Consider the following 57,671-nt stretch of genomic DNA (forward strand, 5'->3'; position numbering starts at 1 on the left):
TTGCGGAGTGGCCTCAGGCCCGACCCCACTCCAGTCTCCTGGATCAGGCTGGGGTCAACGCGGGACGAAGCCGCGGTAGACGACGCTCCGCCACCGGCGCACCGGCCACTCCCGGTCCCTGATGCCGCTCAGCACGAGGGCGGCGACCCCGCCGGTGAGGACGATGCCGATGATGATGCTCATGGCGAGCATGAAGGCGATTTCCATGACGATCCCTTCGTCAGACGTTCGCGTCTGAACTTGTGCGCCGTGGAACAGGACCCTTCCGTGCCCTATTCCGTCAGAAGGAGTACGGGCCGAACCGGCCCCAGGCCACGAAGGCGGCCAGCGCGAGCAGCACCACGTTGGCCACGATCATCTGGGGCTCCTTGCGGCGGGCGTGCGTGACCGCCGCTCCGATCATGACCACGACCAGGCCGGCCGCGGCCAGGGGCGTCAGCACCGGCACGATGCCGAGCGCCGCGGGCAGGATCAGTCCGATGGCGGCCAGCAGCTCCAGCGTGCCGATCGCCTTGACGGCGCCGGCGGAGAAGTCCTCGGTCCACGCCAGGCCGGAGGCGGCCAGCTTCTCCTTCGGCTGGCTGATCTTCATCAGTCCGGCGGCGAGGAACAGGAGGGCGAGCAGGCCGGCGACGATCCAGAGAGCGACGTTCATCGGTATTCCGATCCATGGGGGGCTTGACTTGAAGATTCAAGTGGAATGTACGCCCCATGGACTTGAAGCGTCAAGCGAAACCTGGATGCGATCACTTGAGAGTTCAAGTTAGAGTGGACGTCATGGACAACGCATCACCGCAGGAGCCGCGCTGGCTGACCGAGGAGGAGATGGAGAGCTGGCTGGCGCTGACCAGCGTGCTGATCAGGCTGTCGGCCGCGCTGGACGGCCAGCTGCAGCGCGACTCCGGAATCAGTCATTTCGAATACCAGGTCATGGCGATGTTGTCGATGACCGAGGGGCGCACTGTGCGGATGAGCGAGCTGGCGGCGCTCTCCGACGGGTCGTTGTCACGCCTGTCGCACGTGGTCAAGCGGCTGGAGAAGCGCGGCTGGGTGCGCCGCGAGCCCGACCCCGCCGACGGCCGCTACACCCTGGCCATCCTCACGGTGGACGGCTGGAAGAAGGTCGCCGAGACCGCCCCGGGACACGTCGACGCCGTGCGCCGCTATGTTTTCGACGCCCTCACCAAGGCCCAGGTCCGGCAATTGCGGGACATCGGCCGCCGCATTTCCCTCGCCATCGACCCCGACGAGACCTGTCTCGGCGGCCGCTGATCCCGCGCCTCCAACCTCGCCGCCCTCAGCAAGGAGCCCCCTCATGACGTCCCTCTTCAACCCGGACGTGCCCGCCGGCGCGTACGACGCGTTCCTGCCGGGAGCGCTGCCCCTGGCCCGCGCCCAGCGAGCGTGGACGCCGGCGGACGGCCCCCTGCCCGCCCTGTACATCAGCCACGGCGCGCCCCCGCTCTTCGACGACCGCCTCTGGATCGACGAGCTGTTCGCCTGGGCGCTTGCCCTGCCCAAGCCGAAGAGCATCCTCATCGTCTCGGCGCACTGGGAGGCCGCGCCGCTGTCGCTGTCCGACCCGGCGGCGCACACCCCGCTCGTGTACGACTTCGGCGGGTTCCACCCGCGCTACTACACCATGCGGTACGACACCCCCGACGCCACCGGCCTGGCTCGGCGCGTGGCCGCGATGATGCCCGACGACGAGCCCGTCCACCATCACGCCGGACGCGGGCTCGACCACGGGGCCTGGGTGCCGCTGATGGCGATGTATCCGCCGGCCGACATCCCCGTGCTCCAGCTCAGCCTGCCCACCCACGACCCGGCCAGGCTCCTGGACCTCGGCGCTCGGCTGGCCCCGCTGCGGGAGGAGGGCGTGCTGGTGATCGGGTCGGGGTTCATGACGCACGGGCTGCCGTTCGTCACCAGGGAGATGCTCGAAGGCGCGGTCCCGTCCTGGTCGTCTGACTTCGACGCCTGGGCGGCCGACGCGCTGGCCCGCGGCGACGTGGAGGAGCTGGCCGCGTACCGGACGCGGGCGCCCGGCATGCCGTACGCCCATCCCACGGTCGACCACTACATCCCGCTGTTCGTCACGCTCGGCGCGGGTGGCCGGCCGGACCAGCGGGTCCGCACCGTCATCGACGGCTACATGATGGGCTTCTCGAAGCGCTCGCTCCAGACCTAGGGCATCGGGAGCAATCCTTCCTGGCGCACCGTCCAGGTGTCAGGTCCTCAGCTGATCTCCTGGAGTTGACGCCGGAGCTCGACGGCGCGGTGGAAGTAGTGGGAGGCCAGCGCGGTGCGGCCGGTCGAACGGTACAGGTCCCCGAGCGTCTGGAACGCGGCGGCCTCGCCGCTGCGGTCGCCCAGCTGCTGGAAGATCTCCAGCGATCGCCGCAACTCGTTGCCGTGCGACCGGTCGCCGCGGGCCGCTCGCAGCCCGCCGAGGCCCTGCAGGGCGTACGCGCCGCAGTGCCGGTCGCCGAGCGTCTCGAAGATGTCCAGCGCCCGCTCCTGGAAGCGCATCGCCTCGTCGGACTCGGCCGTCAGGTCATGGAGGCGGCCCAGGTGCATGGACACGCAGCCCTCGCGGTGGGCGTCGCCGAGCTCCCCGGCCAGCCGCAGCGCCTCCCCGAGCCATCGGGAGGCCTGCCCGAGGTCCTGCAGCGACAGGTACACCCGGCCGATCGCCTGACGCGCGTACGCCTCCCCGCTCATGTCACTCACCGAGAGGAACATGGCCAGCGCGTGCCGGAAGTACCCCAGCGCGTGCCGATGCCGGCCGGAGAACTGGTTGACCGCGCCCAGCCCGCAGATAGAGATCGCCTCGCCGCGTGCGTCGCCCAGCTCGCGGAAGAGCACCCGGGCGCGCCGCAGCATGTCGTCCGCCTCGGCGTACCGGTCCTGGTAGAGGCAGACCTGGCCGAGCCCGCGCAACATGGCCGCCTCGCCGCGCCGATCGCCGGCCGCGCGGGCGCTGTCCAGCGCGATCCGGTGCGTGGCCTGCCAGTCGTCGAGGCGGCAGTGCAGGTCGAAGTACGGCACGAGCGTCGCGGCGAGCCCCCACGCCGACTGCGTCAGTCCCGCGCCGGCCGCCAGCCGCACCGCGTCGACGAGCGATTCCCGCTCGGCGTCGAACCACAACAGCGGTTCGGCGGTCAGGTGGCTGAGCGTCTCCCGCTCCAGGCTCCAGCGGGGTGCCGACTCGGACGTCATGCTGAACAGCGTGGTCGGCAGGCGGGACGTGGCGTGCTCGGCGGCCGACATCCAGCCGCCGAGCACCCGGGTGAGGGCCTGGCGTTCGACCTCCCCGCCGGCCTTCTCCCTGGCGGTGCAGCGGGCCAGGTCGAGCAGGCGGTAACGGGGCTGACCGAGCGGGTCGGTGCCGACCAGGCGCAGGAGGCTCACGTCCACCAGCGTGTCCACGACGGCGTCCGCGCGGTGCCGGTCGAGCACGGCATCCGCCACCCAGCCGGGCACGGATCCCGGGCCGAGCAGGCCCAGTGCGCGGAATGCCTGGGCGGCGTCGCCGGGCAGTCCGCGGTAGCTGAGGTCGAAGGAGGCGCGTACCTCCAGATCACCGGCGCGCAGCTCGTCGAGCCTGGTCGTCTCGTCCGCCAGCCGCTGCTGCAGCACGCCGAGCGACCACCCGGGCCGCCCGGCCAGGCGTGCTCCGGCGACCCGGATCGCCAGCGGCAGGTATCCGCACGACTCCAGGATCGCCAGCGCGGCCGCCTGTTCCCCGGCCACCCGCTCGGCGCCGGCGATCCTTCCCAGCAGCTCCTCGCCCTCCGCCGGCGACAGCACGTCCAGCTCCAGCAGCAGCGCCCCGGGCAGCTCGGTGATGCGCCGCCGGCTCGTCACGAGCACCGCGCAGCCGCTGCCGGGCAGCAGCGCCCGCACCTGGGCGGCGTCGGCGGCGTCGTCGAGGAAGACCAGCATGGGCCGGTCGGCCAGCAGGGAACGGTACAGAGTGGCCCGCTCGTGCACCGACGCCGGTAAGGCCGCCTCGGCCACACCCAATGCCCGCAGTGCCTCGGCCAGCAGGTCCCCGGGGTCGGCGGGGGCCGGGTCGGTGCCGCCCAGGCACAGGTGGAGCTGGCCTTCAGGGTAGTGCGCACGTACGGCGTGCGCGCAGTGCACGGCCAGCGCCGACTTGCCCACCCCGGGCGGCCCCACCACGACGGCGATCGCCGGCGGCCCGTCCGCCGCCTGGTCGCGGCATGACAGGGCGCCCGTGAGCGCGGCGACGGCCTCCGCCCTGCCGGTGAAATCCGGCACGTCGGCCGGCAGCTGATGAGGCGCGGGAAAGCCGTGGGGGAGCGCCGGCAGACCGGGCGAGTGCGCGGTGGGGCTGGTAGGGCACGCGGTGGGGCCGGTGGGGTGCGCTGTTGGGCCGGAGGCGTGGCCGGCCGGGTCGGATAAGAGCTCGAGCCCGGTCGGCGTCGGGCCGGTCGGATCCTGCGGAGAGTCGCCGGCCAGGACGGCGGCGTGCGCGTCACGCAGGTCCTGTCCCGGCTCGATGCCGAGCTCGTCGACCAGCTGCCGCCGGATCGTCGTGTACGCGTGCAGCGCCTCGGCCCGCCGCCCGGCGCGGTGCAGGGCGAGGATCAGCCGCTGCCACAGATCCTCCCGATAGGGATGCTCGCCGATCAGCTCCTTCAGGTCCTCGATCGCCGAGGTGTACTCCTCGCGGGCCATCTTCGCCGCCACCAGCGCCTCGGCCGCGCCGAGCCGCGCCTGGGCGAGCGCGCGCAGCCGCCCGTCCCACAGCGGGCTGGCCGGCAGGTCGCCCAAGGGGTTGCCGCGCCACAGCGCCAGGGCCGCCCGCAGGTGCCCGGCTGCCTCCTCGTCCCGCCCGGCCGCCCGCGCCCTGGACACCAGGTCCTCGAACAGCAGCACGTCCAGCTGCTCGGTCGCGACCTCGACCACGTACCCGGAGGGATGGGCCACGATCTGCGCCCCGGCCTCGCCCGCCGCGCCGCGCAAGGAGCTCACGTACGTGCGCAGGTTCGCCACGGCCGACGACGGCGGGTTCGCCGGCCACAACACCTCGATGAGCACGTCCGAGCCGACCACCTGGTTCGCCTCGAGCAGCAACGAGGCCAGCAACAGCCGGGGCTTCTTGCCGGCGATGCGGACGATCTGCTCCGGTGTCCGGACCCGCAAAGGCCCGAGTACGCCGAAATTCGGCTGGTCAACCACTACGAACGCACCTACTCCTCAGTCGGCGGGATCGCGCGGATTCGTCGGGTCGTCGTTCAAGCTGGCTGAGCCTTTATACCGATTTTGGATGTTCTCTGTATGCCGTACTCCCAATCTTGGTCCCCAGCAAGAGCGCTTCACGTGTCAACCGCAGAGAGGACCCTTATGAGACCCAGAGGGGTGCTTACGGTGGGGTTTGTCCTGGTGGCCGGTCTCATGTCGGGCCAGGTCGCGGCGGCGGGGCAGGCCGCGCAGCCGACGCCGTCATCGACGCCGTCTCCCACGCCGGACCCGAACGACCCGCCGGACACCGTCGAGGTCCCGCCCGTGTCGACCCTGGCGACGCCGGCCTTCCAGCTGCCCTTCCCATGCGGCCAGAGCTGGACGGGCAACTCCAGCAACAGCAGCGCCCACCGGTCGTACGAGATCGACTTCAACCGGGGCAGCACGGCCGACGCCGACCTCGGTGACACCGTCGTCGCCGCCGCGGCCGGCACCGTGGTCATCTCGGCGCACCAGGGCTCGGCCAACGGCTTCGGCAACCTGGTCAAGATCGACCACGGGGGCGGCTGGCAGACGTTCTACGCGCACCTGAACGTGCGCTCGGTGAGCGCGGGCGCCCGGGTCACCCAGGGCCAGAAGGTCGGCACACTCGGCAAGACCAGCAAGCCGGGCAACAACATCAGCCCCCACCTGCACTACGAGGTGCGCCAGGGCACCGGCTACCCCGGCAACATCCGCAAGGCCGTCTTCAACGGCGTCACCTTCGGCTACCCGAACCAGACGCTGACCTCCAAGAACGCCTGCGGCGGCGGTGGCGGCGGTGGCACGAACCCGCACACGCCCCAGGAGGTGTGCGGCAGCGGCTACAAGGTGATCGACTCCGCGGCGCTGGGCACGGCGGGCACCGCCTACCTGCTGTACAACACCGGCAACGGCAACAACTGCGTGGCGACGATCAAGAAGACGTCGCTCGGCACCGCCTCGGCGGCCAGCGCCTTCCTGGAGGTCGAGGGCAAGCCCCGGGTGACCGACAGCGGCAACTTCGCCTACTACGCCGGACCGGTCCGCGCGGCCGCGGCCGGCAAGTGCGTCAAGTGGGGAGGCAAGGCCGGCTCGGCCACCTACACCAGTCCGTTCGAGCACTGCGGCTGACGTCCTCAGTCCGGAGCGGCCGCCGTGCCCGCCTGCGCGCGGCGGCCGCTCCCTCATTCGCTCATCACACGTCGAGGAGAACATCTGTGCAGCCCCGATTCCGCCGCTCGGCCCTGCTGCTGGCCGGCGCGTTACTGCCGCTCCCGCTGCTCATGGGCCAGGCGACCGCGGCCGCCGACCCGATCGCCGGCGCGTTCGCCAAGGCGGCCACCACCTACGACGTACCCCGTGACCTGCTGGTGTCGCTGGCGTACGCCGAGACCCACCTGGACGGGCACGACGGCGCGCCCAGCGCGAGCGGCGGCTACGGCGTGATGCACCTGGTCAGCAACCCCAAGGCGGATGCGCTGGCCCGCGCGGCCACGCTCACGGGCCAGGGCGTCGCGAAGCTGAAGAGCGACGACGCGGCCAACATCGCCGGCGGTGCCGCCGTGCTCCGCGCCCACGCCGACGACCTCGGGGTGAGCGCCGCCGCCCGCAAGGACCCGGCGAAGTGGTACCAGGCGGTCGCCAAGTACGGCAACGCCTCCTCGCCCGACGTCGCCCGCCTGTACGCGGACACGGTCTACGACCTGATGGCCGAGGGTGTGCGAGCCACCACCCCGGACGGCGAGACCGTCACGGTGCAGCCGCGCGCCGTCGAGCCGGAGCGCGGCCCGTACGCGAAGGCCAAGGACCTGGACGGACCCGCCGCGTTGGCCGCGAACACCGACTACCCGGGCGCCAGGTGGGTGCCGGCGCACAGCAGCAACTACGCGGTCTCCAATCGCCCCACCAGCGACACGATCGACCGCATCGTCATCCACGTGACGCAGGGTTCGTATGCCGGGACGATCTCCTGGTTCCAGAACGGTCCCCGAGCGAACCCGTCCTCCGCGCACTACGTCATCCGCTCCTCCGACGGTGCCATCACCCAGATGGTCAGGGAGAAGGACCGGGCCTTCCACGCCGGTAGCTTCAACAGGCGTTCGGTCGGCATCGAGCACGAGGGCTTCGTGGACAACGCGACGTGGTTCACCGACGCGATGTACCGGGCCTCTGCCGCGCTGACCCGCAACATCGCCGACCGGTACGGCATCCCGAAGGACCGGACCCACATCGTGGGCCACCACGCCGTCCCCGGCACCGACCACACCGACCCGGGCCCGCACTGGAACTGGACCACGTACATGCAGTACGTCACCGGCAGCGGCGGTGGCGGCGGCGCCAACCCGCACACGCCGGAGTCGGTCTGCGGCAGCGGCTACAAAGTGATCGATTCGGCGGTGCTGGGCACGGCCGGCACCGTGTTCCTGCTGTACAACACGGCCAATGGCAGCAACTGCGTGGCGACGATCAAGAAGACGTCGCTCGGCACGGCCACCGCCACCAGCGCGTACCTGGAGGTCGAGGGCAAGCCCCGGGTGACCGACATCGGCAACTTCGCCTACTACGCCGGACCAGTCCGGGCTGCCGCGGCGGACAAGTGCGTCAAGTGGGGCGGCAAGGCCGGCACGGCCACGTACACGAGCCCCTTCGAGCACTGCGGCTGATAGGCGCGGGCCCGCCGGACACAGCCTTTGACGAGTGTCGAGCAGCGCACCTAGAGTCCCGACCTGATGATCGGCTACCGGCCGAAAGTTTCGGCGAGGCCGGACGGAAAGGACACCTCTGACGTGCGCATGTACGACAACCCGGTGATCGGCGGGTTCCATCCGGACCCGAGCGTGTGCGGGGTCGGCGAGGACTACTACCTCGTGTGCTCCAGCTTCGAGTACGTCCCCGGCGTGCCGATCTTCCACAGCCGCGACCTCGTGCACTGGCGGCAGATCGGCAACGTGCTCGACCGGCCCTCGCAGCTCTCCCTGCCCGCTGAGGCGTCCGCCTCCGGCGGGATCTACGCGCCCACCATCCGGCACCATGACGGCCGGTTCTACCTGATCACGACGAACGTCGACGGCGGCGGCACCTTCATCGTGACCGCCGACCGGCCGCAAGGCCCCTGGTCGGACCCGGTCTGGATCGATCTGCCCGGCGTCGACCCCGACCTGGCCTGGGACGAGGACGGCTCGTGCTGGAGCGCCGTATCCGGGAACCAGGTCGCGCGCATCGACCCGGAGGAAGGCAAGGTCCTGGAGGGGCCGTACCCCATCTGGTCGGGCACCGGCGGGAAATATCCGGAGGCGCCGCATCTGTACCAGGTGGACGGCTGGTGGTATCTGCTGATGTCCGAGGGCGGCACCGAGCGCGGCCACGCCGTCTCCATCGCCCGCGCCCGCTCGCCCCGCGGCCCCTTCGAACCCGGGCCGGTCAACCCCGTCCTCACCCACCGCGGCACCGCCCGGCCGATCCAGAGCACCGGGCACGCCGACCTCGTGCAGGCCGCCGACGGCAGCTGGTGGATGGTGCTACTGGGCACCCGGCCGCGCGGCCACAGCCCCGACTTCCACGTCCTCGGCCGGGAGACCTTCCTCATCCCGGTCACGTGGGTGGACGGCTGGCCGGTGGCGGGACCGGTGGAGGAACGCCTTCCCGCGCCGGCCGCCTGGCACCCGTTCCCCGAAGCGCCGGCCCGGGACGACTTCGACGACGAGACGCCGGCGGCGTGCTGGGTCTCGCCGCGCAGCCGCCCCGACGGCTCCTGGTCGCTGACCGAACGGCCCGGCTGGCTCACCCTGCACGCCACGGGGCCGACACTGGACCGGCCCGGGCACACCTTCATCGGCCGCCGCCAGCAGCACCACGACTGCCGCGTCACCGCCCGGCTCGATCCCGGCCCGTCGTCACGGGCGGGGCTGTCGGTGCGGATGGACGAAGCCCACCACTACGACCTGGAGGTGAGCGACGGGCAGGCGCGGCTGATCGCCCGGATCGGGCCGCTGAGGCAGTGCGTGGCCCAGCACCCCGTGCCGCCCGGGCCGCTCACGCTCGCCATCGACATCCGCACCCGCGACATCCTGCCGCCGACCGCGACCGCGACCGGGCCGGTCGCCGGACCGGTGGGCGTCGAGGCGCGCGGGCCGGACACCATCGCCTTCTCTGCCAACGACGTGCTGCTCGCCGAGCTGGACGGCCGGTACGTGTCCACGGAGGTGGCCACCGGCTTCACGGGGCGGGTCATCGGCATGTACGCCACCGAGGGCAGCGCCGCCTTCGACTGGTTCACCTACGACGCGGCCTAGCACGTCCACGCGTGACTCCGGACATGGCACCACCCCGGCACGCACGAAACGGGCAGTGGGGGTAAGTGTGCGAACCGTCACATTGAGCACGACTCGTGGGTGGCGGCCGTGGGCCAGTGATATCCATGATCACACCTATGGCAATCGAAAGGATATTCGTGCGCACACGCAAGCTGGCGACCCTTCTGGCCGGCGCCGCCCTGGCTGCCTCTACCACGCTGGTGGCGGGCGCCACCCCGGCCAGCGCGGCTGGACCTTGCGGCAGCAGCTACTCCCGGGTCGGCGTCTACGCCATCCCGCAAAGCGGGACCCGTACGGGCACGCTGGAGGTGTACTACAGCTCCAGCACCGGTAAGAACTGCGCCCTGGCCTACGGCTACGGCTCCACCTACGGCGCCACGACGTGGAAGGGCGTCTCGATTTCGAGAGCTGACGGCAGTGGGTATGACCCCGATGCCGACTACTACCAGTACTACGCCGGCCCGGTGTACGTCTCGGCGCCTGGCCAGTGTATTGACGTGACGGGAACGGTAGTGGCCGGGAAGGTCACCGAGCTCAACAACGTGCACTGCGGCTGAACTTCTTATGACCAGGCGGGGTGCCCACCAGATGGAATGCGGAAGGCACCCCGCAGGATGCCGTGCGGCTGCTCGGCCATGACGGCGGCGAAGGCCGTGTGGCCTTCCAGTCGAAGGGCGCCTGCGGGCGGCACCCCGATACCCAGCCGGACCCCTGCTGAGCTGGGCGTACGCGGGACGCGTGACTGGACGCGTTTCTGCCGGTGCGTGTGCCGCACCCCACCACCCTCTCCTAGCGGGGTGAACGTGACCCCGTACGCTGTGCATCTCGCCGCGGTCGTCGCGGTGCTTGTGGCGATGTTGCTCGTCGACCGCCGTCGCCGCACGCGGACGTACGCGGCCGCTTAGGCCGTCGCACGGTCGCCGAGCCGGCCTCCGGCAACATGTCATCCGATCGTCGCTTGAGCGGCAACTTGTCCCTGACATGTCCGGACACAATTGCCGGAAAGTTTCCGGAAATTTGTCGTTGACGTCACTCCTGTTGGGGCTGTGACCCGCGCGAACGCGGCAAATTGCGTTAGCAACACAACAGCTGACGAACCTCTTGACACGCTTCAATACGCCCCATAAGTTGCCGCAATATTAACGAATCTTCTCGAAAGTTTCGGTGACATCACCGGTCGAAAGGACGGCATGAGGGGCCAGGTACCAAACGACACGAGCCCGGTGACCGGTGAGCCCGCGCCGTGGCAGGACACGCGGCTGTCGCCCGCCGGGCGGGCCGCCGCGCTCGTCCCGCTCATGACGCTGGAGGAGAAGGTGGCCCAGCTCGTCGGCGTGTGGGTCGGCGCCGATGCCTCAGGGGGAGGCGTCGCACCGCACCAATCCGACATGACGGGCGTGGAGTGGAACGAGGTCATCCGTCACGGGCTGGGCCAGCTGACCCGCCCGTTCGGGACCGCGCCGGTCGATCCCGTCGCCGGCGCCCGCTCGCTGGCGGCCTCCCAGGAAGAGATCATGGCGGCCAGCCGGTTCGGGATTCCCGCGCAGGTGCACGAGGAGTGTCTGACCGGGTTCGCCGCCTGGAAGGCGACCGTCTACCCGGCGCCGCTCAGCTGGGGCGCGTCCTTCGACCCCGAGCTCGTCCAGGAGGTGGCCGGGCAGGTCGGCCGGTCGCTGCGGGCCGCGGGCGTGCACCAGGGTCTCGCCCCGGTCGTGGACGTGACCAGGGACTACCGCTGGGGCCGCACCGAGGAGACGATCGGTGAGGACCCGTACCTCGTCGGCACCATCGGCGCGGCCTACGTGCGCGGCATCGAGGGCGCCGGCGTCGTGGCCACGCTGAAGCACTTCGCCGGGTACGCCGCCTCCCGCGGCGGCCGCAACCACGCCCCCGTGGCGATGGGCCGCCGCGAGCTCGCCGACACCGTGCTGCCGCCGTTCGAGATGGCCCTGCGCCTGGGCGGCGCCCGGTCGGTCATGAACTCCTACGCCGAGATCGACGGCCTGCCCGTGGCTGCCGACCAGGAGCTGCTGACCGGGCTGCTGCGCGGCGAGTGGGGGTTCTCCGGCACGCTCGTCTCCGACTACTTCGCGATCCGGTTCCTGGAGCGCCTGCACGGCGTCGCCGCCGACGGCGGGGACGCGGCGAGGCTCGCCCTGCGCGCCGGGATCGACGTCGAGCTGCCGACGGTCGACACGTTCGGCGCCCCGCTGATCGAGGCGGTGAAGGCCGGCGACGTCGACGAGGCGCTCATCGACCGCGCCCTGCTCCGGGTGCTCACGCAGAAGGCCGAGCAGGGTCTCCTCGACCCCAATTGGAAAGCGCTTCCCGAGGACGTCGAAGGGCTCCGCCTCGACGACGAGACCGGCCAGGACCTCGCGTTGCGGCTGGCACGGGAGTCCATCGTCCTGCTCCGCAACACCGGCGGGATCCTGCCGCTGGCCGCCGGGCGGCGCGTCGCGCTCGTGGGCCCGGTCGCCGACGACCCGATGGCGATGCTCGGCTGCTACACCTTCCCCGCGCACGTGGGCCCGCACCCCGAGCACGGGCTCGGGGTCGACATCCCGTCGCTGCGCGAGGCCCTCGGCGAGATGGTCCCGGACCTGGCGTACGCGGCCGGTTGCGACATCACCGGAGACGACACCTCCCGCATCGCCGCCGCGGCCGCCGTGGCCGCCGAAGCGGACGTGTGCGTGCTGGCCGTCGGCGACCGGGCCGGACTGTTCGGGCGCGGCACTTCCGGCGAGGGCTGCGACGCCACCGACCTGCGTCTGCCGGGCGTGCAGTCCGAGCTCATGCGGGCCGTGCTCGCCACCGGCACCCCCGTGGTGCTGGCGCTGCTGGCCGGCCGCCCGTACGCGCTGGACGCGGAAGCCGACGCGGCCGCGGCCGTCGTCTACGGTTTCTTCCCCGGCCAGCGGGGCGGCCAGGCCCTCGCCGAGGTGCTCACCGGCGCGGTCAACCCGTCCGGGCGGCTGCCGGTCAGCGTGCTCCGCGACGCCGGCGGCCTGCCGTCGACGTACCTCTCGCCGCCGCTGGGCCGGCGCTCGGAGGTGTCGTCCGTGGACCCGACGCCCGCGTACCCGTTCGGGCATGGGCTCGGCTACACCACGTTCGACTGGAGCGACGCGGGCGTGCGGGGACCGGCCGAGTGGCCGGTCGACGGCGAGGTCACCGTCGAGATCACGGTGTGCAACACCGGCTCGCGGCCCGGCACGGAGGTCGTGCAGCTGTATCTGCACGACCCGGTCGCGCAGGCGACCAGGCCGGTCGTGCGCCTGGTCGGCTACGTCCGCGTCCCGCTGGAGCCGGGGCGGGCCGCACGCGTGTCCTTCACGGTCCCGGCCGACGTCACGTCCTTCACCGGGGTCCGCGGCCGGCGCGTCGTCGAGCCCGGCGACGTCGAGCTGCGCTTCGGCCGCTCCAGCGCCGAGACGGCGGCGAGCGTGCCGTTGCGCCTGACCGGCGCCGAACGCGAGGTCGGGCACCACAGAAAGCTGCTGGCCACAGCAGGCGTCACACCGGAGGGCGCGGGATGAGCACAACGCTGGAGAATCCACCGCGGGACACCCGCCCGGCCGGCCCGGAGCCCGGCCGGCGCAGGCGGGCCAGGCCGGGCACCTGGCGGCACGCCTTACGCCGCGACTGGCAGCTGTACTCGCTGGCGATCCTGCCGCTGCTGTTCTTCCTGATCTTCCGGTACGCCCCGATGCTCGGCAACGTCATCGCCTTCAGGAAGTTCGAGCCCGGCGGCAGCATCTTCGGCGAAACCTGGGTCGGCCTGCGGTACGTGGAGATGTTCCTGAACGACCCGACGTTCTGGAGCGTGTTCACCAACACGCTCATCCTCGGCGGGCTGACCCTGCTGTTCTGCTTCCCGCTGCCGATCGTGCTGGCGCTGCTGCTCAACGAGGTACGCAACCGGAGCATCAAGCGGTTCCTGCAGTCGGTGTCCTACCTGCCGCACTTCCTGTCGATGGTCATCGTGGCCGCCATCGTCATGCAGATGACGGCCATCGACGGGCCGATCAACCAGATCGTGAAGGCGTTCGGCGGGGAGGCCACCCCGTTCATCCAGAAACCGGAGTGGTTCCGCACGATCTTCGTCACCTCGGAGGTCTGGCAGACGGTCGGCTGGGGCACCATCCTCTACCTGGCGGCGCTGACCACCATCGACGAGCAGCTCTACGAGGCGGCCAGGATGGACGGCGCGAGCCGGTGGCGGCAGATCTGGCACGTCACCCTGCCGGGCATCCGCCCGACGGCCGTCACGCTGCTGATCCTCAACCTCGGCACGTTCATGGCCACGGGCTTCGAGAAGGTCCTGCTGCTGTACAACCCGCTGACGTATCCGACCGCCGACGTGGTCACCACGTACTTGTACCGCATGGGCGTGGAGTCCAGCTCCATGAGCTACGCCGCCGCGATCGGCCTGTTCGAGGCGCTGGTCGGGGTGGTGCTGATCGTGTCGGCCAACTTCATCTCCCGCCGCACAGTAGGGACGGGCCTGTGGTGACGACCGTCAAGAGCCGGGGCTACCGCCTCTTCCAGGGGATCAACGCCGCCATCCTGACCGGCGTCGTGATCGTGACGCTGTATCCCTTCGTCAACATCATCGCGCGCTCGTTCAGCGACGAGCGGTACATCGTCTCCGGGCAGGTCAACTTCTTCCCGCGCGGGTTCAACGTCAAGACGTACGAGCTCGTGATCTCGGACCCGATGTTCTGGACGAACTACCGCAACACCGTGGTGTACACCGTCGTCGCCACGGCCATCGCGATGCTGCTGACCACCTGCTACGCGTACGTGCTGTCGAAGAAGCACCTCAAGGGCCGCACGGTGCTGGTCTGGATCGCCATCTTCACCATGATCTTCTCCGGTGGCCTGATCCCCCAGTACGTGCTGGTCAACAGCCTCGGGCTGACGAACTCCATCTGGGCCATCGTCCTGCCCAACGCCATCAGCGTGTTCAACCTCCTGGTCATGAAGGCGTTCTTCGAGGGCCTGCCGAAGGACCTGGAGGAGGCCGCCGCCATCGACGGCCTCAACACCTACGGCATCCTGTGGCGGATCGTGTTGCCGCTGTCGAAAGCGGTCATCGCCACGATGGTGCTGTTCTACGCCGTCTCGTTCTGGAACTCGTGGTTCACGGCGTTCCTGTACCTGAACGAGCAGGACTTGTTCCCGGTGACCATCTACCTGCGCAACCTCATCGCAGGGGCCACCGGCGCCGAGTCCGCCGGCGCCGTGATGTCCGAGGTGTCGGCGGCCGCGGCCAACATCCAGGCGGTCACGATCATGCTCACCGTCCTCCCCATCCTTGCGGTCTACCCCTTCGTCCAGCGGTACTTCGTCTCCGGAGTCATGCTCGGCGCGGTCAAGGGCTAGCCGATGATCAACCGAAAGGAACCCCCCATGCAGCACATCTCCCGCCGGCAGGCACTCATCGGGCTGGGTGCGCTCACCTTCGTCGTCACCGGTTGTGGCGGGGACGAGGCCCCGAAGAAGGCCGCCGACTCGGCGAACAAGGCGGGCGCGATGGCCGGCTACGCCGCCGGCCAGCAGTTCAAGGCCACCGAGGCGGTCACCTTCGACATCCTTCACCTCAACAACCCGTTCTACCCGCTCAAGAGCGACTGGTTGCTCTGGCAGGAGCTCACCAAGCGGACCAACGTGACGCTCAAGCCGGTGGAGGTGCCGCTCAGCGACTACGAGAAGAAGCGCGGCCTGCTGGTCGGCTCCGGGCAGGCCCCGCTCATCATCCCGAAGACCTACCACCCGTCCGAAGAGGCGTTCGTCGCCTCCGGCGCCATCCTGCCGGTCAGTGACTACCTCGACCTGATGCCGAACTTCAAGGAAAAGATCGCCAAGTGGCAGCTCGAGCCGGAGCTGAACACGCTCCGGCAGGCCGACGGTAAGTTCTACCTGCTGCCCGGCATCCATGAGAGCCCTTGGGTGGACTACTCCCTGGCGGTCAGGACCGACATCCTGGACAAGCACGGCCTGGAGATCCCGACGACCTGGGACGAGCTCTACACCGTGCTCAAGGCGCTGAAGAAGGAATACCCCGACCAATACCCCATGACCGACCGGTGGGGCGTGCCCACGCCGGGCGGCAACCTGCTCAAGCTCGTCGCCCAGGCCTACGGCGCCAAGGGCGGCTGGGAGTACCAGCACGCGACCTGGGACTCCGCCGCCGGCAAGTTCGCCTACACCGGCGCCATGCCGCAGTACAAGCAGATGATCGAGTATCTGCGGAAGCTGGTGGATGAGAAGCTGCTCGACCCGGAGAGCTTCACGCAGCAGGACGAGCAGGCCAAGCAGAAGTTCAACTCCGGCAAGTCCTTCGTCATCAGCACCAACGCGCAGTCGATGGTCAACGACTACCGGCCGACGCTCACCAAGCTCGTCCCCGACGCCAAGATCGTCAAGATTCCGGTGCCCATGGGGCCGGTCGGGGAGTACAAGATCCAGACGCGGCTCGAGAACGGCGTCATGATCTCCAAGAAGGCGCTGGAGAACAAGAACTTCGTCGCCATGATGCAGTTCGTCGACTGGCTGTGGTACTCCGACCAGGGCCAGGAGTTCGCCAAGTGGGGCGTCGAGGGCACGACGTACACCAAGGACGCCTCCGGCAAGTTCACGCTGGCCAAGGACGTCGACTTCATCGGGCTCAACGCCGGCGCGCCCAAGCACCTGCAGAAGGACTTCGGCTTTTCCAACGGCGTGTTCGCCTACGGCGGCCCCACCAAGCTCGTGCAGTCCACCTTCTCCGAGGAGGAACTGGCCTTCCAGAACGTGATGAACGCCAGGAAGCTCTGGCCGGTCGAGCCGCCGCGCCCGTTCAACGACGTAGAGCGCGAGCAGGCCACGCTGTGGGAGACGCCGCTGAAGGACTTCGTCACCCAGCAGACGCTCAAGTTCATCCTCGGCGAGCGCGACCTCAGCGAGTGGGACGCCTATGTCAAGGAGCTCGAGGGCAAGAACATGACGGCCTACATCAACCTCGTCAACACCGCCTACGAGCGGTTCAAGAAGGAACACGGCTGATCGCATGCGCACGCCGTCGTGCGGCTGTCGATCCCCATCGGGTGCGGTCGCCGGGGGTAGGGTGGACGTCGATCTCACGCTCGGCCGCCACGAGGTCACCCTGGTCGAGCTGACGCCGGTGGTGGACGAGACGCCGCCGTGGTGGGACGACGGGCGGCTCTTGGGGCAGGAGGTTCTATGAGCGAGGTGACGGCCGGGCGGCGGTTCGGCGAAGGACCGCTCTCGCGGGCCGCCGCGCTGATCTACACCCTGCTGGTGGTCGAGGGCATGTTCCTGCTCGCGGCCGCGCCAGGGCTCCTCGCGCTGCCCCTGCTCGGCCAGGACGGCAGCAACGTGCCGCTGGCGGCGCTCTGCGCGCTGCCCCTCGGCCCCGCGCTGTCGGCCGCGCTCTACGCGGTGCGCCACCGCAGCCGGGACCTGACGGACCTGCACCCGGCGGCGGCGTTCTGGCGCGGCTACAAGGCCAACGTGCGCGGGGTGCTGAAGATCTGGGTCCCGTGGCTGGCGGTGCTGGCCATCATCGGGACCAACTTCGCGAACTTCGCCGCCGCCGGGGTTCCGGGGTGGTGGGCGGTACTGCTGGTGCTCGTCGCGGTGGCGGCCATGCTCTGGGCCGCCAACGCGCTGGTGATCACCTCGTTGTTCGCGTTCCGGGCCGTGGACGTGGCGCGGCTGGCCGCCTACTTCCTCTTGCGCTTCCCCAAGGCGACCCTGGGCAACGTGTCCCTGCTGGTCGTGGCGGCGGGCGTCACCGTGATCGCCACGGAGCTGGCGGCGGCGGTCCTGGCCTCGGCGTTCGCGGCGGCCCTGCTGTGGAACAGCCGGACGATGATCGCCGAGGTCCAGGAGGAGTTCACCGTCTAGGGGATCCGCCGGCCGTGCGCGTCCGGCACCCCCGACTTGCGGAAGAAGTAGGCGTTGACCTGGTCACGCCACTCCTGCGCGCAGCGGAGCTGCTCGTCGAGCAGCTCCTGCACCCGGGTGTGCAGCGCCGGGTCGGCCAGCCCTTCCAGCTTGTCCCAGTGCGTGCGCATCTCGGCCACCTCGTCGGCTCCGGCGAAGTGGGTGTCGTAGATGTGCTGGATGACCGTCGCGCCGCCGCGCAGCACGTGCCCGTACGGCACGTGGTGGAAGAACAGCAGCAGCTCGTCCGGGCACTGCTCGAGGGACTCGTAGACGTCCGACCACGGCCGCGGATACTGGCCGGTGTAGCCGGTGCCGGTGGCCCGCGTGCGGTCCACTCCGACGCCGTCGCGGTCGGCGAAGTGGTACGTCCCCCACGGCGTGTACTCGTAACCGTCCACGTCCGGCCCGTAGTGATGGCCCGGCCTGACCATGAAGCCGACGCCGAGCGGGGCCGTGTACCGCTCGTAGGTCCGCCAGGAGCCGTCCATGATCGTGTGCAGCGTGCGCCGCAGCGGCTCGGCGGCGGGGGCGAACGTGAGGTCGATCCACTCGTCGAGGACGGTGTCAGGGGCGAGGCGCGGGTCCCAGGCCAGGCGGCCGAACGCGTACAGGTTGGCCTGGGCGAGCGGGTGGCCCGTCCAATACGCGTCGTCGCCCACGTTGGAGACCGCGACGAGCTCGGTGGCGACGTCGGCCACGTCGCGGCCGTCCCGGCCCCACGGCCGGAAGTCGAGCAGCTCGCGCCACAACGGGGCCAGGTAGCAGACATGCTTCTGCTGGCCGGTGTACTCCTGCGTCACCTGGAACTCCACCGCCAGCCGCGTCTCGGGCATGGCGGCGATCACCGGTGACACCGGCTCACGCGGCTGGAAGTCCATGGGGCCGTACTTCACCTGCAGGATCGCGTTGTCGCGGAAGCTCCCGTCGAGCGGGGCGAAGTGGTCATAGGCGGCGCGGGCGCGGTCGGTCGACCGGTCGCGCCAGTCCTGCCGGTGGTTGTAGACGAACGCCCGCCAGTGCACGACCCCGCCGTGCGGGGCCAGCGCGCCGGCCAGCAGGTTGGCGCCGTCGGCGTGGCTGCGCCCGTACGCGAACGGGCCCGGCTGGCCCTCGGAGTCAGCCTTCACCACGTAGCCGCCGAAATCGGGGATCGTCTCGTACACCCGCGCGGTGGTCGCCGCCCACCACCGTCGCACGTCCTCGTCGAGCGGGTCGGCGGTCGGCAGGCCGCCGAGCGCCATGGGGGAGGCGAAGTTGACCGACACGTGCACCCGGATCCCGTACGGGCGCAGCTCGGCCGCGATCGCGGCGACCTCGCCGAGCCGGTCGGTCAGCAGGTGGGCCTCCGTGGCGTGCACGTTCACGTTGTTGATCGCGACCGCGTTGATCCCGCACGCGGCCAGCAGCCGGCCGTAGGCCCGCACCCGCGTCAGGTCCTCGCGCAGGACGCCGTCCCGCCAGAAGATCGACCCGCCCGCGTAGCCGCGCTCGACCTGACCCATCACCGGGTGCACGTCGATGTTGTCCCAGTGGTCGAGCATGCGCCGCCGCATCGCCGGCTCGTGCCGCTCCACCGGCCGCGCCGCCCCGAAAGCCGGCTCGCCGAGCCTGACCAGGTGGAACAGGCCGTAGAGCAGGCCGGCCGGGTCGCTCGCGAGCACCGCCGTGACACCGTCGCGGCGGGCGAGCACGTAACCCTCCTCGCCGATCGGCCCGGCCTCGGCCGCGATCGCTGCCGCGACCTGCGGCAACGGGCCGGCCGTGGTGAGCGCGAGCACGAGGTCGAAGGGGCCGTCGCCGGCCCGCTCGGCGCTGCCGCCGTACCGGGCGCAGGCCGCCGCGACCTCATCGTGCACGGTCCCGGTGAGGGCGCCGTCGCCGAGCACGAGGGCCCGGCGCGAGCCGATCGCACGAAACGCCTCCGGCGGCAGCCACGCCGGATGCACGTCGGTCAGCTCAGGAATGGTCACAAGGCTCCTCCGGTCACGGCGATCGTCCCGGACGAATCTATCGAAATCGGCCGGGCGGGTGGAGGTCAGACCAGGCCCACGATCAGCCCCTCATCACGGACTCCCAGGTATGCCGCCGGGCGGAATTGCCGCATCGCCTGCTCGATGACCGGGATGTACTTGGGGTTCGAGCCGAGGGGGAGCCGGTAGCCGTTCTTGACCGTGTGGAACTCCCACAAGTGCTCCATGTCCGGGTGACGCGCCCGGAAGCCCAGGTCGGACAGCTCGCCCCACGCCACCGCCCATGGCTTGCCCCGCGGGTCGTCCCAGCGCACGCCGAAGCCGTCGAAGACCAGCCGGCGGGGGCGGCTCAGCCTGCGCCAGGCGGCGATGGGCAGCAGGCCGATGGCGAGGAAGATCAGCCCGAAGACCACGCCGGCCGGCGCGCCGTCCGCGCCGCCCGTCACCTGGCCGGTGGCCGCCCAGTAAAGCGTCATGACCCCGATGACGCCCGCGACCGAGCCGCCGATCAGCGCCTTCACCTTGGCGTCGCGACCGACGTCGATCACCACGGGAGGTGGGGCGTTCAACGGTGGTGGGGGCCGTATGTCATAGCTGAGCACGATAGCGGGGCTCTGTCCGCGGTATTGCACGCTTCGTGGTTCGCGAAGCATCGGGCCCGCTATCCGGTGATCAGTGCGTTGACGACGAGCGTCTCCGCGCCCGCGGGCCCCTCCAGCCAGATCGACACCTCCCACGCTCCGGACATGGGGAACAGCTCGCCCTCGGCCACGAAACGGCCGGGCGCCGCCTCCCGCGCGGTGAGCTCGGGGGTGGCGTGCCCCATGCCGGGCATCACCGCCGACACGGCCACGGCGTCCGGATCGCCGGAGGTCACCAGCACCTCGACCGGGACGCGGCCCGTCGTCGGCTCGTCGACGACGACGGTGACGGCGTAGCGGGAGCCCGTGCTGCTCACGCGGAGCGGCTCGGCCCCCAGGCTCCGGCCCACGATGAAGATCACGGCCGCCGCGACGACCAGGGCGACGGCGATCATGATCCGCTTCACTGGACGCTCTCCGAGACGTCCACGGTGAACGGCACGGTCACGATGCGGTCGGCCAGGGCGTACTGGGCCCAGGCGAGATACCGTCCCGGCTCCGGGAAGCTGAAGGTGAAGCGCAGCCGGGAACCGCCGGAGCCCATCTCGTGCACGTGGCCGAGGAAGTCGCCGTCCTGGCTGCGGATGATCAGGTGCCCGCTCATGCCGAGCCACGGCCGCACGGGTCCCGTGGTGTCGAGCTCGACCGTCGTCGGCCGGCCCGCGACAGGAACGGCGGGCTGCGTCCGCGGCGGCGCGGTGGGGTCACGGCCGTCGGGCGTCGCGCCACCGTCGACGTCTGCAGTGGCGTCGTCGGCACCGTCGGCGATCCCGGCACGGGCGGAGCCGCCTCCGGGGTCCGTGTCCTCCTCGCCACCGATGCTGAACCGTCCGGTGAGGAGCTGTCCGCCGGAGTCCTCCCGCTCCAGTTCGACATGCGTCAGGTAGGCACCGGGCCGGTCTGCCCGCAGCCTGACCTCCAGCCGTCCCGGCGCCGTGCGCAGCGGGTGCACGTGCCGGAGGAACCGCCCGTCCTCGCTGGTGACGACCACGTGGGCGAGCGCCTCGTGATGGACCGCGAGATCGTCCACGGGCCGCCCGGTGGATCCGTCGACGAGATCCACCCGTACGGTGAACTCCTCGCCCGGGATCGGCCGCGCCGGGACCGTCCGCACCTGCCCCTGCACGAACGGGCGCCCGCCCGCCTGTGAGGTGACCGCGGGCGCGGCGCCGTCCGGCGGCCCGGCAGGCAGCATCGGCTCGAACACGATGGCCATGACCGCGACCGTCACCCCCACGGCCGCGCCACCCGACACCGCCATGGCGCGGCCCGGCCGGGACAGAGCTCCGGTGAGCAGGCCGCCCACCAGCAGCAGCCCCGCCACGGAGAAACCACCGTAGATCAGGAACTCCACGCCTGACCCGCGCTCCACGAGCACGCGGAACGGCACCACGGCGACCTCGCTCCCCGCCCGCAGCGTGAGCTCGTGGGGTCCGGTCCGCTCCACCCTGAGCGCCGTGTACTGCGGATCGCGCAACGCAGGACGCGCCACCCCGGTCACCGTGCGGCCGTCCTCCACCGACCGGACCGCCAGCTCGATCGGCGGCCCGGTGACCGGTTCGAAGGCGATGACGCCGATCCGCAGCGGCCCGGGCACCCGCGTGGTGCCCTTGACCACCACGGTGACCTCCATGCCGGCGATCGTCTGGGCGATCCGCAGATCCGCGCCGGCCGAGACGTTGTGCGCCGCAGCCGGCGCGGCGCACGCCAGCACCAGCACGGCGACCAGGCAGAGCAGCCGGATCATGCCCTGTCGTCGACGGGCGGATCGACCGGATCGCCCTGAACGGCCCGGCTGGGCAGGTCCGCTGTGCCGGGCGGGTCGGCCGCGCTGGGCAGGTCCGCCGTGTCGGGCCGGCCGGTCGCGTTGGGCAGGAACAGCGCCCCGAGCAGCAGCCCGATCAGCCCGGCCACGATCGGCGCGCCGGTCCACATCTCCGGAATGCCGGGCAGCCCGCCGCCCGTCGCCGAGGCGAACCCGAGGTACAGCGACCACGTGGCGAAGCTCGACAACCCGGCGAACGCCCAGAAGGCGAAGCGCCGCCCGGCCGACGGGCGCAGCCAGAGGATCAGCAGGTCGGCGGCGAGGCCCCCGGCCACCACGGACAGCAGGATCGGCACGTTGTCGAACGCCGTCTGCGCGCCCGGCATGAGCACCGCCAGCGCGTACATGAGGGTCACGCTGCCGAACGGCAGCCGCCACCGGCGCACCAGCAGCAGGACGGGCGCGAGCAGGACGATGTTCGTGAGGGCGATCGTCGAGGCGAGCCGGTCCGCACCCCCGTTGTCCAGGAAGGAGAACGCCTCGACGACGCGGGGGGCGCGCCACTGCAGGGCGTCGCCGTACGACAGGAACAACGACACCAGCGTGGTCGCGAACGCCAGCCCGATCAACGCCGGCAGCAGCCGGCCGAGCGTCGGCCGCGCACCCACGTCGGGGGCGTTCCAGGCCGAGCGGAGCGGCGTGGTGATGATGATCAGCATGGACGTGACCAGCCCCAGATGGGACGGGCTGAACAGGATGTCGATGGTCGTCTCGATGCCGAGGAGGGTGTGCCACATCATGTCGGCGAAGCCGAAGGCGGCGAACGCGGGCACCGCCACCAGCCCGGCCAGATACCCCTGGGGCACCGCCGCCAGTCCCTGCCGGCCGGCGCGCACGTTGCGCCACACCTGCCAGATGATCCAGCCGGACACGGCCGCGAATCCCGAATAGAACGCCGCGTGCCACGGCGTGAAGAACGTCTCCAGCTCGCCGTCGAGGTTGGAGTGCGCCCAGGCGTCGATCATCAGCCCGATGCCGAACCACACCCCCAGCACCGCGGTGACGAGGTCAGTACGGAGCGACACCCACGTCCGCGGCTCACCCGTGTCCACCAGTAATCGTCGAATTCCGGCATTCGCCAAAGCCACCTCGAGCCTCCCTTCGCCTGACTTCGATCTTTGCAGACTCGGCATAAAGGCGCAGTGGCGAATTTACTCCGGACGTGGCTTTGAGTAATGGCAATTTCGCGCTGCGTCTTAAAGGTGACTCTTTTCGAAGAGACAATGCACGATCGGTGACCGATATCCGGCGTCGTCGGCGTGTGACATGTATCACTCTCAAATGTTTGGCCCGGCCTGTCACCTCTTCGCGCCCCGATGCGTCATAGCGGTGGTCCCGGCGGAACGGGACCCAGGCATCTGAAGAGGAGTGCGAAAGATGACGACCAACGACCTGACAAGCGCCGTCGACGGCCACGTGCTGCTGCCCGGAGACGACGGGTTCGAGCAGGCGAGCAAAGCATGGAACCTGGCGATCGACCAACGGGTGGCCGCCGTCGTCGAGGCCGCGGGGGCCGGCGACGTGGCGGCCACCGTCGCCTACGCCCGCCGCTCCGGCCTCGCCGTGGCCGCCCAGCCGACCGGCCACGGCGCCTCGGGCGACACCGACGGCGTGATCCTGCTGCGTACGGGCAGGCTGGACGAGCTGCACGTGAACCCCGAGGAGCGCACGGCACGCGTGGGCGCCGGCGTCCAGTGGGGACGGGTCCTGGCGGCGGCAGGGCCGCACGGGCTGACCGGCCTGGCGGGCAGCAACCCTGTGGTGGGCGTGACGGGCTACACCCTTGGCGGCGGCGTGAGCTGGTTCGGCCGCAAGCACGGGTTCGCCGCCGACAGCGTGCGGGCCTTCGACGTCGTCACCGCCGACGGCGAGCAGGCCAGGGTCACCGCGGATGCCGACCCCGACCTGTTCTGGGCGCTGCGTGGCGGAGGCGGCGACTTCGCGCTGGTGACGGCCATCGAGTTCGACCTGTATCCGGCGCCCAGCCTGTACGGCGGCAGCCTGATGTGGCCGGGGCACCGCACCCGCGAAGTGTTCGACGCCTTCCTGGAGATCACCGCCGAGGCGCCGGACGAGCTGTCCGTCTGGTTCAACCGGATGCAGTTCCCGCAGGCGCCGCCCATGGTCGGGCTCGCCGTCGCCTTCCTCGGCGAGGAGGCCGAGGGGCGGGCGCTGCTGGCCCGCCTCGACAAGATCGGCGACGTGATCGCCGACAAGCGCGGCCCGGTCGCGGTGGCGAACCTGGGCGACATCACCGCCGAGCCCACCGACCCGGCGCCCTCCCGCTCGCGGACGGAGCTGCTGACCAGGCTCGACGACGCGGCGATCGAGGTCTTGACGGGCCCGCCGATCGAGCCGCTGGTCGGCCTCCAGATCCGGCACCTGGGTGGCGCGCTGGCCGCCTCCCGTCCGGGTGCCGGGCCGAGCGGCCCGATGACGGAGCCGTACATGCTCTACCTGCTCGGGCTGGCGCTCAACCCGGAGATGTCCGCGACCGTGGGCGCCAAGCAGGCGGGTCTGGCCGAGGAACTCGGCGCGTGGGCCAGCGGGCGCAAGCCGTACACGATGCTGACGCGGGGCGAGCGGGCGGCGGCGGCCTTCGCCGAGGAGACGACGATCGCCAGGCTCCGGGAGATCAAGCGGGCCCGCGACCCGCAGGGTGTGCTGCGGGCCAACTTCCCCGTGCTGGCGTAACGCCCCTCCTCCAGCGGCTCGACCGGCGCCGGCCGGTCGAGCCGCGGGTGCGTGGCCTCAGCCGAGTGGTGCGGCGATCTGGATGAGGTCGATGTCGGGGGCGTAGCCGACCGAGGCGTTGCCGAACGTGATCGTGTTCGCGCCTGCGGTCAGGACCACGTCGGCGACCGTGGTGCGGTAGTTCGACCAGCCCAGCGTGTTGCGGAAGTAGTGCCTGGCCGGCGCGCCGCCGTTGACGGAGATGTCGGCGTAGCGGTCGACGATGTTGGAGTTGTAGTTGGTGGCGCCCTCGCCCAGCTCGCCGTTGGCGTAGGTGACGACCATGCGGTAGCGGCCGGCGGCCGGGACGGTGACGTTGTTGAAGCGCAGCGTGTTGGCCGCGCCCGCGCCGATGTAGCCGACGTACGCGCCGCCTGACGCCGCGGAGTTGGAGGACACCCTGGCGGCGCCGCTCAGCGTGTTGCCCGAGGATTCCGCCTGGTACGAGGTGATCGTCCCGGTGGTGGGCGTGACGTCAATGTAGTCGATGTTGACCGCGTCCCGGTCGTCGGAGGCATAGGCGTTGACGTCGACGCGGTTGATCCCCGCGGTCAGGAACACCTTGGTGGTGACGGTGTTCCAGGAGTTCCAGTCGGCGGTGCCGGGCAGCGTCACGGTCGTGAGGTCGGCGCCGTTGAGCCGCATCCGGACCGAGCGGGTGGCCGGGGCGCCGTTGTACGGGCCGGCCGAGTAGCGCAGGGCGATGGCGTAGTAGCCGTCCGCTGGTGCGGTGACCACGAACTTGGTGCTCGCCGTGGTGCTCGCGCCGTAGCCCTCGGCGAAGGACGTGCCCGAGTAGCCGGTGTTCGAGCCGTAGGTGACGCGGGCGGAGCCGGCCAGGGCGGCGTACTCGGCCTCGTATCGCTGTGCCGAGCCCGCCTGGGACAGGTCCTTGTCCGGAGTCAGGACGACGTGGTACGCCGACGTGCCCTTCAGCCCCGTCAGCGGGATCGTGATCTGCCCGCCGGAGGCCGTGTAGTCGCTCTCACTCACCCGGTAGGGGCCAGGGGAGGTGTTGAGCCCGGTGCTGTCGACGCCCCACACGGTGGCGTGCACCGTGCCGCCCAGGTAGGAGGGGATGCCCTTGACGACCACGTTCGTGTCGTAGGTGCCGCTCGCCGGGTTGTTGCCGCCGAAGATCACCCGGGCCTGCTTCTTGGCCGGGTCCAGCGCCGCCACGCCCTGGAGCGAGCTGCCGGGCGCGGGCGGGGTCACGGCGACCGTCGTGCCGGTCAGCTCTCCGTACCACTTGTACAACCACCAGCCGCCGGTCGCCTGGTTGTTCCTGGTGACCAGGTCGTTGAGCCCGCCGGCCGTCGTCCAGTACGCCAGGCAGCCGTCGACCTTGCTGTTTTCGAACCTGGCCACGAACTGCACCAGGTTGCCCGGCACGCCGAGATCGCCGGAGAAGCGGCCGTACTCGTTGATGGAGATCTGGCGCGGCGAGATGCCCAGGCTCGACTCGATCGCCCGGTAGTCGGCATAGTGCTCGTGCCAGCCGGTGAAGAAGTCGTCGCCCAGCTCGTGCCACGTCGTGACGTCCGGGAGCACGTTGTTGTCGCGCGCGAACGTCATGAACCTGCGCAGATCGGCGGAGCGGTAGGCGGCGAAGTTCGGGCCGGCGATGCGGGCGCCCGGGTCGATGGAGCGGATGCGCTGGTAGACGGTCCTGTAGTCGTTGAGGAAACCGGTCAGGTTGCCCGAGTACCAGATCTGGTCGGGCTCGTTGAAGGGGACGTAGACGTAGGAGGTGCGGTACGGGTCGGCGACGACCTTCCTCGTCATCGTGTCCACCTTGGCCAGGTAGTCGTTGATGCCGAGGTTCTCGTACGGCCACTGCTTGTAGATGTCCTGCATGTAGATCTGGATGTCGCGGCCGCCGGCCCGCTTGAACATCGGGGCGATCTTGAGCGCGTCACCGTTCGGGTGCTGCAGGCCGCCCGGGGCCTTCTGGGCCGTGACCTGCGGTTTGAGTGCGGCCAGCATGGTCTCGTTCGGGATGCCCTCGTCGCCGAGCCCGTACAGGAATCCGGTGGCGCCGTAGCGCAGGGCGCCGGTCTGGGTGGCGAGGTCGACGACGAGCTGGGACGGCGCCGCGACGCCGGGAGTCGCGGGTACCACACTGATCACGAGGGCCGCCGCCAAGGCCGCGGACCAAGCATGTCTCCTCCTCATGGCGCTCCTCACAGCGCTCGATGTGACCGATCACATCTTTCGATGCCTGAGTGTGATCGGTCACATCGATCAGGAAAAGAGCTGTTGCCAGGTTGTTACCAGCAAATGTCAGGAGCCTCGCACACAAGTGTTGGCCTACACTCGTTGTCATGGCGTTCACGGAACGATCGGCGGCCACCCGGACCTCCATCCTGGAGGCCGCCAGGAAACTGCTCATCGAGCGAGGCTATGAGGCGATGACGATCCGGGCCGTCGCCGCCCAGGTCGGCGTCGACCCGTCGATGGTCATGCGTTATTACGGCAGCAAGGCCGGCCTGTTCAGCGCCGCCGTGGACGTGGACCTGCGGCTCGCGCAGGTGCCGGAGCCGCCGGTGGACCGGCTCGGTGAGCTGCTCGTCCGCCACTTCCTGGCCCGCTGGGAGGGCGGCCTGTCCGACGACGTGCTGATCCTGCTGCTGCGCTCGGCCTCGACCAACCCCATGGCCGCCGAGCGCATGAGGGAGGTCTTCCAGACGCAGATCGTCGCATTCGTGGCCCGGGTGACGGGCGCGGACGACGCCGCGCGCCGGGCCGGGCTGGTCAGCACGCAACTGCTCGGACTGGCCCTCACCCGGTATGTGCTCCAGCTGCCGCCGATGGCCGCCGCCGACCCGGAGAGCCTGGTCCGCGACCTCGGGCCGGCCGTGCAGCGTTACCTGACGGACTGACGCCGCGCCACACGTGCGCGGTAGCGGACGCTATTTCCGGTGTAGCGCCTCCTGATCGAGACGTCGACGACATTCGACCAGGAGGTCTTTCATGACGATTCTCGTGACCGGTGCGACGGGCATGGTCGGCCGCCGGATCGTGGCGCAGCTCGTCGAGCGCGGCGTACCGGTGCGCGCCCTGACCAGGAACCCGGCCGCGGCCCGGCTGCCGGCCGCCGTCGAGGTGGCCTGCGGCGACCTGACCGTGCCGCAGTCCCTGGCCCCGGCGCTGGAAGGCGTGACCGCCCTGCACCTGATCACCGTCACCGGCAGCGGCTACTCGGACTCCGCGCCGCTGGAGACCGGTTTCGAGATCGCCGAGCTGGCCGCCATGGCAGGCGTGCGCCGCGTCAGCGTGCTGAGCAGCTGGGACGAGTGCTCGGTCGAGGAGGCCCTGCGGGCCGGCGACCTCGACTGGACGCGACTGCTGTGCGTCGAGTTCATGGCCAACGCGCTCGACTGGGCTCCATCGATCCGCGACGAGGGAGTGGTGCGGGTCTTCGGCGACCACCCCGGGGCCGTGGTCCACGAAGACGACATCGCCGCCGTGGCGGTGGCCGCGCTGGCCGAGGACGGGCACGCCGGCGAGTCCTACATGCTCACCGGGCCGGAGGCACTCACCCCCGCCGAGCGGGTGCGCATGATCGGCGAAGCCGTGGAGCGCGAGATCCGGTTCGAGGAGCTGAGCGAGGAGCAGTACCGGGCGTCGTTGCGGGTGGCGGGGGAGAGCGACGACATGATCGAGTTCGCCGCCCAGCTCGGTGCGAACCCGCCGGACGCGGCTTCGGCCGTGCTGCCCACCGTCGAGCAGGTCACCGGCCGCCCCGGGCGCACGTTCGCCCAGTGGGCCGCCGACCACGCCGCCGCCTTCCGCCCGTAAGCCCGTAAGCCCGTAAGCCCGTAAGAGGGGAAATCTCATGACCATTCGCCCGTTCCGTATCGACATCCCGCAACAGGACCTGGACGACCTGCGTACCCGCCTGGCCATGACCCGCTGGCAGGACCAGCTCCCCGGGACCGGCTGGGAGCGCGGCGTCCCCGTCGCGTACCTGAAGGACCTGGCCGAGTACTGGCGCACCGGCTACGACTGGCGCGCCCACGAGGCCAGGCTCAACCAGCTGCCGCAGTTCACCACCACGATCGACGGCCAGAACATCCATTTCCTCCACATTCGTTCCGCCGACGACTCGGCGCTGCCCCTCATGCTGATCCATGGCTGGCCGGGGTCGTTCGTGGAGTTCCTCGACGTCATCGAGCCGCTCTCCCGCGACTTCCACCTGGTCATCCCGTCGCTGCCCGGCTTCGGATTCTCCACCCCGCTGTCCGGCCCTGGCTGGGACTCCGCCCGCGTCGCCGGCGCGTTCACGCGGCTGATGGCGATGCTCGGCTATGAGAGGTACGGCGTGCAGGGCGGCGACTCCGGCGCCTTCGTCGCGCCGGAGATGGGCAAGCAGGACGCCGAGCACATCGCCGGCATCCATCTCAACGCCGTCCTCACCTTCCCCATCGGCCAGGAAGGCGAGATGGACACCCTCACGCAGGAGGAACGGCGCCGCTGGAACGCGATGGAGAACCTCAACGACGGCTACCTCCAGACCCAGTCCAAGCGGCCCCAGACCGTCTCGTACGGGCTGCACGACTCACCGGCCGGGCAGCTCGCGTGGATCATGGAGAAGTTCAAGGAGCTGACCGAGCCGGTGGACGGGCTTGCTGAGGACTCGCTGGACCGCGACCTCATGCTGACGGACGTCACCCTTTACTGGCTGACCGGCACGGCCGGGTCGTCGGCGCAGTTCTACTACGAGAACATGAGCGCCGCCGACTGGAGTGACGGCGAGCCGGGGGAGTGGGACTCCGGTACGCCGGAGGACTGGGGCGAGGCGGCGCGCGGCACCGTGCCCACCGGCGTGCTCGTGTCCAAGGCGTGCGACCTCACGATCCGCTCGTGGGCCGAACGCGATCACAACATCGTGCACTGGGCGGAGTACGACCAGGGCGGCCACTTCTTCGCCGCCGAACAGCCGGCGCTCTTCGTGCGGGACGTCACGGAATTCTTCGCGAAGCTGCGCTGAGGACCGGCGCCGGGGCGGAGGTCTGCGCGCCGTGTCATCGGCGGTGCGCGCAGGGCGCGTGAACCGGGCCTCGCTGATCAGAACCAGCGAGGTGCCGGAGCGGCAGGAGACGGCTGGTAGCGGCACGTGGCGCCGGTGGAGACCGAGGCCCGCAGGTGGGCGGCCAATTCGGGGTGGCGCTGGTCGAGCTGGCCCAGCGTGTTGCGGATGCGATTGGTGACCGCCTTGCGGGCACGCTCGGCCTCGTCGCCCAGCTTGCGCGGCCGCCCGGCGAGACCGGCCGCGGCACGCAGCTCGTCGAGCAGCGCCTGCCGCTCCGCGTCGAGCTCGGCCGCGCGCCGGTCGCGCCCGAGCTCCACGGCCCGGTCGATCTCGTCGTCGAGCTGCTCCAGCCGTTTGCGGTAGCGCGTCCTGGCCTCCTCGTCGAGCACGTCGTCGCCGCCCATGCCGCGCGCCGCGACCACCGCCTCGCCGCCCGACGGGTTGAGCAGCTCGACCGCGGACACGTCCACACCCGGCCTTTCGAGCAGGATGCGCAGATCGGCCAGGCCCTTGGAGCCGGGCAGGTGCACGGTCCGGCCGGCGAAGGTCAGGGTCCAGACCTGGCCGTCGAAATGGAAGGCGTCGCCTCCGGGGTGCGGCGGCCGCAGGAGCATGCCGAGCTCGGCCGCTTCCCGCTCCACCTGCCGGATCAGCGCCGCGGCGTCGTCCCCGCGTGCCTGCAGCGCCTCCGCCAGGCGGGCTCGCGACTCGATCGACCAGGGGCGCGCGCCGAGCAGGTCGGCGGCGCGGTAGGCGGCGGTGAAGCCGGCGATCGCGTCGTCCCATCGTCCCTGCGCGGCGTCCAGCACGGCCGCCCAGTGCGCGTAGGGGCCCTCGACGGCCACGGTGGCCGTCACGCCCCACTGGCCGACGTAGGGCGTGATCGCGGCCCGGGCGTGCTCGCAGAGCACCGGATCCTTGGACAGGGCGGCGGCCTGTGCCTGGAACCTGAGCCACAGCGGGGCCATCCAGCGCTGGGTTTGCCCGCCCGCGGCCATGATCTCCGCGTGGCGGCGCGTGGCGGTCTCGCCGCCGTCGCCCCGCTGCACCGCCGTGACCGCGTCGTACAGCGGGAAGTGCGGGCTCCCCGCGCGCTCCATCTCGGCGAGCACGGCGTCGGCCGCGTCGAGCCGTCCTCTCAGCAGCGCGGCCGACCAGCGCTGTATCCAGCGCAGATCCCGCCTGCCCAGGCCGGGCTGCTCGCCGAGCTCGTAGGCGGCGTCGATGTGCGTGCCCGCCTCGTCGAAGCGGCCGGCGAGGGTCGCGAACATCGCCTTGAGCACGCCGGCCTCGTGCTGGAACAACGTCAGCTCCGACTGCTCCGCGGCGGTGAGGAAGGCCCTCAGCTCGGTCAGGCAGCGCGGGTCGCCGAGCTCCAGCAGACCGCCCACGCGCCACGACCGCGCGGTCAGCTCCAGTTGCCGGTCCCGCGAGCGGCGCGCCACCGCGGCCAGCTCGTCGGTGATGGCCAGCCGCTCGGCGGCGGTGCCCGGCCGCCAGATGGCGCCCAGCCTGGCCAGCAGGCTGAAGCCGAGCGTCTCGTCGTCCTCGCCGCGCCTGGCCAGGTCAGCCGCGACCGCGCTCAACTCCCGTGCTGCGCCGTCGAGCCGTGCTGCGCCATCAAGCCGTGCTGCGCCATCCGGCCGTGCTGTGCCATCCGGCAGGGTCCCGTCTTCGACCGGCTCCCGCGCTGACTCGGCTGGGTCCGCCGGGCCGAGCCCGTCGTCGTGCAGCAAGCGCCGGTGGGCGTCGTGGACGAAGTCCGTCCAGCGGTCCCGGCCGTGGTAGCAGAGCTCGTGCAGCTTGAGTGCGGCCAGCGCCAGCAACCCTGGATCGTCGAGCCTGCGCGTGATCGCGACGGCCGCCTCCAGCGTACGCACCCCGGCGGCGTCGGCTCCCGCGCGGTGCTGAGCCACGCCGAGATCGAGCCCGATCGTGGCCCGCCGGCGCCTCTCGGACGAGGGTGTCAGCTCGAGGGCCCGGCGATAGTGCCTGACGGCCTCCTCATCGGCCAGCCGGCCCTCGGCGTCCCTGGCCGCGGCGAGGAGCAGTTCGGGAGCATCGGAAACGGCGCCGAGATAGGCGTGATGCGCGCGCGTCGCAGGCGGCGCGAGGTCAAGGGCACACAGCGCGGCCGCGTGGAGAGACCGGGCCCCGGCCTCGTCGAGCTCGCCGTAGAGCGTCTCACGCACCAGATCGTGCACGAAGGCGAATCGGCCCACGCCGAGCGAGGTGACCAGTTTGGCCGAGACCGCCTGGTCGAGTGCCCGGTGGACCAGGTCGCGTGACGTCGGCCCGTCAGCGGCGAGGGCGATGGACAGCGTCTCCTCCGCGAACTCCCGCCCCAACACCGCCGCCATCCGCAGCACCTTGAGCACCGTGCCCGGCAGCCGCGACAACCGCCGCCGCACCGTCGCATCCACCCCCGGCGGGATCGTGGCGAGCGTGCTGCCGCCCTGCCACAGGCGGGCATATTGTTCGACGAAGAACGGGTTGCCGCCGGTCCGCTGGTGGATCTCCGTCACCAGCTCCTCGCCGGGCTCGACCCCTGTGGTCCGCGTGACGAGCCTGCCGACGGCCTCGCGATCGAGCCCGGTCAGCGCCACCGTGACGGCCTTGGCCTCCAGCGGAGGGCTGAGCGAGCCTTCCACCTCGGCGTCGCGGTAGGTGCCGATCACCAGCAACCGCTCGAACCAGGCGTGCCGCACCAGGAATTCCAGCAGTCTGAGCGAGGCGGCGTCGGCCCAGTGGAGGTCTTCGAGCACGACGACGATCGGCCGCTCCCGCGAGGCGTCCACCAGCAGCCCGGTCACCGCGTCGTAGAGCTGGAACGCCGCCGCGTCCGCCCCCGCCAGGCTCTGCGGCGTCGCCCCTGGGTCGAGCTGCCGGACGACCTGCACCCAGGGCCAGTAGCCGGGCGCTCCCTCGCCTTCCCAGCAAGCGCCGCTGAGCAGCCGGGCACCGCCCCGGACGGCCTCCTCGGCCGCGCCGGCCACCAGCGTGCTCTTGCCGATGCCGGCCTCGCCGGTGACCAGCACGAGCGATCCGTGGCTGACCAGCGCGCGCTCGACCTCCCCCCGCAGGACGGCCGCCGGCCGCTCCCTTCCGATGAGCATCGCCATACGGCACACCCTACGAGGAGCGTCTGACAATCTTGGTGGCCCGTGAAACTTTCACCGGTAAGCCGCAGGTCGAGCCCTTGAGCCGACGCGTTCCGGTTGACGGCTGTCGCTGCGCGTGCGATCAAAGCCCGAACAGGGACAGCTGTGCCCGTCATCAGGCTGTCCGCTCCACTCATTCCGGAACGGGTGCTCGTCCGATCGATGGGAAAGCGCTTGCTTCACCAAGCGCAGAAAGGCAGAGAGCGGCCTTGACAATCCAATCCCAGTCCCGGCACGGCTGGCGCCGCCTGTTCGCGACGGTGGCCGCCATGGTGATGGCCATGGCCGGCGCCGCCGCCGTGACGCCACCGGCGGCGCAGGCGGCCACCGTCGACACCAGCGCCTGGTACGTGCTGGTCAACCGGCACAGCGGCAAAGCGCTCGACGTGTACAACCTGGCCACTAGCGACGGCTCGCCGATCGTGCAGTGGCCCCGCAACGACGGCAACTGGCAGCAGTGGCAGTTCGTCAGCTCGGGGAGCGGCTACTACCGGCTGAAGTCCCGGCACAGCGGCAAGGTGCTGGACGTCTTCGAGTACTCCACGGCGGGCGGTGCCCAGGTCGTGCAGTGGGCCGACCTTAACGGCTACAACCAGCAGTTCCGGCTGGCCGACTCCGACGGCGGCCACGTACGGCTGATCAACCGCAACAGCAACAAGGCCCTGGAAGTGTGGGAGTGGTCGACCGCCGACGGCGCACGCATCTCCCAATGGGACGACCTCAACGGCGCCAACCAGCAGTGGCAGCTCGTCAAGATGGGCAGCAGCAGTGGCGGCTCCGGCGGTGACGGCAGTGGCGCCTGGCCGAGCGACACCGGCAGCGTGCATCAGACGACGACCCGCACCACCGGGTCGTTCTTCGACGGCGGCATGAAGCGCTACTACGGCATCGGCGACGGCGGTCAGAGCGAGAGCCAGGATCCGATGTTCGTGGTGCCCAACGGCGGCACGATCCAGAACGTCATCATCGACGCCCCGGCCGGCGACGGCATCCACTGCGAGGGCTCGTGCACCATCCGCAACGTTTGGTGGAACGACGTCGGCGAGGACGCGGCCACGTTCAAGTCCTCCAGCTCGTCGGCGACCTATCTGGTGGACGGGGGCGGCGCCAAGTCCGGCTCGGACAAGGTGTTCCAGCACAACGGCGCCGGCACGGTGACGATCAAGAACTTCCAGGTGCACAGCTCCGGCAAGCTGTACCGGGCCTGCGGCAACTGCTCCACGTCCTACCAGCGGCACGTGGTCATGGACGGCGTCACCGCCCGGACCACCAAGGTGCTGGCCGGGATCAACACGAACTGGGGCGACACCGCGCGCTTCAGCCGGATCACGGTGTACGGCAGCGCCGTCATCTGCGAGAAGTACCGAGGCGTGCCCAAGGGCAGCGAGCCCACCAAGATCGGTGAAGGCGCCGACGGCGTGAACTGCCTCTACTCCTCCTCCGACGTCACCTACCGCTGACACGTGCCGGGCCTCGACGGAGGCCGCCCTCCTTCGAGGCCCGCGCATGTTAGCGCTACCACCGGGAGAACTCCCATGAGACGCTTGGCAATCCTGCCCCTCCTCCTGATCATCACGTTCTTCTTCCCCGTCCAGAGCGCCCTGGCCGACACCAACGTGGCCCGGTCGGCGACGCCGTCGGCCTCGTACACCTCGCCGTGGGAGAGCATCGCGGCGATCAACGACGGCATCGACCCGCCCAGCTCGAACGACACCGTCAACCGCCGCTGGGGCACCTGGCCCAACACCGGAACCCAATGGGCCGAGCTGACCTGGAGCTCTGCCCAGACCATCAAGGGGGCCGACGTCTACTTCTTCGACGACGGCGGCGGCGTGCGCGTGCCCGCCTCCTGGAAGCTCCAGCGCTGGACCGGCAGCGCCTACGCCGACATTCCGGGCACCTACCCCGTCGCGGTCAACACCTACAACAAGGTCTCCTTCACGCAGGTCAGCACCACGCGGCTGCGTGTCGTCCTGCAGAGCGGCCAGGCGTCGGTCGGGCTGCTGGAGGTCAAGGCGTGGGCGCCCGACACGGGCGGCGGCACGACCGGCTGGAACCCGCCCGCCCACCTGGTCACTCCCCTCAACGAGGTATGGCAGCACCAGGAGAGCACGTACCCCAACCTGTACGGGTTCCGCAACTACGGCTGGGACCAGATCATGGCCAACGGCGGCTCGATCAACTACTGCGTGCGCTGGGACACCAGCGCCACGGTGACGGCCGCCCAGCGTGACCAGATCCACGCCACGCTGGCCCGCCAGTTCAAGAAGTGGATGGACGTCATGGCCGGCCACAACGGCTGGCCGTACACGAACGTGCCGGTCAAGGTGGTCGGCTGGGCCGTGCGCGACCGCGCCCAGCTGCAGTGGAGCGACACCTCCGTCGACATCTACGTCAACAACATCCGCGAGAACGCGCCGCAGTGCGCCGAGCCGTGCGGCCGCTTCTTCAACCAGAGCGGCAACTACCCCAACTGCCCGGGCGGCGCCTCGCACCACTACGACATGTCGCTCTGGCTCACCGCGGGCTTCGGCGGCGGCGCCGGTGGCGACTGGGGGCAGCGGATCGGTAGCGAGTACTACATGAGCAACCTCAACGCCGACAACATCCACATCCTGCTGCATGAGATGGGCCACACGTTCGGCCTGGACGACTTCTACGACTGGACCCCGACCGGCCAGTGCTGCTTCCTCATGAAGGCGGGCAGCGCGTCGTCGATCACGGAGTTCGACGCGTGGATGTTCCGCGACTGGTGGCGGCACCTGAAGAGCCGCTACGGCCTCTGAGCACGACGAGGGCCGGCCGCCCTGTGGGACGGCCGGCCCTCGCTCGGGTCAGCTCACCGTGAGGGTGTACTCACGGGTGAGGGGGGTGCTCAGCTTGTCGTAGTCCCGGAGCTGGACGGTGAACGTATACGAGCCGCTCGTGGCCGGGGTGCCGGTGACGGTTCCGGTGAACCGGTCGAGGCTCAGCCCCTCGGGCAGGGCGCCGCGCACGACCTGCCAGTCGTAGAACGGCACGCCGCCCTTGGCCTTCAGCCGCTGGTCGTACGCGGCCCCGGCGGTCGCCGCGGGCAACGAGGCGGTCTCGATCGAGGGCTTGAGGAACGGGGTGAGGTTCCGGTTGAGCTTCCAGCCGGCCGCCTCCGCGATCAGCAGCGTCAGCTTGGTCAGCTCCCACCGCCGGAGGGGGAAGTGGTGCCGCCAGCCGCCGTTCTGGCCGCTGAGCCGGTCCCAGTACGGCTCGTCGCCGGGCACGTGATAACTGGTGTCCAGCGGCACCGGGTAGCCCTGGTAGTCGATGACGTCCTTGTAACCGGCCCCCTTGGCGGCCACGTAGTCGGCCATGCCCTTCCAGTCGCTGTGGAAGGCGACCGCGTGGCCGTACTCGTGCATGACCAGGCCGTGCACGTCGATGTACTGGCCGAGGTCGGTCTTGTACCAGTCCTCGTCCTCCAGGGACGTGAACAGCTTCATGAGCTGCTCGTCGTACTCCAGGATCATGCTGGTCGAGCGGTGGTACGGGGTCGGCTTGTTGTTCTGGGTGTGGAACTTGCCGTTGATGGTGGGGTAGCCGGTCGAGTACGGCGTCTGGATGCCGCGGAACCACACGTACATGCCGTTGTACGGCTTGGCGTTGGTGGCCTCGACCTCGTTCTGCCAGTCGTTGCCCGGCAGCCGGTTGACCTCGTCGCCGGCCGGGACCGTGTCGAACGGCTTCAGGTCGAAGAAGGCGAACCAGTTCCTGACCGCCTTCTCGGCCGCCTTGCGCACGCCGGGGTCGGAGAAGTAGCCGGTGATCGTGTCGTAGCGGTAGTCGAAGTCGATGGGGATGGTGGGCTCGAGCGGGGTCTTCTCGTCCTGCTGCACCCTGATCGGCATGGTCTGGGTGCGTTTGGCGCCGGTCGCGTCGGTGGTCTTCATGACCCACTGGTGCAGCTCGTCGCTGCCGGCGCCCTGCTTGGAGTGGATGGCCAGCCGCACGATCTCCCGGTCGTACGGCCCGGTCAGGGTGAAGGACTTGGTCGCGCCGGTGGCGGTCAGCTCGCTCGGCAGGTTGAACATCAGCCGGGAGGTGCCCTTGGCGTGCAGGTCCACCTTGAGCGGATAGGTGATGCCGGGCACCCGGGGCGCCCGGACGGTGAGCTCGACGTACGGGTTGGCGAGGTAGCCCTGCCAGTCGACGAGCTGCACGCCGTAGTCGTTGACCTTGCGGAAGAAGATGTCGTACACCTCCAGCTGGGGCGCCTCCTTAGGGGCGGCGAGGCTGGGGGAGGGGAGGGACAGCGCGCCCGCCAGGGCGGCGAGCGCGCCGAACATCGTGACCTTCCTCATGGAAGCCTTTCTAGGAGTTGGCCTTCACTTCCAGCAGGCCGACCGAGGCCTGGCCGCTCTGTAGTGCGACCCGGAGCCTGGTCGTGGTCACGGGGGTGAACGTGACCCGGTTGTAGGCATTGAGCGCGGTGGGGTAGGTGCCGGGGATGTCGGCGTAGGCGCTGCCGGTCCAGTACTGCAGCTTCCAGGAGGCGGGCAGGCGCACGCCGCCGCCGTCGTCGAAGAAGTACACGTCGGCGGATCGGATCGTCTGGGCGGACGGCCAGGTCAGCTCGGCCCATTGGGTTCCGGTGTTGGGCCAGGTGCCCCAGCGGCGGTTGACGGTGTCGTTGGAACTCGGTGGGTCGATGCCGTCGTTGATCGCCGCGATGCTCTCCCACGGTGAGGTGTAGGAGGCCGACGGCGTGGCGGCGCGGGCGAGGTTCGTCGACCCGCCGGCTCCGGCGTTGAGGGTGAACGTCCTGGTCACTGGCGTGCTGAGCCGGTCATAGTCGCGGAGCTGGACGGTGAACGTGGACGTGCCCGCGGTGGTCGGCGTGCCGGTGATGGCGCCGGTGAAGCGGTCGAGGCTCAGCCCGGCCGGCAGCGAGCCGCTCGTGACCTGCCAGTCGTAGAACGGCACTCCGCCCTTGGCCTCCAGCGTCTGCTGGTAGGCCGTGCCGGGCGTGGCCGACGGCAGGGAGGTGGTGACGATGGACGGCGGCAGGAACGGGGTGAGATTGCGGTTGAGCTTCCAGCCGGCGTTCTCGGCCACCAGCAGGGCCAGCTTGGTCAGCATCCAGCGGCGGGTGGGGAACAGGTGGGTCCAGCCGCCGCTCTGCCCGCTGAGGCGGTCCCAATAGCGCTGCTCGCCGGGGATGTGATAGCTGCTGTCGAGCGGCACGGCGTACCCCTGGTAGGCGACCACGTCCGGGTCGTTGCCGCCCGAGGAGACGTAGGAGCGCATGCCGGCCCAGTCGCTGTGGAAGGCGACCGCGTGGCCGTACTCGTGCATGACCAGGCCGTGCACGTCGAGCACCGAGCCCTGGATCTCCGTCCGGTACCAGTCCTCGTCGGCCAGGGAGGTGAACAGCTGCTTGTTCGCCTCGTCGTACTCGAAGATCATCGCGGTGGAGCGGTGCAGCGGGCCGGGCAGCTGCTGGCCGCCCCGGGTGCTGTAGCGGCCGTTGTTGGCCGGGTAGCCGGTCGAGTACGGGGTCTGGATGCCGCGGAAGAACACGTACATGCCGTTGTAGGCGGACTGGTTGGTGACGTTGATCGTGTTCTGCCAGTCGTTGCCCGGCAGGTGGTTCGGCTCCGCCGCGGCCGCGACGGTGTCGAACGGCTGCATGTCGAAGAAGCGGAACCAGTCCTTCACCGCCTCCTCCGACGCCGTCCGGAAGGCGGCGTCGTTGAAGTAGCCGGTGATGGTGTCGTAGCGGTAGTCGAAGGCGAGCGGGAGGGTGGGCTGCAGCGCGGTCTTCTCGTCCTGCTGCACCCGGATCGGCATCGACTGCTGGTACGTCGCGCCGTCGGCGTCCCTGACGTTCAGCCGGAGCGTGTAACTTTCATCCGGTCCTGGGCCGCGCTTGGAGTGGATCGCCAGCTTGAACGTCTTCTGCTCGGCGGCGCCGGCGAAGGTCAGGGTCTTGGTCGCGCCGGTGGCGGTGAGCTGGCTGGGCAGGTCCATCATCAGCCTGGAGGTGCCCTCGGCCTTCAGGTCGACGGTGACGGGATAGCGCACGTCGGGCGGGGGTTTGACGGTCAGCTCGACGTAGGGATTGGCCAGGTAGCCCTGCCAGTCGACGAGCTTGACGCCGTAGTCGTTGACGGTCCTGCCGAACATGTCGACGACCTGGGCGGTGGGGGCGGCGGCGTGCGCGGCCTGCGGCACGCCGGTGAGTAAGGAGCTGCATAAGAGCGCCGCGACGGACAGACGCGTGCGGCGGAACCCACGGTTCATCGGGACTCCTCCACCAAAGGATTGGGAATACCTTTTCCCACGCGCACAGTAAGGTGTAACACAGCACTGGTCAATCACCAGACTTGACGATCTACAACGTAAAGGCGTCAGGACGGGGCGCGCCGCGTGGACTCCCGGAGCACCAGGCTGGCGGGGACGATCGTCACCCCGCCGCCGGACGGCCGGCCCGCGATGACCTCCAGGATGTGCCGGGCAGCCAGCAGCCCGATCTCGCCGAGGTTCATGTCCACGGTCGTCAGCGGCGGCCGGCAGCCCAGCGCCATCGGCTCCCAGTTGTCGAACCCCACCAGCGCCACGTCCTCGGGCACCCGCCGCCCCCGCTCGCGCAGCGTCTCCGCCACCCCGCGGGCGATCTGGTCGCTGCCGCAGAAGACGGCGTCCACGTCGGGTGCGGCGTGCAGGAGCACGTCGGCGCCCTGCCGCCCCCACTCCTCGCTCCACTGCCCGAACAGGATCTCCCCGGCCGGCTCGAGTCCGGCCTCGGACAGGGCGGTGGTCAGGCCGTGCGCCCGCCGGCGCGCGGCCTGGAAGCGCTGCGGCCCGGTGACGTGCCCGATGCGGGTGCGTCCCGTCGCCAGCAGGTGGCGGGCGGCCAGCGCGCCGCCGCCCTCGTCGTCCGGGATGATCGACACGTCCGACTCGTCGGTGGACTGCGTCATGGCGTACACGACGGGAACGGGCAGGTCGCGGCCGATCCCCGGGCGCGGCTCGGTGCGCCGGCCGGTGACGATGATGCCCTCCACGCGCCGGGCCAGCAGCCGCTCGACGTAGTGGCGCTCTCTGATCGGGTCGTCGCGGGTGTCGCACATGAACACCGAGATCTGCCCGGCGCCCAGCGCGTCCTCCGCGCCCAGCATCACGGGGATGCTGAAGCGCCCGAAGCTGTCGCCCGTGACCAGGCCCACCGTGTACGTGCGCCCGGCCAGCAGGCCCTGGGCGAGCGGATTGGGCCGGAAGCCCAGCCGCTCGGCCGCGGCGAGCACCCGGTCGCGGGTCTCGGCGCGCATGCGGCCGCGCCCGTTGAGTGCCTTGGACGCGGTGCCGATCGAGACGTCGGCGGCGGCCGCGACGTCCCTGATCGTGACGCTTCTCGCGATCTTTTCCGAGGGGTTGGCCAACCGACTCCCCTTTCGCGGTCACCACTGTGACCCGCACAGTCTTCCTCTTGACCAGTGATGTATCACACCTTACTCTCCGATTGAGCAAACCTATTCCCAAAGTTTTCTCACCGAGGTCAGGAGCTCAATGCAGCAGATCCCCGGTCCCGCCGTCCCTTCCAGTCGTGCCGCGTTGCGGCCGATCGGCGTCGGCGACGCCGTCATCACCGGCGGGCCGCTCGCGCGGTGGCAGGAGATCAACCACGAGGCGAGCATCCCGCTGGGCCTGGAGCAGATGGAGCGCTCGGGTGCGCTGCCGAACCTCCGGAGAGCGGCAGGGGAGGGCGAGGGTCCCTTTCAGGGATACCGGTTCCAGGATTCCGATCTTTACAAGCAACTCGAGGCCGTCTCGTGGGAGCACGTCCGCTCCCCGGAGCCCGGCTATGGCGCCTTCATCGAGCAGGCGTCGGCCGTGCTGGCCAGGGCGCAGCGGCCCGACGGCTACCTCAACTCGCACTACCAGGTGGTCAAGCCGGACAAGATCTACGCCGAGCTGGAGTACAGCCATGAGATGTACTGCGCCGGCCACCTGTTCCAGGCCGCGGTGGCGGCCGCCCGCGCGGGCGTCGGCGACAGCCTGCTGCCGATCGCGCGCCGCCTGGCCGACCACCTCGTCGAAGTGTTCCTGACCGGCGGCGACGACGGCATCGACGGCCACGCCGAGGTCGAGACCGCGCTGGTCGAGCTGCACCGGCTGACGGGCGAGCGCGCCTACCTGGACCTCGCGGCCAAGCTGATCGACAACCGCGGCAAGGGCCTCATCAAGGACAGCGGCATGGGCATGCTCTACGCCCAGGACCACCTCCCGGTACGCGAGGCGGACACCGCGGTCGGCCACGCCGTGCGCCAGCTCTACCTCGACGCCGGCGTCGTCGACGTCTACCTGGAGACCGGCGACGAGTCGCTGCTGGAGAGCTCGGTGCGCCGCTGGGAGGACATGGTCGCCACCAAGACGTACATCACCGGCGGCCACGGCTCGCGCCATGACGGCGAGGCGTTCGGCGAGCGTTACGAGCTGCCCTCCGACCGCGCCTACAGCGAGAGCTGCGCGGCGATCGCGAGCATCCACTGGAACTGGCGGCTGCTGCTGGCCACCGGCCACGGCCGATACGCCGACCTGATCGAGCGCACGCTCTGGAACGCCTTCGCCGCCTCCACCTCGGCCGGCGGCACTCGCTTCTTCTACGTCAACCCGCTGCAGCGCAGGAACGACCTCGTCGAGGACGCCTACCTCGGGCGGCGCAGGGAGTGGTTCGCCTGCGCCTGCTGCCCGCCGAACATCATGCGCCTGGTGGCCTCGCTCGGCGGCTACCTCGCCACCGAGACCGCCTCCGGCCTGCAGTTGCACCAGTACGCGGCAGGCCGGATCGAGGCGGCGGGCGCCCGGCTGCGCGTCGAGACCGACTACCCGTGGGACGGCGTCATCCGCATCACGGTGGAGGAGGCGCCGCCCGGGGACTGGGAGCTCGCCCTGCGCATCCCGTCCTGGAGTGAGTCCACGTACGTCGACGACCGTCCCGCCCGGGCCGCCGAAGACGGATATTTCCGCATCCGCCGCTCAGCCTGGCGCGCCGGCGACGCCGTCGAGCTGATGCTCGACCTGAGGCCCAGGCTCATGCGCCCCCACCACCGGATCGACGCGGTCAGGGGCAGCGCGGCGCTGCAGCGCGGCCCGCTCGTCTACTGCTTCGAGCAGGCCGACCAGCCGGAGGGTGTGGAGGTCGACGACCTCGCGATCGCCCCCGACGCCGTGCCGGGGCCCATCGATCGCGAGATCGAGGGCGTGGGCCGGACGGTGCTGCTCGAGATCGACGCCGTCGTGGTGAGTCAGCCGCGCGGCGGCCTGCCCTATGCCGGCACCCCCCTGGCGACCCGCACGAGCGTGACCGCGACGGCCATCCCCTACTTCCAGTGGGACAACCGCGACGGTGGCGCGATGCGGGTCTGGATCCCCCTCGCGTAAGGAAACACGCCGATGAAGAGACGTGATCTGTTCAAGCTCGGCGGGCTCGCCGCCCTCGGCACCGCGGCGGCGGCCTGCGGCGGTGGCGGCGGCGCCGGCTCGGCCGGGAACACGCAGCTGCAGTTCATGTTCTGGGGCTCGACGTTCGAGAAGGCGGCCGTCGAGCGCATGCTCAAGCAGTACGAGCAGAAGAACCAGGGCGTTGCCGTCAAGCCGCTGTTCACCCCCGACGAGTACGACGTGAAGCTCAACACGCTCGTCGCCAGCAACAAGCTGCCGGACGCCGGCTACGTGCCGATGTCGATGTCCTTCCGCCTCGGCGAGCAGGGCAAGCTGGTCAACCTGTTCCCGTACCTGCAGAAGTACCCGCAGCTGGCCGGCTACCTGCCGGACGCGTACCTGTGGACCGGGCAGGACAATCTGCACGCCATCGCGACCGCGAACGAGTCCATGCTGCTGTGGTTCAGCAAGTCCGCCGTCGCGGCGGCCGGGGTCACGCCCCCGGCCGAGGCCGCCTCCGCCTGGACGTGGGACCAGCTCGTGGAGAACGCCTACAAGCTCACCCTCGACCAGAACGGCAAGCGCCCGGACGAGTCCGGCTTCGACCCCAAGCAGATCAAGCAGTTCGGCGTCTCCATCAGCTTCACCTACGGCGCCGCCTGGTACGGGTTCCTGCGCAGCAACGGCGCCGACTTCGCCGACGAGACGGGTAAGAAGTGCCTGCTGGACACGCCCGAGGCGATCCAGGTGTTCCAGAACCTGCAGGACCTGGTCTACAAGCACCGGGTCGCGCCCGGCCCCGGCCAGCTCGCCGCCACCGGCGACGACGTGCCGGGCACCAACATCCTGCTCAAGACCAAGCGGGTGGCGATGGTGGTGGACGGCCACTGGAGCCTGCTCGACATGAACGAGAGCAAGGTCGACTTCGGCATGGGCGTGCTGCCCAAATACACCGAGCCGTTCACCGCCAGCCAGGTGGCCGGCGCCTCGGCGGTGTTCGCGGGGAGCAAGCACGAGCAGGAGGCCGTGGAGCTGCTCGCCTTCCACAACGACCCGGCGAACGTCGACCTGTTCGCCAAGGGCCTGTGGATGCCGCAGGAGAAGAAGTACTACGAGGACCAGGCGGCCATCGACTCCTGGACCAAGAACGCCCAGCACCCGCCGGAGTTCCGGACCGCGGTCGTCGACTACGCCCGCGACCACGGCATCCCCGACCTCCGCAACCGCGTCAAGAACATGTCCGCCATCAGCAGCGACGTGCTCACGCCTGCCCTGCAGGAGCTCGAGACCGGCAAGCGCCCGGCCGCCGAGATCATGAAGGCCACCGCACCCAAGATCACCAGCATGCTGCAGGGCTGGCACCACCGTCAGGATCTGTGATGCGCCGCTTGGAGACCCGCTGGGGCATCCTCATGGCGCTGCCCGCCATCCTCGGATTCCTGATCTTCACGATCGGCCCGATGGCGGCCTCGGCCTTCTTCAGCCTGACCGACTGGACGATCGGCGCGAGCCCGTCGTTCGTCGGGCTGGACAACTACACCGCCATGGCCCGCGACGAGCTGTTCTGGAAGTCGCTGACCACGACCACGTACTACACGCTCGGCTCGGTCCCGCTGGTGCTCATCGTCAGCTTCGCCGTGGCCATGCTGCTCAACGAGAAGGTCCGCGGCCTGGCGATCTGGCGGACGATCTTCTACCTGCCGACGCTGGTGCCGGCCATCGCCAATGTCGTGCTCTGGATCTGGATCTTCAACCCGGACTTCGGGCTGCTCAACTCGCTGCTGCGGCAGGGCGGGCTGCCCGGCTCCCAGTGGATCTACGCCGAGTCCACCGCCGTTCCGTCGCTGATCATCATGAGCACGTGGGGCTTCGGCAACACCATGGTGATCTTCCTGGCCGGGCTGCAGGGCGTGCCGCGGCACCTGTACGAGGCGGTGTCCATCGACGGCGGCGGCCCCTGGCGGCGCTTCTGGCACGTGACGCTGCCGATGATGACGCCGACCATCTTCTACAACCTGGTGGTCGGCGTGGTCGGCACCTTCCAGGTGTTCAACCAGGCGTACGTGATGACGGAGGGCGGCCCCAACCACGCCACCCTCTTCTACGTCTACTACCTGTTCCGCAAGGCGTTCACCGAGAGCGAGATGGGCTACGCCAGCGCCCTCGCCTGGACCCTCTTCATGATCATCATGGTGGTGACGTTCCTGATGTTCAGAAACGCCCGCCGCTGGGTCTACTACGAGATGGCAGGTGCCCGATGACCGCCGTGGCGGCCCCGGACCGGCCCCGCGCCAAGGGCGTGGCCCCCACGCAAGGGTTGCGCAAACCCCGCAGGTACGGCCGGATCCTGCTGTACGCGGCGCTGCTGGTGGGGTCGATCCCGACCCTGCTGCCGTTCGTGTGGCTGGTGCGCAGCGCGCTCATGCAGGACGCGCAGATGTTCGTCTCGCCGCCGGAGTGGATCCCCGCGCCGTTCCAGTGGTCGAACTTCAGCGAGGCGCTGACCACGCAGCCCTTCGGCCGCTACTTCGTCAACACGCTCGTCATCGCCGTCATCAGCGTCCTGGGCACGGTGGTGACCTGCGCGGTGGCCGCCTTCAGCTTCTCCCGGCTGCGCTGGCGCGGCCGTGACGTGGTGTTCGCACTGCTGCTCAGCGGCGTCATGCTGCCGTACGCCGTCACGCTCATCCCGACGTTCGTGATGTGGCAGGAGCTGGGCGCGCTGGACACGATCGCGCCGCTCACCGTGCCGAGCTGGTTCGCCGGGGCGGGCGGGGGAGTGTTCAACATCTTCCTGCTGCGGCAGTTCTTCCTGACGATCCCCTTCGAACTGGACGAGGCCGCCTACATCGACGGTGCCTCGCCGTGGCGGGTGTTCTGGACGATCGTCATGCCGCTGTCCAAGCCCGCGATCATCGTGGTCACCATCTTCACCTTCATCGGCACCTGGAACGACTTCCTCGGCCCGCTGCTCTACCTGCAGAGCGAGGAGAACTACACGCTGTCGCTGGGGCTGGCGTCGTTCCAGAGCATGTACCTGACGCAGTGGGGCTATCTCATGGCGGCCTCCGCGGCCGTGATCGCGCCCATCATCGCGCTCTTCTTCTTCCTGCAGCGCTACTTCATCGAGGGAGTCACGCTGACGGGGATCAAGAACTGATCTTCGCCTTTTGTCGTGCTTGTGGGGCATCCGCCGAGGAGCGGGTGCCCCACTGCTTTTCCGGCTTGCCTGGCGCACCGCCCTCGCCAAGGTCTCGTGAAGATATCGATTCCTCCGATTGGCAAGCCGACCACGGGGAGTTCTTGACGGTCGGCATGTCGGCTCCTACATTGCTCAGAAATCGATTGCTCGCCCCTGAGCTCTCAACATCAGGAGGATGGTTATGTCGGCCTTCGAGAGGGTGACCCGCCGATCGCTGCTGCGTGGCGGAGCCGTCGTGTTGGGTTCGGCCATGGCGGCGCCGTTGCTGTCAGCGTGTGGGGGCGGGGGCAACGGCGGCGGCTCCAAGGAGCTGACGTTCTGGAACTTCTACGGTCCCAATCCGCAGGCGGACGCACAGAGCAAGTGGTTCACCGACCTCGTGGCGGCGTGGAACGCCAACAACGAGGTCAAGGTCAAGCTCCACTACCTGCCGGTGTCCGAATACCTCGCCGGCACCGCGCTGCAGACGGCGTTCTCCGCCGGCCAGGGGCCGGACATCTTCCTGCTCAGCCCCGGCGACTTCCTCCGCTACTACAACGGCGGGGTGCTGACCGACCTCACGCCGCACCTCAAGCCCGACCAGCTCGCCGACTTCGACGGCGACGTGCTCGGCACGCGCAAGGTGGACGGCAAGGTCTACGGCCTGCCGATGGAGCAGGAGCCGCTGGCCATGTACTACAGCGTCGACGCCTTCGAGCAGGCCAAGCTCTCGGAGGGCGACCTCCCCAAGACGTGGGACCAGTTGCTCGACGTCGCCGCCAAGCTGACCACCAAGGACCGCTTCGGGCTGCTGTTCGAGACCATCCCGGGCTACTACCAGAACTTCACCTGGTACCCGTTCATGTGGATGGCCGGTGGCTCGGCCGTGCCCGAGAACGGCGCGCCCGGCTTCAACGCGCCCGCGATCCACAACGCGCTCGAGCTCTGGCAGGACGCGATCACCACCAAGGTCGCGCCCCGCAAGCCGCAGGGCGACGGCGCCGGCAACGCGCCCGCCAACCTGGGCAGCGGCTTCGCCGCCATGCAGCAGAGCGGCATCTGGTCGGTGTCGCAGATGGAACAGGACAAGAAGGACTTCCCGTACGGCGTCTTCCCGCTGCCCGTGCCCGACGGCGGCACGTACACGACCGACATCGGCGGATGGGCCTTCGTGGCCAACGCCAAGGGCGCCAACCCGGAGGCGGCGGCCACGTTCATCGCCTGGGCCCTGGCGGCGACCGATAAGGACGGGGTGGAGCGGGGACGGCAGTGGAACACGGTCGTCAAGACGAACCTGCCCGCCCGCAAGTCCGTGCAGGAGGCGGCCAAGGCGGCCGGAGCGTTCGACAAGCCGGCGCTGAAGGTCTTCCTGGACCAGGTCGTCCCCGGTGGCCGCGGCGAGCCCCGCTACACGCCCGAGGTGTACAAGGCGGTTTCCGACGCGATCCAGGCCGCCCAGCTGGGCGGCATCGCCCCGGCCCAGGCAGCCGCGGACGCCGCGGCGAAGATCGACACCTTCCTGAAGGGGTACAAGGGTGCCGCGATGCTCTGACCCCCTGCCCGCCTGCGGCGCCCGTTCGGCGGCACCGCCGGTGTGGACCCGCCGCAGGCTGGAGGCCCTCGCCGGGTACGCCTTCGTGGCGCCCGACCTCATCGGCCTGCTGATCTTCGTCGGGCTGCCCATGGTGCTGGCCCTCGGGGTCTCGCTGTTCAGCGTGGACGGGTTCGGCGGCTACACCTTCGTCGGGCTGGACAACTTCCGGCAGATGGCCGGGGACGCCCAGCTCTGGCAGAGCGTCAAGGTCACGCTCACGTACGTGGTGACGTTCGTGCCGATCGGCTTCGTCGTCAGCCTCGGGCTCGCCCTGCTGGTCCGCGACCACTTCCCCGGCGTCGGCCTGGTGCGGACCATGTTCTTCCTGCCGCACGTCATCAGCCTCGTCGTGGTCGGCGTCGTGTGGCAGTTCCTGCTGGTCGACAAGCAGGGCGCGGTGCCGGCCCTGCTGCGGCCGGTCGGGCTGGGCGAGGTGTCCTTCCTGGGCAACCCGGCCCTGGCGCTCGGGTCGCTGGTGGTGATCAGCATCTGGTTCCTCATGGGCTACCAGATGCTGATCCTGCTGGGCGGGCTGAAGGACATCCCCAAGGAGTATGAGGAGGCGGCGCGGGTCGACGGGGCCACCGCCTGGCAGCGCTTCCGCCACGTCATCTGGCCGCTGCTCCGCCCGACCAGCTTTTTCGTGCTCGTCAACTCCACCGTCGGCGCGGTGACCGGGCTGCAGGCCTTCGACCTGGTCTATGTGCTGACCAAGGGCGGCCCGGCAGGCAGCACCTCGACCGTGGTCTTCTACATCTACCAACAGGCCTTCACCTTCAACAACTACGGTTACGCGGCCGCGCTGACCACCGCTGTGGTCGCCTTCCTGGTCGTGGCCACGGGGCTGATGTTCGGCGCGACCAAGGGAGGCAGGTTCGATGTCGGTTAGGCTGCGCGCGCTGGCCGGCTACGTGCTGGCGGCCATCACCGTGGCGCCCCTGGTCTGGCTGCTGGTGTCGGTGCTCAAGCCCGCGGACGAGCTGTTCCAGGTGGCGGTGCCCAGCAGGCTCACCCTGGACAACCTGCTCTACGTGCTGACCGAGGTGCCCATCGGCCGCTACATGCTCAACAGCGCCGTCGTGTCCGTGGCGGTCACGGTGGTCGCGCTGGTGCTGCACTCGATGGCCGCGTACGCGCTGGCCCGGCTGCGGTTCCCGGGCCGGCAGGTCATCTTCTCGTTGATCGTCTCCACGCTGCTGGTGTCGCTGCCGGTCATCCTGGTGCCCCTCTTCCTGGTCGCCCGGCAGCTCGGGCTGCTCGACACGTACGCGGGACTGATCCTGCCGGCGATCTTCCACGCGTTCGGGATCTTCCTGCTCCGGCAGTACTACCTGACCATCCCGCGCGAGCTGGAAGAGGCCGCCGACCTTGACGGATGCGGATATTTCCGGCGCTGGTGGCAGGTGGTCGTGCCGCTCAGCCGGCCCATTCTCGCCTCCCTGGCGGTGCTGTTCTTCCTGGCCAACTGGAACGCCTTCCTCTGGCCGCTGACCGCCACCCGCGAGCCGGACCTGCGCATGGTGCAGGTCGGGATCGCCACCCTCCAAGGCCAGTACGGCTCGGCCTGGAACTACGTCCTGGCCGCGACGGTGGTCGCGGCCGTGCCCACCCTGATCGCGTTCGTGCTCGGCCAGCGCCGCCTGGTCGAGGCGATCAAGACCTCGGGATTGAAGTAAGGATCGAATGAGATGACCTATGGCGAGTACGGCAGCAGCCTGCGCGACCTGCCCCGCCTGCGCACCTCCAGGCGCAAGCGGATCTCCAGCTACGACCGCACGGGCGGGAACGAGGACCGGCTGACCGTCCAGGCCGGCACCACGGTGACCCTGGCCGACATCGAGGGACCCGGCTCGATCAACCACATCTGGTGCACCGTGGCGCTGCCGCTGAAGGACGTGCCGGACGCGGTGGACGTCGACTACCTGCGCAGGCTCGTCCTGAAGATCACTTGGGACGACCAGGAGCATCCCAGCGTGCTGGTGCCGCTCGGGGACTTCTTCGGCATGGGCCACGCCAAGACCGCGAACTTCGTCTCCGCGCCGCTGCAGATGAGCCCGCAGGACGGCAAGAGCTTCAACTCGTGGTTCCACATGCCCTTCGCCGGCCGGGCGAAGGTGGAGCTGATCAGCGAGCTGTCGGCCGAGCCGGTGTTCTTCTACTACTACATCGACTACGAGCTGTTCGACTCCGCCGCCGAGGACCTCGGCTACTTCCACGCCCAGTGGCGGCGCGAGCGGCCCACCGACGGCGTCGAGCAGGGGACGCAGAGCAACCGCGAATACCAGGTCGAGGGCATCAACGACACCGGCGAAGGCAACTACGTGATCCTCGAGGCGGAGGGGCGCGGCCACTATGTGGGCTGCGTGCTCAACATCCGGAACCTGCGCGAGACCAGCGACTGGAACTGGTACGGCGAGGGCGACGACATGATCTTCATCGACGGTGAGCCCTTCCCGCCGTCGCTCCACGGCACCGGCACCGAGGACTACTTCAACACCGCGTGGTGCCCGACGCAGACCTACCACGCCCCGTACCACGGCATCACCATGCCCGGCGGGGACAACTGGAGCGGGGAGATCTCCCTGTACCGCTTCCACGTCGAGGACCCGATCACCTTCACCGAGTCCATCAGGGTGACGATCGAGCACGGCCACGCCAACAAGCGCTCGGACGACTTCTCGTCGGTCGCGTACTGGTACCAGACGCTGCCTCACCGGCCGTTCGGGATCGCGCCCGTCGAGGAGCGCCTGCCCTTTCCCGCACCGTAGTAAATCGATTTCTCTCTAGACCGGCCGGAGATCATCTCCTGGGCCTGCCTGCCATACGATGGGACGAGGTTGCTCAAAATCCAAGATGTCGCGCGACACGCCGGTGTCTCCGCGGCGACGGTCTCGCGCGTGCTCAACGGCCGCTCCACCGTCAACCCCGAACTGGCGGCGCGGGTGCACGCGGCGGTCCGTGAGCTCGGGTACCGGCCCAACGGGGTGGCGCGCAATCTCCGGCGCAGGCAGACCACGTTGTGGGCGGTGCTGGTCTCCGACGTCGGCAACCCGTTCTTCACCTCGCTCGTGCGCGGGGTGGAGGACGGTGGCCGCCGGTTCGGCTACTCGGTCGTGCTGTGCAACACCGACGAGAACCGGGCCAGGGAGGCCGAGTACATCGCGGTCGCGCTGGCCGACAACATGGCCGGGGTGATCATCTCCCCGGCCGACGACAACACCGACATCAGCGCTCTCGTCGCCGCGGGGACCGCCGTGGTGACCATCGACCGGGAGCTGGCCGAGACCGAGGTCGACGCCGTGCTGGTCGACAACGAGAAGGGCGCCGAGATGGCCGCCGCCCACCTGCTGGAGTCCGGCTACCGGCGCATCGCCTGCATCACGGGGCCGCGCCGGATGTCCACCGCCATGCAGCGGCTGCGCGGCTACCAGCGGGCGCTGCGGGCCTTCGGGCTCCCGCTGGACCGCACCCTGATCCGGCACGCCGACTTCCGGGAGGAAGGGGGGTACGCGGCCATGGCCTCGCTGCTGGACGACGGGGTGGACGTGGACGCGGTGTTCGCGGCCAACAACCTGATGACGGTGGGCGCCGTGGAATGCCTGACGGAGCGGGAGGTGCCGATTCCGGGGCGGGTCGGGGTCATCGGGTTCGACGACATTCCCTGGGCGCGGCTGTTCCGGCCGGGGTTGAGCACGGTGCGGCAGCCCACGTACGAGCTGGGGCGGGCGGCGGCGCAGCTGCTCGCCGACCGGATCGACAATCCGGCCCGGCCCACGGCCCGGCTGGTGTTGCAGACGGAGCTGTATCCCCGCGACAGCTCCCGCCCGCGCCCCGCCTGAGCCGATGGGCCCCCGCCGCGCTTCGCACGCGACCCGGGCAAGCCTGTGTGCCGCCGGCGGCATGGAAAGCGTCAAGTGGCTGGTGGCGGGTGTGAAGCGTGTGGGGCTGGAAAGGCTCACTGCACGTGTTCGCTGATGGGGGACGACATGCGGTTGTCGGGCGTACTTCCCACCGCCGGCACGCTGCTCAAGCTGCTCCCCCGGCCGGTTCGGGGAATGCTCCGGTGCCCGCGCCTGGTGCGGACGTGCCCGGGCGGTGTGCGCATCGAGGTGTGGAACGTCGGAGGGCCGCGTACCGAGGATGCCGCGCGCGATCTCGAGGAGCGCCTGCTGAGCGCGGGTGTGCACCGAGCGGAGGTGAACGGGGCGCTCGGCTGTGTGTTCGTCGGCTGCGACGTGGACACGGTCGACCTGGACAAGCTCGTGGCGATCGTGGAGAACGTCGACGAGGTCCCTGAGGCCTCCGACGGTGGGAGCCAGGCCTTCGACGGCATGGAGCAGCAGGCGCGCGCCGCGGTGGGTCTTGCTCTGCACCTGGCCGGCACCGCGGTCGCGCTGGCCGGTCAGGTCGCCCGGATCCGCAGGCTGCCGCCGGCGGTGCCCGCCGTGCTGTCGCTGGCCGAGCACAACCCATGGCTGCGCCGCGAGTTGGCCGAACGCGTCGGCCCGCCCGCGGCGGACGTGGTGGCGACCTCGACCCGGATCATCTCTCACGCGCTCGCGCTGCGGCCCGTCGCCCTGATGATCGACACCGTGTCGGCGGCGGGCCGGTACCTCGACTCCTGCGCCGGGCGCCGGGCGTGGGAGCTGCGCGAGGAGGAGTTCGCCGTCGAGGAGGGCGCCTACCGCCACATCCGGACGTCGGCGGCGCCGCGTCCGGAGAGGTTGCCGGGCGGCCCCGTCGAGAGGTACGCCGCCGCGACGACTCCCGGCGCACTGGCCGCGTACGGGGTGACCGCGGCCATCACCCGTGATCACCAGCGGGCGCTCTCCGTGCTCACCACGGCGACCCCCAAGGCCGCGCGGCTCGGCAGGGACGTCTTCGTCAGTGCCGTCCTGCGCGCCCTCGCCGAGCGGGACACCGTGGTGCTCGACGGCCATGCGCTGCAGCGGATGGATCGCATCGACACCGTGCTCCTCGACGCCCATGTGCTGACCACGGGCGCGTGGAGCGTCGACAGCGTCGTCCGGCTCGAACCCGGCGCCGATGCGGACGAGGTGCACACCAGGCTCTACTCGCTCCTCGATCTCACCGACCCCTGGGCACGCCGGGAACGCGACGGGTGGGCCGTCGAACCGTTCACGGCGCGGCACGAGCCGGCGCAGGTGTCCCAGTGGCGCGAGCACGGTGTGCACCCGGTCGCCCTCTCCCGCGAGGGGAGCGTGGTCGCCCTGGCCGGCATGGCGCCCGAGCTGCACCCCCTCGCCGAGGCCGTGGTGGCCGCGCCCAAAGGCACGTGCGCGGTGGTGCTGGCCGGGGGAGACGGCGCTCTGGCACGGCGGCTCGGCATCGACCGCGTCGTCGGAGGAGGGACGCGGCTGGCGGCATCGGTACGTGCGCTGCAGGCCGAGGGACACGGTGTCGCGGTGGTCTCGCAGCGGTCGCGGCGCGGGCTCAGCCAAGCCGACCTCGGCATCGGCGTCCTGGGTGGTCCGCGGCGGCGGGTCCCCTGGGACGCCGACGTGATCGGCGGGCTCGACGGTGTCCACCTGCTGCTGCGCTGCCTGCCGCACGCACGCAAGGCGAGTGAGCGCAGTGTGCGGGTGGCCGCCGCCGGGGCGATCGCCGGGGCGGGGCTGGCGGCCATCGGCCCGAGGCGCAGCGCGCTCGGACCGGCCCACCTGGTGGCCAACTGCACGGCGATCGCCGCGCTCGTCGCCGGAGAGTGGATGGGGCGTCGCGTCGCAAGGGAGGCGCCGCCGATTCCCGCCGATCCCACGCCCTGGCACGCGATGTCCACCGGTGACGTCCTGGCCAGGCTCCGCACCTCGCCGCAAGGACTGACCGAGGCCCAAGCCCGGGACCGCAGGACCGCGTCGGCCGCATCGCCCGCCAGGCACCACCAGACGTTCGTCCGCGCCTGCGTCAGCGAACTGGCCAACCCGCTGACCCCGGTGCTCGCCGCGGGTGCGGGCGTGTCGGCTGCCGTCGGCTCGGTGCTGGACGCCGGGCTGATCAGCGGCGTGATCGGCGTGGGCGGGCTGCTCGGCGGCGCCCAGCGGTGGGGCGTGGAGCGGACCTTGCACCGCCTCACCCACCTCACCGTGGTGCAGGCACGGGTACGCCGGCCCGACGGCCTCGCGATCGGTGTCGCCGGCGACCTGGTGTGCGGCGATGTGGTCGAGCTGCGCGCGGGCGACACCGTGCCGGCCGACGGCAGGCTGATCAGAGCGGTGGGCCTCGAAGTAGACGAGTCCACCCTCACCGGCGAATCTCAGCTCGTGTCCAAAGCCGCCGCCCCGACCGCGTCGGCGGCCATCGCCGATCGCACCTCCATGGTCTACCAGGGCACCTCGATCGCGGCCGGTCGCGGCCTCGCTGTGGTCGTGGCCACCGGGGACGCGACCGAAGCCGGCAGGACCACCGCGTTGACGGCGGCCGGCCCGCCCGCGAGCGGAGTGGAGCTGCGGCTGCACGCGCTGAGCCGCAGGATCCTCCCGCTCGCCATCGGATCCGGGCTGATCCTCATGGTCACCGAGCTGTTGCGCGGCTCTCGGCTGGCCGCCACGGTCGGTCCGGCGATAAGCCTGGCGGTGGCGGCGGTCCCCGAGGGACTGCCGTTCATCGCCACCGTGGCCGAGCTGGCCTCGGCCAAGCGGCTGTCGACCCGTAACGCGCTGGTCCGCAACCCGTCCACGATCGAGGCCCTCGGCAGGGTGGACGTGCTCTGCTTCGACAAGACCGGGACCCTGACCGAAGGGCGCATCACCCTGGGCAAGGTGTCCGACGGGCGAACCGAGCAGGCCGCGGAGGCGTTGACGCCGGAGCTGAAGGCGATCGTCGGCGCCGCCGTCCGAGCCTGCCCGCCGTACGGAGGCGGGCGCGGCCTCGCTCACCCGACGGACCGCGCGGTCGTGGAGGGCGCCACCAAGCTGGGGATCGCTCCCGGGACCGGGCTGAAGGAGTGGCAGCGGGTCGACGAGCTCCCGTTCGAGCCCGGGCGCGGTTACCACGCCGTCCTCGGCCTGACCGAGTCGGGACACGTGCTGAGCGTCAAAGGCGCCCCCGAGGTGGTCCTCACCCGCTGCAGCAGCCTGGCCGACGGCCCGCTGGTCGACCAGGCCAGGCGTGAGCTGGAGGAGGAGGTGGACCGGCTCGCTCTGCAGGGATACCGCGTGCTCGCGGTGGCCGAGCGGGACGCCTCCAGCCGCGCCGACCTGGACGAGTCGCGGATCGACAGGCTGCGCTTCCTCGGTTTCCTCGGCCTGGCCGACCCCGTGCGCCCGACCGCCAAGCGCAGCGTGGAAGGGCTGATGCGGGCGGGCGTCCGAGTGATCATGATCACCGGCGACCATCCGAGCACGGCAGAGGCCATCGCGGCCGAGATCAACGCGTTGAACGGCCTGAAGGTCATGACCGGTCCCGAGATCGACGGTCTCGACGACGACGCCCTGGCCGAGGAGCTCCCGAAGGCGGCGGTCTTCGCGCGCATGACGCCCAAGCACAAGGCGCGGATCGTCGCCGGCCTGCGGCGGGCGGGCAAGATCGTGGCCGTCACCGGCGACGGCGCCAACGACGTCCCCGCGATCCGGCTCGCCGACGTGGGCGTGGCGCTCGGACCTCAGGCCACCCCGGCCGCCAGGGCCGCCGCCGACATCGTCGTGATCGACGACCGCATCGAGACGCTCATCGACGCGGTCGTGGAAGGAAGGGCCATGTGGGGGTCGGTCCGCGACTCCCTGAGCATGCTGCTCGGCGGCAACATCGGCGAGATCGCCTTCACCCTGGGATCCACCCTGCTGACCGGCCGCCGCGCCCTGAACACGCGCCAGCTGCTGCTGGTCAACCTGCTCACCGACATGCTCCCCGCGATGGCCGTAGCCGTACGGCCGCCGCGCGCCGCCGGCCCCGACCGGCTGCTCGCGGAAGGCCCCGAGGCGTCGCTGGGAGCCGCTCTGACACGGGACATCTACCTGCGTGCGGCCACCACGGCCGCGGCGGCGAGCCTGGCGTGGATCCTGGCCCGGATGAGCGGCACCCGCGGTCGCGCGGACACAGTCGGGCTCATCGGCCTGGTGGGGGCCCAGCTCGTCCAGACCCTGATGATGGGCCGGCGCAACCGCCTGGTGCTCCTCGCCTCGCTGTCATCGCTGGCCGCCCTGGGCGCGATCGTCTCGGTCCCGGGACTCAGCACCTTCTTCGGCTGCCGCCCGATCGGTCCCTTCGGCTGGTGCATCGGCCTCGGCTGCGCCGCCGCGGCGGTCCTCGCCGGCGACCTCATCGAACGGGCGATTGCGCGGCAGTCCTAGTCCGTTCGGCGCGGTGGCAGCCACGGCCACCGTTGCGATTCTGTGACGTGAGGCGCCATTGACGACCATGAGGTCCGGATCTACATTGTGGAAATCGATTTCTCAGCAATCGATTTCTCGAGCCGTATGGAGAGTGACCCGTGGCACGTATCGGAGTCCTGAGCATCTCGGACGGGCGCGACTTCGTCGCCCGCGACCTCGTGGACCACATCGACGCCGCCACCACCGCCCTGGCGGAGGCGCTGCGCAAGGAGGGCCACGAGGTGATCGTGGCGCCGGAGATCGTCTGGACGAACGAGCTGGCCACGTCCCAGGCCCGCTGGCTCGCCGACCGGCGCCCCGATCTGACGATCTTCAATTACGCCGTCTGGGCGTTCCCGCATTTCACCATGCTGGCCGCGGAGGCGACGCCGGGGCCGCTGCTGCTGATGGCCAACATCGACCCCGCCCAGCCCGGCATGGTCGGCATGCTCGCCGGCGGCGGCGGACTGGACCAGATCGGCCGGGTGCACGCCAGGGCGTGGGGCGACATCGACGATCCCGCCGTCAGGAACCGCGTGCTGACCGAGGTGCGGGCCGCCCAGGCGGTGCGCGGGCTGCGCGGCTCGACCTTCGGCAGGATCGGCGGCCGGCCGATGGGCATGTACACCGCGGTCGCCAACACCGACCAGTGGATGCGCACGTTCGGCGTGGACGTCGAGGAGATCGACCAGTGGGAGATCGTCCGGCGCAGTGAGCACGCCTCCCAGGCACGGGTCACCGAGGCCCGCCAGTGGCTCGAGGCCAAGGGGAACGTGCACTACGACGGCAAGCAGCTCACGCCCGAACTGTTCGAGCGGCAGATCCGCACCTACTACGCGATGCGCGAGCTCATCGACGAGTGGAACCTGGACTTCTCCGGCATCAAGGGCCAGCCCGAGCTGACCACCCACTTCTGCACGATGGACCTCGCCGAGGCGTTCCTCAACGACCCGTACGACTGGGAGGGCCCGAAGCAGACGCACGTCTGCGCGACCGAGGCCGACATGGACGGCGCGCTGACCATGCAGATCCTCAAGCTGCTGAGCGGCGACCCGGTGCTGTTCGCCGACGTCAGGCACTACCACGCCGACAAGGACGTGTGGGACCTGTGCAACTCCGGCCAGCACGCGACGTGGTACGCCGCCAGGTCCGACGACCCGGCCGAGAACCTCGCCAGGACGCACTTCTATCCGGAGGTGTTCTTCTTCCCGGCGGGCGGCGCCAGCGTGCACCATCTGGCGGCTCCCGGGGCGGCCACGTTCGCCCGGCTGACCCGCAGGGACGGCGCCTACCGCATGCACGTGATGCGCGGCGACTTCGAGCTGTACGACGACGCCACCAACGAGGCCATGGCCAGGCAGTCGACGTTCGAGTGGCCGCACGCCTTCACCCGGCTGCACGTCCCGGCCACCGAGTTCCTCGGCCGCTTCGGCTCCAACCACATCCACGCCGTGCCGGGCGACTACGTCGCCGAGCTTCGGGCGGTGTGCGAGCAACTCGGCGTCGCGTTCGAGGGGTTCGGCGATGTGGCTTAGAGCGATCCTGGGAGCGGCCGTTCTGGTGGCAGGCGGGCTGATCGCCGCTCCGGCGCAGGCCCAGCAGGTCACGGTCACCGCCACCGCCAAGGGCCCGGTCGGGTGGGACGTCTATCGCAGGCTCGACCGGCTGCCCGAGCTGCCGGTCGGCGTGCAGACCAAACAGTTCTCCAGCTTCGACCGCACCGGCGACAACAACGACGGGTTCGACGGCACGTACTCCTGCCTGAGCACCACCGACCAGGGCTGCCTGATCGCCGAGCACACAGGCGCCGGCGAGGTGCAGGCCATCTGGTTCACCAGGGACGGCGGCGACGTCAGCCGCACCGGCAAGATCACCATCGAGCTGGACGGCAGGAAAGTCGTCGAGACGAGCCTGCAGGACCTGGTGAACGGCAAGCTCGGCGCCCCCTTCGCCTACCCCCTCGTGGGAAACGCCGACCAGAGCTCCGGCGGCGTCTACCTCCAGGTGCCGATGCCGTACACGCGCTCGATGCGCGTCACCACCGAGCACAATCCGCTCTTCTACCACGTCAGCTACCGCACGTTCGCCGACGCCGAGGGCGTGAGCACGTTCGACCCGGCCGACAAGGCGCAGGACGTCATCGACAGGCTCAAGGCGGGCGGCGACCCCAAGCCCCCGATCCCGGGCGCGCGCACGCAGGACGCCGCGATCGATCTCGCTCCGGGCGCGTCGGCGCGGGTGGCGCGCACGGTGGGCTCCGGCCTGCTGTCGCAGATCAGG

The 57,671-nt window shown here is 70.3% G+C and carries 42 protein-coding genes (1 of these 42 running past the window's edge); 29 read left to right on the plus strand and 13 right to left on the minus strand.

All coding sequences use genetic code 11. The features are described from left to right. Positions 1-54 precede the first annotated feature (54 nt). Together ACTWQA_RS40730 and ACTWQA_RS40735 are read right to left on the minus strand one after the other, a co-directional pair. A complete protein-coding gene (locus ACTWQA_RS40730) occupies positions 55-207 on the minus strand; it encodes a hypothetical protein (RefSeq protein ID WP_327581291.1) in 153 nt (50 codons plus the stop codon). A 73-nt stretch (positions 208-280) separates the two neighbouring features. Then, positions 281-655 carry a DoxX family protein gene (locus ACTWQA_RS40735; protein WP_305917015.1) on the minus strand — a complete coding sequence of 125 codons (375 nt, stop codon included), beginning with the start codon at positions 653-655 and terminating at the stop codon, positions 281-283. Between the two features lie 122 nt (positions 656-777). Here ACTWQA_RS40735 and ACTWQA_RS40740 point away from each other — a divergent pair, with 122 nt between their 5' ends. Together ACTWQA_RS40740 and ACTWQA_RS40745 are read left to right on the plus strand one after the other, a co-directional pair. Beyond that, entirely contained in the window at positions 778-1,272 is a 495-nt protein-coding gene (locus ACTWQA_RS40740; protein WP_443164243.1) for a MarR family winged helix-turn-helix transcriptional regulator, read from the plus strand. Between the two features lie 43 nt (positions 1,273-1,315). Then, positions 1,316-2,191 carry a dioxygenase family protein gene (locus tag ACTWQA_RS40745; RefSeq protein WP_443164244.1) on the plus strand — a complete coding sequence of 292 codons (876 nt, stop codon included), beginning with the start codon at positions 1,316-1,318 and terminating at the stop codon, positions 2,189-2,191. A 47-nt stretch (positions 2,192-2,238) separates the two neighbouring features. On the opposite strand, the gene ACTWQA_RS40750 is transcribed toward ACTWQA_RS40745, so the two are convergent. Beyond that, a complete protein-coding gene (locus ACTWQA_RS40750; RefSeq protein ID WP_443164245.1) occupies positions 2,239-5,211 on the minus strand; it encodes an AfsR/SARP family transcriptional regulator in 2,973 nt (990 codons plus the stop codon). Between the two features lie 189 nt (positions 5,212-5,400). Between ACTWQA_RS40750 and ACTWQA_RS40755 the strand changes: the two genes are divergently transcribed. The 9 genes from ACTWQA_RS40755 (at position 5,401) to ACTWQA_RS40795 (ending at position 17,462) form a co-directional block, all read left to right on the plus strand. After that, positions 5,401-6,366, plus strand: coding sequence for a M23 family metallopeptidase (locus ACTWQA_RS40755; RefSeq protein WP_443164246.1), 966 nt, complete (start codon positions 5,401-5,403; stop codon positions 6,364-6,366). Between the two features lie 86 nt (positions 6,367-6,452). Further along, positions 6,453-7,898, plus strand: a complete 1,446-nt coding sequence (locus ACTWQA_RS40760; protein ID WP_443164247.1) for an N-acetylmuramoyl-L-alanine amidase — start codon at positions 6,453-6,455, stop codon at positions 7,896-7,898. 129 nt (positions 7,899-8,027) lie between these two features. Next, positions 8,028-9,527 carry a glycoside hydrolase family 43 protein gene (locus tag ACTWQA_RS40765; RefSeq protein WP_443164304.1) on the plus strand — a complete coding sequence of 500 codons (1,500 nt, stop codon included), beginning with the start codon at positions 8,028-8,030 and terminating at the stop codon, positions 9,525-9,527. Positions 9,528-9,685: 158 nt separating this feature from the next. Next, positions 9,686-10,105, plus strand: coding sequence for a hypothetical protein (locus tag ACTWQA_RS40770; RefSeq protein ID WP_443164248.1), 420 nt, complete (start codon positions 9,686-9,688; stop codon positions 10,103-10,105). Positions 10,106-10,771: 666 nt separating this feature from the next. Then, a complete protein-coding gene (locus ACTWQA_RS40775; protein WP_443164249.1) occupies positions 10,772-13,087 on the plus strand; it encodes a beta-xylosidase/alpha-l-arabinosidase in 2,316 nt (771 codons plus the stop codon). Further along, positions 13,084-14,064 (plus strand): ABC transporter permease, encoded by a 981-nt coding sequence (locus tag ACTWQA_RS40780; protein ID WP_443164250.1) that lies wholly within the window; start codon positions 13,084-13,086, stop codon positions 14,062-14,064. The genes ACTWQA_RS40775 and ACTWQA_RS40780 overlap by 4 nt, the downstream gene beginning before the upstream one ends. Then, positions 14,058-14,936: a carbohydrate ABC transporter permease gene (locus tag ACTWQA_RS40785; RefSeq protein WP_443164251.1), complete on the plus strand. Its 879-nt coding sequence runs from the start codon at positions 14,058-14,060 to the stop codon at positions 14,934-14,936. The genes ACTWQA_RS40780 and ACTWQA_RS40785 overlap by 7 nt, the downstream gene beginning before the upstream one ends. Before the next feature lie 27 nt (positions 14,937-14,963). Beyond that, positions 14,964-16,598: an ABC transporter substrate-binding protein gene (locus tag ACTWQA_RS40790; protein ID WP_443164252.1), complete on the plus strand. Its 1,635-nt coding sequence runs from the start codon at positions 14,964-14,966 to the stop codon at positions 16,596-16,598. Positions 16,599-16,775: 177 nt separating this feature from the next. Further along, positions 16,776-17,462 (plus strand): DUF624 domain-containing protein, encoded by a 687-nt coding sequence (locus tag ACTWQA_RS40795; protein WP_443164253.1) that lies wholly within the window; start codon positions 16,776-16,778, stop codon positions 17,460-17,462. Here ACTWQA_RS40795 and ACTWQA_RS40800 read toward each other — a convergent pair. From ACTWQA_RS40800 to ACTWQA_RS40820, 5 genes are all read right to left on the minus strand, one after another. Then, positions 17,459-19,474, minus strand: coding sequence for an alpha-glucuronidase (locus ACTWQA_RS40800; RefSeq protein ID WP_443164254.1), 2,016 nt, complete (start codon positions 19,472-19,474; stop codon positions 17,459-17,461). The genes ACTWQA_RS40795 and ACTWQA_RS40800 overlap by 4 nt on opposite strands. Positions 19,475-19,539: 65 nt before the next feature. After that, entirely contained in the window at positions 19,540-20,022 is a 483-nt protein-coding gene (locus tag ACTWQA_RS40805; protein WP_443164255.1) for a hypothetical protein, read from the minus strand. A 113-nt stretch (positions 20,023-20,135) separates the two neighbouring features. After that, on the minus strand, positions 20,136-20,510 hold the full coding sequence (locus ACTWQA_RS40810; protein WP_443164256.1) for a FixH family protein: 375 nt from the start codon (positions 20,508-20,510) through the stop codon (positions 20,136-20,138). An 8-nt stretch (positions 20,511-20,518) separates the two neighbouring features. Further along, a complete protein-coding gene (locus tag ACTWQA_RS40815; RefSeq protein WP_443164257.1) occupies positions 20,519-21,862 on the minus strand; it encodes a hypothetical protein in 1,344 nt (447 codons plus the stop codon). Beyond that, entirely contained in the window at positions 21,859-22,992 is a 1,134-nt protein-coding gene (locus ACTWQA_RS40820) for a hypothetical protein (protein ID WP_443164258.1), read from the minus strand. Before ACTWQA_RS40820 ends, ACTWQA_RS40815 begins: the two co-directional genes overlap by 4 nt. A 325-nt stretch (positions 22,993-23,317) precedes the next feature. Between ACTWQA_RS40820 and ACTWQA_RS40825 the strand changes: the two genes are divergently transcribed. Next, positions 23,318-24,634 (plus strand): FAD-binding oxidoreductase, encoded by a 1,317-nt coding sequence (locus ACTWQA_RS40825; RefSeq protein ID WP_443164259.1) that lies wholly within the window; start codon positions 23,318-23,320, stop codon positions 24,632-24,634. Between the two features lie 57 nt (positions 24,635-24,691). On the opposite strand, the gene ACTWQA_RS40830 is transcribed toward ACTWQA_RS40825, so the two are convergent. Continuing rightward, positions 24,692-26,848, minus strand: a complete 2,157-nt coding sequence (locus ACTWQA_RS40830; RefSeq protein ID WP_443164260.1) for a carbohydrate-binding protein — start codon at positions 26,846-26,848, stop codon at positions 24,692-24,694. Between the two features lie 149 nt (positions 26,849-26,997). Between ACTWQA_RS40830 and ACTWQA_RS40835 the strand changes: the two genes are divergently transcribed. From ACTWQA_RS40835 to ACTWQA_RS40845, 3 genes are all read left to right on the plus strand, one after another. Beyond that, the gene (locus ACTWQA_RS40835; RefSeq protein ID WP_305916989.1) at positions 26,998-27,555 is read left to right on the plus strand and encodes a TetR/AcrR family transcriptional regulator; all 558 of its coding nucleotides are present in this window, start codon (positions 26,998-27,000) and stop codon (positions 27,553-27,555) included. A 91-nt stretch (positions 27,556-27,646) separates the two neighbouring features. Further along, positions 27,647-28,474, plus strand: a complete 828-nt coding sequence (locus tag ACTWQA_RS40840) for an SDR family oxidoreductase (RefSeq protein WP_443164261.1) — start codon at positions 27,647-27,649, stop codon at positions 28,472-28,474. Between the two features lie 37 nt (positions 28,475-28,511). Continuing rightward, positions 28,512-29,666, plus strand: a complete 1,155-nt coding sequence (locus ACTWQA_RS40845) for an epoxide hydrolase family protein (RefSeq protein ID WP_443164262.1) — start codon at positions 28,512-28,514, stop codon at positions 29,664-29,666. 77 nt (positions 29,667-29,743) lie between these two features. Here ACTWQA_RS40845 and ACTWQA_RS40850 read toward each other — a convergent pair whose 3' ends face one another. Further along, entirely contained in the window at positions 29,744-32,830 is a 3,087-nt protein-coding gene (locus tag ACTWQA_RS40850) for an ATP-binding protein (protein ID WP_443164263.1), read from the minus strand. A 248-nt stretch (positions 32,831-33,078) separates the two neighbouring features. Between ACTWQA_RS40850 and ACTWQA_RS40855 the strand changes: the two genes are divergently transcribed. Both ACTWQA_RS40855 and ACTWQA_RS40860 read left to right on the plus strand, forming a co-directional pair. After that, complete coding sequence (locus tag ACTWQA_RS40855; RefSeq protein ID WP_443164264.1) at positions 33,079-34,329, plus strand: pectate lyase; 1,251 nt, start codon at positions 33,079-33,081, stop codon at positions 34,327-34,329. A gap of 75 nt (positions 34,330-34,404) precedes the next feature. After that, positions 34,405-35,655, plus strand: a complete 1,251-nt coding sequence (locus ACTWQA_RS40860) for a hypothetical protein (protein WP_443164265.1) — start codon at positions 34,405-34,407, stop codon at positions 35,653-35,655. Between the two features lie 48 nt (positions 35,656-35,703). Here the strand turns inward: ACTWQA_RS40860 and ACTWQA_RS40865 are convergent, their stop codons facing one another. From ACTWQA_RS40865 to ACTWQA_RS40875, 3 genes are all read right to left on the minus strand, one after another. Next, positions 35,704-37,203 (minus strand): Ig domain-containing protein, encoded by a 1,500-nt coding sequence (locus ACTWQA_RS40865; protein ID WP_443164266.1) that lies wholly within the window; start codon positions 37,201-37,203, stop codon positions 35,704-35,706. A gap of 10 nt (positions 37,204-37,213) precedes the next feature. Then, the gene (locus tag ACTWQA_RS40870) at positions 37,214-39,145 is read right to left on the minus strand and encodes an Ig domain-containing protein (RefSeq protein WP_443164267.1); all 1,932 of its coding nucleotides are present in this window, start codon (positions 39,143-39,145) and stop codon (positions 37,214-37,216) included. 107 nt (positions 39,146-39,252) lie between these two features. Continuing rightward, positions 39,253-40,284, minus strand: a complete 1,032-nt coding sequence (locus tag ACTWQA_RS40875) for a LacI family DNA-binding transcriptional regulator (protein ID WP_327581319.1) — start codon at positions 40,282-40,284, stop codon at positions 39,253-39,255. A 127-nt stretch (positions 40,285-40,411) separates the two neighbouring features. Here ACTWQA_RS40875 and ACTWQA_RS40880 point away from each other — a divergent pair, with 127 nt between their 5' ends. The 12 genes from ACTWQA_RS40880 to ACTWQA_RS40935 form a co-directional block, all read left to right on the plus strand. Beyond that, positions 40,412-42,286, plus strand: a complete 1,875-nt coding sequence (locus ACTWQA_RS40880; RefSeq protein ID WP_443164268.1) for a glycoside hydrolase family 127 protein — start codon at positions 40,412-40,414, stop codon at positions 42,284-42,286. A 12-nt stretch (positions 42,287-42,298) separates the two neighbouring features. Beyond that, positions 42,299-43,666 (plus strand): extracellular solute-binding protein, encoded by a 1,368-nt coding sequence (locus ACTWQA_RS40885; protein ID WP_443164269.1) that lies wholly within the window; start codon positions 42,299-42,301, stop codon positions 43,664-43,666. Next, positions 43,666-44,547: a carbohydrate ABC transporter permease gene (locus ACTWQA_RS40890; protein WP_327581322.1), complete on the plus strand. Its 882-nt coding sequence runs from the start codon at positions 43,666-43,668 to the stop codon at positions 44,545-44,547. The genes ACTWQA_RS40885 and ACTWQA_RS40890 overlap by 1 nt, the downstream gene beginning before the upstream one ends. After that, positions 44,544-45,446 (plus strand): carbohydrate ABC transporter permease, encoded by a 903-nt coding sequence (locus ACTWQA_RS40895; RefSeq protein WP_443164270.1) that lies wholly within the window; start codon positions 44,544-44,546, stop codon positions 45,444-45,446. Before ACTWQA_RS40890 ends, ACTWQA_RS40895 begins: the two co-directional genes overlap by 4 nt. 223 nt (positions 45,447-45,669) lie before the next feature. Next, positions 45,670-47,019, plus strand: a complete 1,350-nt coding sequence (locus ACTWQA_RS40900) for an extracellular solute-binding protein (RefSeq protein WP_443164271.1) — start codon at positions 45,670-45,672, stop codon at positions 47,017-47,019. Continuing rightward, complete coding sequence (locus ACTWQA_RS40905; protein WP_443164272.1) at positions 47,003-47,950, plus strand: carbohydrate ABC transporter permease; 948 nt, start codon at positions 47,003-47,005, stop codon at positions 47,948-47,950. The genes ACTWQA_RS40900 and ACTWQA_RS40905 overlap by 17 nt, the downstream gene beginning before the upstream one ends. Further along, positions 47,940-48,737, plus strand: coding sequence for a carbohydrate ABC transporter permease (locus tag ACTWQA_RS40910; RefSeq protein ID WP_443164273.1), 798 nt, complete (start codon positions 47,940-47,942; stop codon positions 48,735-48,737). The genes ACTWQA_RS40905 and ACTWQA_RS40910 overlap by 11 nt, the downstream gene beginning before the upstream one ends. Positions 48,738-48,749: 12 nt before the next feature. Then, entirely contained in the window at positions 48,750-49,829 is a 1,080-nt protein-coding gene (locus tag ACTWQA_RS40915) for a glycoside hydrolase family 172 protein (protein WP_443164274.1), read from the plus strand. A 69-nt stretch (positions 49,830-49,898) separates the two neighbouring features. Further along, on the plus strand, positions 49,899-50,900 hold the full coding sequence (locus ACTWQA_RS40920; RefSeq protein WP_443164275.1) for a LacI family DNA-binding transcriptional regulator: 1,002 nt from the start codon (positions 49,899-49,901) through the stop codon (positions 50,898-50,900). 135 nt (positions 50,901-51,035) lie between these two features. After that, complete coding sequence (locus ACTWQA_RS40925) at positions 51,036-55,370, plus strand: HAD-IC family P-type ATPase (protein ID WP_443164276.1); 4,335 nt, start codon at positions 51,036-51,038, stop codon at positions 55,368-55,370. Positions 55,371-55,510: 140 nt separating this feature from the next. Then, positions 55,511-56,926: an L-fucose/L-arabinose isomerase family protein gene (locus ACTWQA_RS40930; protein ID WP_443164277.1), complete on the plus strand. Its 1,416-nt coding sequence runs from the start codon at positions 55,511-55,513 to the stop codon at positions 56,924-56,926. Then, positions 56,916-57,671: the beginning of a glycoside hydrolase family 172 protein gene (locus tag ACTWQA_RS40935; protein WP_443164278.1), read on the plus strand. 1,665 nt of this gene lie beyond the right edge of the window; only the first 756 of its 2,421 coding nucleotides appear in the window; the start codon lies at positions 56,916-56,918; the stop codon falls past the right edge of the window. Before ACTWQA_RS40930 ends, ACTWQA_RS40935 begins: the two co-directional genes overlap by 11 nt.

This window comes from Nonomuraea sp. 10N515B (assembly GCF_052245915.1).
Classification (GTDB): Bacteria; Actinomycetota; Actinomycetes; order Streptosporangiales; family Streptosporangiaceae; genus Nonomuraea.

Excerpts from the sequence above, each read along its gene's own strand:
- ACTWQA_RS40730 (WP_327581291.1), bottom strand. The coding sequence starts at position 207 with ATGGAAATCGCCTTCATGCTCGCCATGAGCATCATCATCGGCATCGTC.
- ACTWQA_RS40735 (WP_305917015.1), bottom strand. The coding sequence starts at position 655 with ATGAACGTCGCTCTCTGGATCGTCGCCGGCCTGCTCGCCCTCCTGTTC.
- ACTWQA_RS40740 (WP_443164243.1), top strand. The coding sequence starts at position 778 with ATGGACAACGCATCACCGCAGGAGCCGCGCTGGCTGACCGAGGAGGAG.
- ACTWQA_RS40745 (WP_443164244.1), top strand. The coding sequence starts at position 1,316 with ATGACGTCCCTCTTCAACCCGGACGTGCCCGCCGGCGCGTACGACGCG.
- ACTWQA_RS40765 (WP_443164304.1), top strand. The coding sequence starts at position 8,028 with ATGTACGACAACCCGGTGATCGGCGGGTTCCATCCGGACCCGAGCGTG.
- ACTWQA_RS40780 (WP_443164250.1), top strand. The coding sequence starts at position 13,084 with ATGAGCACAACGCTGGAGAATCCACCGCGGGACACCCGCCCGGCCGGC.
- ACTWQA_RS40790 (WP_443164252.1), top strand. The coding sequence starts at position 14,964 with ATGCAGCACATCTCCCGCCGGCAGGCACTCATCGGGCTGGGTGCGCTC.
- ACTWQA_RS40795 (WP_443164253.1), top strand. The coding sequence starts at position 16,776 with ATGAGCGAGGTGACGGCCGGGCGGCGGTTCGGCGAAGGACCGCTCTCG.
- ACTWQA_RS40810 (WP_443164256.1), bottom strand. The coding sequence starts at position 20,510 with ATGATCGCCGTCGCCCTGGTCGTCGCGGCGGCCGTGATCTTCATCGTG.
- ACTWQA_RS40815 (WP_443164257.1), bottom strand. The coding sequence starts at position 21,862 with ATGATCCGGCTGCTCTGCCTGGTCGCCGTGCTGGTGCTGGCGTGCGCC.
- ACTWQA_RS40825 (WP_443164259.1), top strand. The coding sequence starts at position 23,318 with ATGACGACCAACGACCTGACAAGCGCCGTCGACGGCCACGTGCTGCTG.
- ACTWQA_RS40830 (WP_443164260.1), bottom strand. The coding sequence starts at position 26,848 with ATGAGGAGGAGACATGCTTGGTCCGCGGCCTTGGCGGCGGCCCTCGTG.
- ACTWQA_RS40835 (WP_305916989.1), top strand. The coding sequence starts at position 26,998 with ATGGCGTTCACGGAACGATCGGCGGCCACCCGGACCTCCATCCTGGAG.
- ACTWQA_RS40840 (WP_443164261.1), top strand. The coding sequence starts at position 27,647 with ATGACGATTCTCGTGACCGGTGCGACGGGCATGGTCGGCCGCCGGATC.
- ACTWQA_RS40845 (WP_443164262.1), top strand. The coding sequence starts at position 28,512 with ATGACCATTCGCCCGTTCCGTATCGACATCCCGCAACAGGACCTGGAC.
- ACTWQA_RS40850 (WP_443164263.1), bottom strand. The coding sequence starts at position 32,830 with ATGGCGATGCTCATCGGAAGGGAGCGGCCGGCGGCCGTCCTGCGGGGG.
- ACTWQA_RS40860 (WP_443164265.1), top strand. The coding sequence starts at position 34,405 with ATGAGACGCTTGGCAATCCTGCCCCTCCTCCTGATCATCACGTTCTTC.
- ACTWQA_RS40865 (WP_443164266.1), bottom strand. The coding sequence starts at position 37,203 with ATGAGGAAGGTCACGATGTTCGGCGCGCTCGCCGCCCTGGCGGGCGCG.
- ACTWQA_RS40870 (WP_443164267.1), bottom strand. The coding sequence starts at position 39,145 with ATGAACCGTGGGTTCCGCCGCACGCGTCTGTCCGTCGCGGCGCTCTTA.
- ACTWQA_RS40880 (WP_443164268.1), top strand. The coding sequence starts at position 40,412 with ATGCAGCAGATCCCCGGTCCCGCCGTCCCTTCCAGTCGTGCCGCGTTG.
- ACTWQA_RS40885 (WP_443164269.1), top strand. The coding sequence starts at position 42,299 with ATGAAGAGACGTGATCTGTTCAAGCTCGGCGGGCTCGCCGCCCTCGGC.
- ACTWQA_RS40890 (WP_327581322.1), top strand. The coding sequence starts at position 43,666 with ATGCGCCGCTTGGAGACCCGCTGGGGCATCCTCATGGCGCTGCCCGCC.
- ACTWQA_RS40895 (WP_443164270.1), top strand. The coding sequence starts at position 44,544 with ATGACCGCCGTGGCGGCCCCGGACCGGCCCCGCGCCAAGGGCGTGGCC.
- ACTWQA_RS40900 (WP_443164271.1), top strand. The coding sequence starts at position 45,670 with ATGTCGGCCTTCGAGAGGGTGACCCGCCGATCGCTGCTGCGTGGCGGA.
- ACTWQA_RS40910 (WP_443164273.1), top strand. The coding sequence starts at position 47,940 with ATGTCGGTTAGGCTGCGCGCGCTGGCCGGCTACGTGCTGGCGGCCATC.
- ACTWQA_RS40915 (WP_443164274.1), top strand. The coding sequence starts at position 48,750 with ATGACCTATGGCGAGTACGGCAGCAGCCTGCGCGACCTGCCCCGCCTG.
- ACTWQA_RS40925 (WP_443164276.1), top strand. The coding sequence starts at position 51,036 with ATGGGGGACGACATGCGGTTGTCGGGCGTACTTCCCACCGCCGGCACG.